Source organism: Croceitalea sp. MTPC5, assembly GCF_036985505.1.
Taxonomy (GTDB): domain Bacteria; phylum Bacteroidota; class Bacteroidia; order Flavobacteriales; family Flavobacteriaceae; genus Croceitalea.
Genome location: NZ_BTGQ01000005.1, coordinates 288,357 through 346,027, shown reverse-complemented (window position 1 = coordinate 346,027; position 57,671 = coordinate 288,357). Strand labels below are relative to the sequence as shown.

The window sequence follows — 57,671 nt, the reverse complement described above, 5'->3', positions numbered from 1 at the left end:
TACGGTAAAGGCGGTTTCTGCTGACGAGCCCGACCAAAGTTCCATCAGCTATGATATCGCCCTGCCTTTTAAGAAGAATCCCGAATATGAGGAAACCAAAGAACTTTGGAATGCCCAATATCATGAGGTTTTTCTTCAGTTACAAGAACAGGTCACGTCGAAAATGTTCGAAGAAAATAGTAGGGGCTTTACCAATCAACATTATGCAGGGGCCATTGAAAACCTAAAACGTGATGGGGCGCTTCCTAATGCAAATGGTGATTTTGCCCAACTGGGGCTGTTACCTGTAAGGGATATGCGTTTTGTTGATTATAGAAAAGGTTTCGTTGAAATCAGTAGGGCAAAAGTATATCTAGTTTTAGGGGTAGCCTTACTTATTTTATTCATTGCCTGTGTCAATTTTGTTAACATGAGCATTGCCAAAAGCTCACAGCGACTTAGGGAAATTGGCATGCGCAAAACGCTCGGGGCGGAAAAACGCCAGCTTTTTTCACAGTTTTGGGGAGAAAGCCTAATCGTTTTTGGTATTTCACTGGGTTTGGGAATACTATTAAGCGTATTGCTAAAAGACAAATTTCAAGCCTTATTCGGAACCAATGCTACATTTGATGTTCTGTTATCGCCCCAATTGCTGCTTACCGCACTGCTTTTCATCTTAATCTTATCACTTATCGTAGGTGGGTACCCTGCGCTGCTGTTAAGTCGTTTATCCACCATCCAATCCTTAAAGGGGAAATTGGGTTCCTCTGGCAAAAATCGTTTGCGCGATGCCCTTATCGTACTGCAGTTCGGTATTGCGATTCTTTTGATCAGTGGTACATTGGTGCTCAATGGACAGCTTGATTACATGCGCAATAAAGATTTGGGCTATGACAAAGAGCAGGTACTTTCCTTTCCGCTAAATGGTAAAAAGAATAGCCATGACGTGGTTAAACTACTTCGTGAAGCGCTAACCAACAACCCCGATATCATGGCGGTCACCGCTGCTGATAACAATCTCGGAAGAGGAAGGGACGGCAGCCAATATTCCAGTGTCTGGGGCTTTGATTACAAGGGTAAAAGTGTTCGTACCAATAGTTTAGTGGTTGATTACGACTATGCCAAAACCTTGGGGCTGGAATTTGTAAAAGGTCGAGGTTTTGATATTTCACGAGAAAGTGATACCCAATCCGTAATCATCAATGAAAGTATGGCCAAAGAACTTGGCGAAGACCATCCATTGACCGCACGCCTTCCTATTAGTGATAGCTTGAGTTATCCAATAATCGGGGTGGTCAAGGATTACAACTTTCAAGATATTTCAAAAAATATCGAACCCCTCACGTTTTTCTTGGATAAGGAAGAAGTACTTTACTATGCCTATGTTAAAGTAGCTTCTTCAAATATGGCCAAGTCTTTTTCATTTGTTGAGGATACTTACAAAAAAATTGAGCCCAATGCCGAATTTTTAGGTTCTTTTCTAGATGAAAATGTAGACAGGACCTTTAAAAGGGAAAAAACCATGGCCGCCCTCATCACAAGTGGTTCAATAATTGCCATACTCTTGAGTTGTGTTGGGTTGTTCGCCATGTCAATGTTGATTACAAACCTGCGTACCAAAGAAATCGGTATTCGAAAGGTAATAGGGGCCAGTATACTGTCGGTGACCTACTTACTGACCAAAGATTTCGTAAAGCTGGTCGTTATCGCCTTTTTCATAGCTACCCCAATAGCTTGGTGGTTTGCCAATGAATGGCTTGAGAATTATGCGAACCGTGTTGATTTAAGTTGGCATTTCTTCGCCCTTTCTGGTGTCTTGGCACTGCTCATAGCGGTTTTGACCATCGGTACTAGAACCCTGAAATCAGCTTTGGCCAACCCTGTAAAAAGCTTAAAAATAGAATAACCAAACACCAAGAAATAAATATACCTTCAAGGGAACCGTGTCAATATTTTGTACATAATTTGTCCAAATATTTTACACTTTTTGAGTCCTTTCTTGTTATAAGAATCTAATTTTTAGACACTTATATTTTTGGCATGAAAATCGAACACTTTAGTTGTAGGCGATACCATTTTCAACGACTCTTTGCCCTACCTAACGGCTAAACAGCCAGCCAAAAGACTTAAGGAACACATGATAACTACCTACATCAAGATTGGATTTAGAAGCTTGGTAAAGCATCGTTTCTTCTCATTCATCAACCTTGCCGGCATGACGGTCGGTCTTACCTGTTTCATATTGATAGCACTTTACATTCAATACGAACTAAGCTATGATGGTCAACATGAAAAAGCAGACCGTATCTATCGGGTCTCCATGATTCAAAGGGGCAATGAGTTTAAGGGGACGGATCGGTTTGCCCTTGCACCCAGACCCTTGGCGGAAACATTGAAAAATCAATTTCCTGAAGTTGAAGAGGCCACCACCCTTACCCGCGACGAGACCCTTCTTCGCATAGGTACCAAGACCTTTTATGCACAGGGTCTTTTTTCAGATGGGGAATTATTCAACGTCTTTGATTACAATATCATTGAAGGTATCGGTGAAAAAGCACTGGAAGATCCCAAAAGTGTGATCCTTACCGAATCCATGGCAAAGAAGCACTTTGGAAATACCCCTGCGATAGGAAAAACGATAAAACTTGAAAACGACGGACTTTTAACGGTAAAAGGAATCGTAAGCGATGTGCCGAATAACCAGCATTTTAGTTTTGATTACATCACTTCATATAAGAACTACAGGTATTATCAAAACAGTGATTCTTGGGCAAGCAATAACTACTACGCTTATATAGTTTTGCCAAAAGGATATGATTATACCTTGTTCAATAAAAAAATGGACGCTTTAAAGGTGTACACCATACCGGCATACAAACAGTTTCCATTCAGGGCAGAGTACTATTTACAACCCCTTAAAGATATTCGCTTGCACTCGCAAATCAACTTTGAGATAGGCCCGACAAGTGATATTCGATACATTTACCTGTCTGCCACCATAGCACTTATCATAGTATTGTTGGCAGGTGTCAATTACATGAATCTAGCCTCGGCAAGGGCCTCTAGCCGCTCTAAGGAAGTTGGTGTACGCAAAGTTTTAGGCGCCAAGAAAAAGCATCTTATAAATCAGTTTATTTCTGAATCATTATTGGTAACCTTGTTCAGTTTCTTACTGGCCTCCCTTTTATCCCTTTTGCTTTTACCTATATTCAACAATATCATCGGATCGGCCATTTCACAGAGCTTCTCAGGTAAGACCGGCTTGTTCTTATTATTGTTCATTGTAGCATTGGGCATTGGCATTATTTCCGGGCTATATCCTGCATTTTTGGCTTCGGCCATCGCGCCCATCAAGGCACTAAAAGGCGTGAAGTTCAAAAGTAAAGATGGTGCTTTTTTAAGAAATGCCTTAGTGGTTGGCCAATTTGCCGCCGCAATTGTTCTGGCCATCGCAAGTGTTGTGGTCTATCAACAGCTTGACTTTATCCAAAATAAAAAACTGGGGTATTCTAAAGGGCAAATCGTATATATACCTTACCAAAAAGTAGATTTTTATGATAAAAATGCGGTTATAAAAGATGAATTGTTAAAGCACCCCCAGATACAACGCGTTGCCCTGACCAATAATATGCCCCTTACCACTGAAGATCAGACGATTATTGAAGATTGGGAAGGTAACTCGGGTAATGAAAAATTGTTCGCCTATCGCAATTATATTGATGATGATTACGTAAGTCTTTTTGAGATGAAATTAGTGGCCGGCCGAAATTTCTCGGAAGAATTTCCAACCGACCAGACAGAGAGTATCTTAATAAACGAATCTGCCGTAAAAGCCTTGGGATGGTCCAATGCCATAGGAAAACTATTCAACGGAAAAAAGGTAATAGGTGTCATACAAGATTTTCATTTTCAGCCTTTTCAGCTTTCCATAGAACCCATGTTCATTGGTTACCGAACCAAATCGCGAAGTTTTTACAGCAGCAATATTGCGATAAAAGTAACCATGGATGATTTGGATAACACCCTGGCACATATCGAACGGACTATGAAGACCCACATACCCAACATCCCTTTTGAATATCAGTTTATGGATGAGTCTTATGCCCAACTTTATAAATCGGAAAAGCGATTTGGAAAAATTTTCAACGTATTCACTTTAATAGCACTCTTTATAGCCTGTATGGGCCTTTTTGGGCTAATCGCACATAAAGTAGCACAGCGTTCAAAGGAAATTGGGGTAAGAAAGGTGCTCGGCGCCTCAGATTTTCATATCGTTGGGTTGTTTTCAAAATCATTTTTAAAGCTGGTGGCTTTGGCCACTTTAATATCAATACCTATTGGTTGGTTTGCCATGGAGAGATGGCTTCAAGATTTCGCCTATCGAATCGATATCAATTGGATGGTCTTTTTTCTAACAGGTTTTTTGGCAATGACCTTGGCATTATTCACCGTTGGTATACAGACCCTTTCAGCAGCAAATAAAAATCCTGTCGATACCCTAAGGGAAGAATGAAGTCAATGACCTAAAAAAATATCATGTACAAACTGTTCTTAAAAATCGCCACCAGATACTTGTTAAAGAATAAGCTATATTCCTTTATCAATATTTTTGGATTGGCCATTGGTATCGCTTCATTCGTGCTGGTCATGCTTTATGTAAACTATGAAAAAAGCTTTGACAAATTTCAAGGTTCCGAAAATGTACAACGCGTTTACATGGATTATAAAGAAGGAGGGGAATGGGTTGCCGGTGATGCCAATGCCTACATTGTAAGTGGACCAACACTCAAAGAGGTGTTTCCCGAGGTGTTGGATTTTGTAAGGTTTCGACACATGACCGAGGTGGTCATTATGGCCGATAATGAATTGTTCGACAACAACAAGGGGTCTTTGGCAGACCCTTCCTATTTTGAGATCTTTAACCACCAACTACAACAAGGGGATGTCAAAAATGCCCTGAACGATCCATACACCATAGTATTGACACCATCGTTGGCACAAAAGCTTTTCGGTTCTGAAGAAGTACTTGGTAGAACCTTGAAACTAAATGATGATAAGGGTCCGGTTTTTACCGTCACCGGAATCCTTCAAGACAATGGGCGCAATACCCATCTAAAAAATGACTTCCTAATTTCGTTTAAAAGCTTTTATACCTGGTCGATTTTTGAGGGTGACTGGAAGTTTACCTGGAACCAAAACACGTATTTTACCTATATAAAACTTGATTCCTCGGCCGATGCCGTTGCGCTCAAGCAAAAAATCATGGCCCACAAAGTGGAGAGCCTTCCCTTTGAGAGGCATAATATAGAGCCACTTGAAGACATTCACCTATACTCTAACAAGCCCTACGAAGCTGAAGCCAATGGTAGCGCAAGTAGGGTGCGTTTTCTATTGGCTATTGCCTTTATCATTATTGTGCTTTCATGGCTCAATTACATCAACCTATCTACGGCCAAGTCGCTAGAGCGTGCAAAGGAAACAGGTATTCGAAAAGTAGCCGGCGCCCTGAAACCACAAATAATAGTACAATCACTGCTAGAGTCATTGTTAGTGAACTTTGCTGCCATTGTACTGGCCATAGTGATCGTATTGGCCGTATTGCCCATATTCAATGGTTTTATTGCAAAGGAGTTGACCATAGGCCCTGCTACCATTAAAGATTTTCTCCCCGTAATAGGATTCATCGCTTTTGGTGCATTCCTTTCGGGATTATATCCGGCCTTTGTTTTGGGCAATTACAGTCCTGCCAAGGCCTTAAAAGGAAAAGTACACACCTCTAACAATGGCCTGACCATTAGAAAAGGACTTATTATAGGTCAATTTTTGGCAACGATCGTTTTACTGATCGGCACTTTAATGGTGAACAAGCAAATAAGGTTTTTACAAAATCAACCCATTGGTGCCGACATCGATCAGGTCATTGCAGTACATGGTGCGGTATTTGGTACCAAATCAGATTCCCTAGTAGAAAACGACCTAAAAACATTGAAGAACGAACTGGTCGATCTTCCCTTTGTGGAACGCGCCGTATTCTCAAAAACCTATCCCGGTGATACCTACGAAAAACTAAACTCAAGTGTGGGTATTACTTTTCCGAACGGCAAGAAAGATGACTCAAGAATATGGTATAATTATTCGGTAGGCCCTGAATATTTTGAACTTATGGATATGCAGTTCGTGGCCGGTGTTCCTTTTTTGGATAATGCCAAGGGCCAAAGTAATAACATCGTCATGAATGAACGGTTTGTCAAACATATGGGTATTTCAAATATGCAAGACGCCGTCAACAAGACCGTTCGCTTTTTTGATCAGGTTTGGACCATTTCAGGTGTCATTAAAGATTACCACCATTTTGGTTTAAAAACGGGTATTGAACCCATGATTTTACTGCATCGTACCAATACGAACAATATCCTTGTCAAATTGAACCGAACTGCCTTATCCCCATCAGGTCTGAACGGGGTAATTTCCGAAATCGAGGGTAAATGGTCCGCGTTATTTCCAAAAAGCACCTTTAACTATACTTTTTTAGATGAAAAATTTGAAGCACAATACAGAGAGGATAAGGCGTTTGGTGCCACATTCCAAATATTTACTTTTTTGGCGATCGTAATCGCTTCTATGGGGCTTTTCGGGTTAACCTCTTACACGGTGGTTCAACGAAAAAAAGAAATTGGGATACGAAAGGTAAACGGGGCTACGGTTCCGCAGGTACTTCTACTTTTAAATAAGGATTTTGTAAAATGGGTTGGCATAGCTTTTCTATTTGCCATTCCAATTTCTTGGTATGCCATAAGTCAATGGTTGCAAGATTTTGCCTATAAGACAAGCCTAAGCTGGTGGATATTTGCCCTGGCAGGGTTGGCAGCCCTAGTAATTGCTGCACTTACGGTGAGCTGGCAGAGCTTTCAAGCTGCCGTTGCAAACCCGATGGAATCATTACGGGACGAATAAAACCAGTGCTATGCTAAAACACAATCTAAAACTATTTTTTAGGAACATAAAACGAAGTAAAGGCACGTTTCTAATCAATACCATCGGTCTTGGTGTGGGTATCGCCTCATTCTTGGTATTGTCGATCTACCTTTATAACGATTTGACTTACAATCATTTTAACGAAAACCTCGCCAATATTTATAGGATCCAAGAAGTTTATGAAGATGGTACGAGTACCGCTACCAAAGGGTTGTTACTACCTCAAATGCAGCAAGAAATTCCTGAAATAGTCAACGGAACCCGAATCTTTGATTGGGACGGATATCGGTTAAGCCATGGTGATAATGCCTTTATGGAAAATGTCTTTTATGTTGACCATGGATTTTTTTCAGTATTTAGTTTCCCCTTTAAAGAAGGAAACGCGCAAAATGTACTTGATGAAAAGTACACTGCGGTTATAAGCAAGGCCTTTGCCAAAAAATATTTTGGTGCCACTTCCGCTCTGGGCAAACAATTACAAATCGGCTTTGACAATACTTTCTTGACCGTAAACGGAGTCGTCGATATTCCTGAAAATTCGTCAGTGAAATTTGATATCGTTACCTCTTATGAAAGCGGGGAGACCATTTCACCTTGGATCAAAGAGGTACACGATTGGTACAATACATTTTCTGAAACCTATGTTTTGCTGCAAGAAGGTACGTCACCATCGGTGGTTGAAAACAAGCTTAAAAGTATTGTTAAGGCAAATTTCCTTCCTGTGGGGGAAAATACTACCAAAATCGGTCTATTGCCTTTTTCAGAATATCATGCGGCAGAAGAATCAAACCAAACCTTGATCATAATTTTGGCAATCATAGCCTTGGGGGTCATTGGTATCGCAATAGTCAACTTTATCAATTTGACCGTTGTAAATGCCCTATCAAGAACTCGTGAAATCGGGGTGAAAAAAGTACATGGAGCTTCAAAAAAACAGGTGGTACAGCAGATTATGATAGAGTCATTCGCAATAGGGTTTATTGCGTTGTTACTTGGTATTTTCATCTTAAGCACCTTTATACTCCCTGCATTCAACGTGCTTTTTGAAACCCATTTGATCCTGCAATCATTCAATCCGTACTTTCTGGGTCTATTGCTATTTGGTATTTGGGGCTTTGTGGGCGTGTGTTCCAGTATTGTACCGTCATTGCTTTGGTCTCGAAGTAAACTAGTAGAAAACCTTCAAGGAAAATACACGTCAAAAAGCAAATTGGGCCTTTCAAAATATTCATCCGTAATCATCCAATTTGTTATAGCCATTATTTTGATTTCAGGAACCATTTTGGTCAGGAAACAAATTGATTTCATGCTTGACAAGAACCCCAAATTTGACAGTGAAAATGTCATCGTTGCCCAAACCGATTTTTGGAAACATAGTGATCTTGACATTGCCTCTGGTAAACTTGATGTAATCGCGAAAGAACTGGCGAAAAGCCCATATGTAGCGTCCGTTAATTTTACAGGAAGCATTCCTGGGGATTACGATGAAAACTACAACACTTTTTATCCTATGGGGGAAAGTGCTGTAGCGGATATCAGTCTTAGAAAGTCTTATGTCGGTAAAGACTATTTTAAAACCCTTGGGATTGACGTATTAAGTGGGCACGGTTTTAACAAAGAGCCCACAGCCTTAAAAAATACCGTGGTACTGAATCAAACGGCCATGGACCAGCTGGGTTATACCGAAGCAGATGGCCAAATCTTGGTAGAAGGCAGGGAAGGCGGAACCCAATACCGCGTAGTCGGGGTAATTGATGATTTCAGTTATCAAGGTGTTCAAAGTGCCATACAACCTTTGGCACATTTTTTTGTAGAACAAGAAAATCTTATGAATTGGGATTACTTGACCGTACGATCGGAAAAACTAGCTACGTTACAGGTTATCGACCTCATCAAAGAAAAATGGCAAGAATTGTTTCCTGGCCAAACCTTGGATTACTTTTTTGCAGATGAAAAATTGAATGTTTATTATGACGAATATAGGCGCGTAAATACTTTGATCACATGGTTCTCAATACTAGCGGTTGTGCTTTCTTGCATGGGGCTTTTTGCACTGGCTTCTTATACCATGGCACGCAGGACGAAAGAAATTGGTATTAGAAAGGTCAATGGTGCAACGATAACCCAAATTCTTTCCCTTTTGAACAAAGACTTTGTGAAATGGGTAGCCTTGGCCTTCGCCATAGCAACCCCTATTTCTTGGTATGCCATGAATAAATGGCTTGAGGGTTTTGCATATAAGACCAATATTGATTGGCAAGGTTTTGTCTTTGCAGGTCTAATCGTTATGGCAATTACCTTGTTAACGGTAAGTTGGCAAAGCGTTAAAGCTGCCGTTGCGAACCCGGTAGAGTCATTACGGGATGAATAATAATCAAACAAAGGAAACCATCATGAAAAACTTAATTACAATTTTTTTGACACTAGCAGCACTCGTATCGGTAAACGCCCAACGCGGCAAAAAAGTAAAGGGCAACGGCAACGTCGTTACCATAGAAAGAACCACTGGAGATTACGACGGACTTCGAGTAGGTGGTTTTTATGAAGTCAAACTTGTAGAAGGCACTGAGGGAAAAATCACTTTATCAGGTGAGGATAACCTTTTAAAATATATCGAAACCGAAGTGAAAGGGGGAACCTTGACCATAAAATCAAGGGACAATATGCAACTTAAAATCTCAAATGGTGAGCGTATTTTGATAACCATCCCTGTTGAGGAAATAGATGCGATTCGTCTTTCAGGTTCTGGCAAATTATATACTACCACGACCCTTAAGGCCGATAGTTTTAAAGTGCATACCTCAGGAGCTAGAAATGCAGAACTGTTGCTGAATGTAAATAGCTTAAAGATAGTCTCATCTGGATCAAGTAACATAAAGCTTGGTGGGAGTACTGAAAAGCTGAACATCACTTCTTCTGGATCTTCAAGTCTGAATGCTTATGATCTAAAAGCCACCGATGCCGAAATTACCTCATCGGGTTCTTCCGATATTCGATTGGCAGTTACCGATGTGCTCCGTACGAAATCATCAGGTTCCAGTAACATAAGATATCGTGGCAATCCGAGTAAGGAATACGCGAAAACTACAGGTTCCAGTAGCGTATCTAGACAATAAAAGTTCTATTGGAATAGAAGAAGTACCAACCAAGTTTTTTGAGCCGTCATCATAAAATTAAAAAATGTTAAAGCACAACTTATTACTATATGTAAGAACTATTCAAAAGCACAAGAGTAGTTTCCTGATTAATCTAATTGGACTATCAACCGGGTTGGTATGTGTATTCTTGGTGTTTCTATGGGTTTCACATGAAATGGTAGTCGATAAGTTCCATAAAAACGATGAACGACTTTACCAGGTGCGAAGAAACGTACCTAATGGGCAAGGTTCGTTAGCTACATTCACTTCAAATTCAAGCTTGATGTTGAAGGCCTTACAGCAAGAAATTCCCGAGGTTGAAATGGCCACCGCGGTCTATAGGTTCAATAATAGTGCCCACCTGGAAATCGAGGATAAGAAGCTAAGTTCTTTTGGAATTATGGCAAGTGAAGACTTTTTTAAGGTCTTCTCTTACCCTTTGATCACAGGAAATAAAAACACGGTATTGGCCGATGTAGATGCTGTCTTAATTTCATCGAAACTCGCAAATACCCTTTTTGGACAAGGTTCAGACCCGATAGGAAAAACCATTTCGGTAAAAAAAGCAGAGGAAAACATAGATGGTGTTTTTACTGTTACCGGTGTTTTTGAAATTCCTAAAACCTCGTCTGAACGGTTCGATTTTGTGCTGCCCTACAAAACCTTCTTAAAATATCGAAATCCTGACGACATAGCGTGGTATAGCAATAGCTCCAGCATGTATGCATTGCTAAAACCAAATGTTGACCTCAATGATTTTAATGATAAAATAGCGGATTTCACAAAAAAGAAAAGCGACTACGTTGAAGATCAAGTCTTTTTTACAAAGTATAGTGACAATTACCTTAAAGGAACCTATGAAAACGGAAAACAGGTTGGGGGGCGAATTACCTATGTAATCCTTTTTTCAATCATTGCCCTTTTTGTACTATCCATCGCTTGTATCAATTTTATGAATCTATCAACGGCTAGGGCCTCAAGAAGATTAAAGGAAGTGGGAATAAAAAAAGCAGTGGGGGCAAATAGAAAGTCACTGATCCTTCAATTCCTTTCAGAATCGGTGCTACTTTCATTCTTCGCCTTAATCAGTGCTTGCGTTGCAGTCATACTACTTATGCCTTGGTTCAATAGTGTCACCGGTAAGGCGCTTGTATTCACCTTAGACGCTGAGATAATTGTCCCAATTGTACTTATCACATTATGTACGGGCCTGGCCTCGGGAAGTTACCCGGCAATATACCTTACCAAATTCAACCCTGTTAAGGTATTAAAGGGAAAAATAAGCACTTCGTTTGGCGAACTCTTTGTCCGTAAGGGCTTGGTGATATTTCAATTTAGCGTTTCATTGATATTAATCGTTGCGGTAAGTGTCATTTATAGGCAGCTTGATTTTATACAGTCAAAAAATCTTGGATTCAACAAAGACAACATCATCATCTTTGAGCGAGAAGATGCCCTTATCAACAGTATGGATGTGTTTCTTGATGAGGCAAAACAATTACCCGGCGTGGTAAATGCCTCTTATATGCAGGGTAGTATGACAAATTTCAGCAACTCTTCACGGGGTCATTCTTGGCCAGGGCAAAAAGAAGGGTCTGAACAATTGACTTTTAGACATGCCCATGTAGGTCCGGATTTTATCGAGACCATGGGTATTGCAATAAAGGAAGGCCGCTCTTATGTAAATGAAAGACCGGATAACGGTTCACAAATCATATTAAATGAAACAGCCGTTAAGCTCATGGGGCTTGAAAATCCTATTGGTACCGTAATTGACATGCGAGGACCGAACAGGGAGATAATAGGCGTGGTAAAAGATTTTAACATACAATCATTGTACAATGAAATCGCCCCAATGGCATTGTTGTGCCGAACGGAGTGGGTAAGTAATTTAGTGGTAAAAATAAAAGCGGGTGAAGAAAAATCCACTTTAGCGGCCCTAACCGACCTTTTTCACCAATTCAATCCAGGGTTGGAGTTTAATTTTCGTTTTTTGGATAATCAATATCAAGAGCTTTACCAAGCAGAACAACGCGTATCGACCTTGTCTAAATACTTTGCCGGAATGGCTGTTTTAATATCTTGCCTAGGTCTTTTTGGCTTGGCAGCTTTTTCCGCTGAAAGACGACGAAAAGAAATTAGTATCCGAAAAGTACTTGGTCAGAGTATTGGCCAATTAACCGTAATGCTCTCTAGTGAATTTTTAAAATTGGTGCTGATTTCAATGCTCATCGCGTTACCTATTGCGTATTTGCTTGCGGCAGATTGGCTATCACAATTTGCCTACAAAATCTCACTACATGGCGGATATTTTTTAAGTGCTGGATTAGTAGCCCTGGTTATTGCGATGCTTACCGTAGGAAGCCAAGCCATACGGGCTGCCAACCGAAACCCCATTAAGGCCCTAAGGGAAGAGTAAAATATCATTGCATCGATCTAAAAACATTTAAAATGCTGAAAAACTATATAAAAATCGCGTGGCGGAACATTTTGAAGCACAAAAGTATGTTTGCCATCAATATTGCCGGTCTCGCCATCGGTATTGCCTCGTGCCTGTTAATGCTGCTATTCGTGGTAGACGAGTTGAGCTATGACACCTTTAATGAAAAAGCGGATGATATCGTAAGGGTTGTTTTTAAGGCCCAGATCAATGGTGAAAAAATCAAGGAAGCCGTTGTCATGGCACCGGTGGCTCAAACCCTTAAAAATGATTTTCCGGAAGTTGTGGATGCCACAAGAATCTATAATTTGGGTACCCCAAAAATTGCTTATGGAACTACGGCCTTTCGAAATGGTAAAGCCGCTTACGTCGACCCTAACTTTTTCAACGTTTTTACCTTAGCTATTATAGATGGTGATACCCAATCTCCTTTAGAAGAACCCAATACCGTGGTGCTTACAGAATCAGAGGCCAATAAATACTTTGGCAATTCAAACCCAATAGGCAAAAACATTCTCATAGAAGGAAATTCACAACCCTTTAGGGTCACCGCAATTATTGAGAACGTGCCCCAGAACAGTCATTTTCGATTTGATGTTCTTGCGTCGATGCAAGGCTTTGATCCAGCAAAAAGCACTTCTTGGGTAAACTCCAATTATTTCACCTATTTAGTACTTGAGAATGGAAAGGTCTACAAAGATCTAGAAAAAAAACTACCCCAAGTGCTTCAAAAATATATGGGGCCTCAAATACAAGATGACCTTGGCGTATCTTACTCTGATTTTATGAAAGACAACCAACTAGGGCTCTTTTTGCAGCCCTTGACGGATATTCACTTAAATCATGATTTCGTCGGTGCTTCACAAGAATTGGAACAAGGGGGTGATATTAAATACGTTTATATCTTTAGTGCCATAGCACTCTTTATGTTGCTTATCGCGTGTATTAATTTTATGAACCTCTCCACCGCTTCCGCATCCAAAAGATCTAGGGAAGTGGGTATTCGAAAAGTTCTAGGTTCCCAAAGAAAACAGTTATGGCAGCAATTTTTATCAGAAGCCTTTATCGCCACGGTATTGGCCTTATTTATTGCGCTGGGCCTTCTCGTCGTGCTTATTCCCAAATTCAATGAACTATCGGGAAAAGCCTTACAGTTAAGTAGTTTTATCAATGCGTCAAGTATTGGGCTTTTGATTGCGCTGACTTTTTTCATTAGCCTGTTGGCCGGAGCATACCCTTCGTTGTTCCTTTCTTCGTTCAAGCCTATATCGGCACTGAAAAGTAAATTTTCAAATAGTGGTCATAACAAAGGCGTACGTAGTGGTTTGGTGGTTTTCCAATTTACCATCTCTACGGGTTTGATATTGGCCACCTTAATCGTAAGACAACAAATGAACTACATTCAACAAAAGGATGTAGGTTATGATAAAGAGCAGCTTCTAGTACTCAGGGATGCCCATCTTTTAGGGAATAGCTTAAATGCATTCAAACAAGAATTACTTAAGAATCCGAAAGTTGGTTCAGTAACCCAATCTGCATTCGTACCGGCAGGCCCAACGGATATCAATATGTCGACTATTTACAAAGACGGCGTTTTCAGTCGTCGAATGGCCGTATACAATATTGATGGGCATTACCTACCAACTATGGGTATGAAGTTGGTATCGGGGCGAAATTTTTCAAAGGTATTTGGCGCCGATTCCACCAAAGTCATCATTAATGAAACAGCTAGCAAACTATTGGGCCTCGAAAATAATGCGTTGGGCAAAACGATTACCGATGCCGGTAAGACCGCGACCATCATAGGTGTCGTCAAAGATTTTCATTTTAAATCACTGCACACGCCAATTGAACCTTTGTTGTTGTTTTACAATCCCTATGGCGGACTCTTGGTTAAGGCACGAACAGCTGATATGGCTACCTTAATAGCCGATACCCAAACCCTATGGAAAAGCTTTGATTCTGGGGAACCTTTCGATTATGAACTTTTAGACCAATCGTATCAAAAAACCTATCTCGTAGAACGAAAGATGGGAACCATATTGAATATTTTCGCCATACTCACCATTTTCGTGGCCTGTTTAGGGTTATTCGGACTGATCACATTTACGGCAGAACAACGGTTCAAAGAGATAGGCATACGAAAAGTGTTGGGTTCAACGGTTCCACAAATCGTTGGTATGCTTTCAAAAGACTTTCTTAAATTGGTGGTCATCTCTTTCTTCATAGCATTTCCTATTGGATTTTACGCAATGGATACATGGTTAGAGGGTTTTGCCTACCGCATACAACTTGATGTTTGGGCCTTTTTGATTACCGCAATCATCATTATGCTCATAGCATTTGCAACGGTTGGCTATAAGAGCTTTAGCGCAGCAATGATGAACCCGGTCAAAGCACTGAAGGATGACTGATAAAAACACGAAAAAGAAACATAATATCATTACAATTTAAAGCGGACATTTATGCTATTACAACTAAAGAATATTTTCAAATGGGTCAACTCAGGTGGCCAACGTATTTTTCTTTTGAAAGACATCAATCTAGAGGTTCAAGAAGGGGAGTTTATTTCGGTAATGGGGCCTTCTGGATCTGGTAAATCCACCCTTTTGAACGTTATAGGGATGCTCGATACCTTTGATGAGGGCGAATATGATTTTCTTCATGAATCGGTTCATACATTGAAAGAAAAACACCGGGCCAATCTATACAAAGAATATATCGGCTTTGTATTTCAGTCGTATCATTTATTGGATGAATTGACCGTTCAAGAAAACCTTGAGATGCCGTTACTCTATAAAAAGTTTAAAGGCTCTGAGCGCAAGGCCATGGTGGCTGATATGTTGGATCGGTTCAATATCGTTGGTAAGAAGGATCTGTTTTCGGCACAGCTGAGTGGCGGGCAACAACAATTGGTAGGGGTGGCCCGAGCTTTGATTGCCAACCCAAAGTTGATATTGGCCGATGAACCAACGGGCAATCTTAATTCACAACAAAGTGAGGAGATCATGCAACTGTTCAAGAAGCTTAATGAAGAAGATGGGGTGACCATCATTCAAGTGACCCACTCTGAAAAAAATGCTGCTTATGGTTCACGAATCATTAATCTATTGGATGGAAGGAAGGTCTGATAAGGTTTGGGGGGGTAACCCGCTCCCTCATTCTCGGTTAGAATAAGTCTGGACAGTTCGCTGCCTGACAACACGAAATCATACCAAATCAGCCAGTTCTTTGCCTACGGAACTTCCGATTGCAATGCCCATACCCCCGAGGCGTACACCGCAATAGACGTGGTTTGAGAGTTGCTTAACGATTTGTTTTTTCTGGCTGCCAATTCCCATAATCCCACTCCACCTCCGTTCTATTTCGAACGGGGTGTTTGGAAGGATGACTTGTCGCAGCAATCGTTCCAATTCATTTTGGATGCGTTTTGTTTGCCCAAATGAATCCGTTTCTTCCGTTTTAAAAGCTAAGTTTCGACCACCACCGAAAAGAATACGATCATCAATATTCCTGAAATAGTAATACCCTTCATCAAAATGAAACGTCCCTTTTATGGTTGGATTCTGAATGGGCCTTGTAATAAGTACCTGCGCCCTAGCGGGTTTCACTTTTTCATGTAAAAGTCTTGGGGCAAATCCGTTGGTTGCGATCAACAACTTGTTGGTCTTGAATTCAAAGCGATTCGTTTTAACTGCAACTTTATTGCCCACCTCTTCAAACCCTTGAACCTCAACCGAATTTAACATGGCAATTCCCTTGTTTCGAACCGTATAAAGTAGGCTATCCATCATTCGACCCGTATCAATCTGAGCTTCTTCCATATGTGTTATGAGCTTCGGGTTACTATCTTGAAAACCGAAGGTGTTCGGCGTTACTTTGAAGACCGTTTTGCCAAAGATTGGTTCAAGCATGTTATTTACTCTTGACAGGGAGGCCTCACATTTCTCAAAAAGCACCTTATGTTTCTTTAAAAAAAGTTCATTTCCCCCTAGTTGCTGAAAACCAATATTGGCATCCCCTAAAGTTTCACGAAGCAATTGAATGCCCTTAAAGCGTTGCGCTACCAATTCAACCACTTCCTCTTCAGAATGGGTCTTTAAATCCATCAAAACCTCTGAAATACTTCCAAAACAAGCGAATCCCGCATTCTTTGTACTTGCGCCTTGTGGCAGTACCCCTTTTTCCAGTATAAGGATTTTTGCCTGTGGGAAACGGGCCCTTAAAAAGAGTGCGGTGTTCAATCCGACGATACCGCTACCAACAATGGTATAATCGATGTTTGAAAGCCAAGTCTTGTATTCCCAATAACTAAGTTCCATAGCACTAAAATAAGGCTATAATTCCGCTTCTTTAGGCTCGATTATTTTGTTGTTCCGTAAGCCAAAGAATAGTTGTGACAAAATATTGATATCATCATCTACGGCATTAAGGGTGCCCTCCAACTTTATCTCACGCTCGTCAACGTGCCAAGCCTGAATGCGCATATTCGTCAATATTGAGAAAAGTTCACGAGTATGTGAAATATCAAGATCTTTCTGTAATTTTTCAAAATCGGCCTGTAGATTGAAAAAATAAGAACTGGTTTTCCCTTTTGGTAAGATAGTATCGTTTACGGTACTAAAAACGGCCCCAGTACTTTGTTCAAACAGAGTGGTCTGATATAAAGGAAAGGGTTCAAAGATTCCATTTTCAGAAAGGGCACCTTTTTCAGAAAGATAACTTTTCAATTTTTGCCCTTGAACACCTAAATGTAAATACGCAGCGGGCACATTCCTCTTTTGAACGGTCTTTCGCGCTACTTTCTCAAAGTTATCATCATACTCATATGTTATTATCGTATCGTTTTGAACTGTCCTTCCCGAAATAGCGAAGCTTAGTCTTCCATCTAACGATTTTGCGATTTCAGAGGCATCCAAATTATACTTTTCAAAGAAAGTTAAGTTACCCAAACGTCTTGCCAGCAATGCTTCCCTTATCGGGTTGGCCCTTAGGTTCAAGCCGTAATGGAAAGAAAGCGAGGTATTTCGATAACTAGGGAAGGTAACTTCTTTGGCAAACGGAAAATCAACACTGCCCTTTCCTTTCAAAAATGCATTGCCATCATTAAACGTAAGGGTAGCTACCCCACCGTCAGCCGCATACACAGCGTGTGCCGTTTCGTTCTTGATGGTTTTTAGCAAAGGGTGATCCGTACTTGGTATTGTTTTATCGTCTACCAGCAACTCTTTGAAAACATCGGCAATACCGCTATTCTTGATTCTAGGGGCAACTGCAAGCGCAAGTTTTTCGTCGTTCCATGCTATGGCGATACTTCCATTTTTGAAGACCCCTGATTGATAGCCTTGGGTCGCGGTGATTCCATTGGCATCTAGTTTGGGTGTTACTTTGTTATGGACATATGCTTCAAATTCAGTAAAATCGTAGATTTTAAAAACCGTAAAAACAGTATGCTCTACTTTTGGCATTGTAAAGAATAAAAGGTTGTAAGGCATAAATTCAACACCCTTGCCTATTGATTCTTTTTTACCGTCATCATCGCCAGTACGATTCCCTAAATCCAAATTTTGATAGTAATACCTCGGAGCACCCAAAGCATCTAGAATCAGCGTTTTTTTGATATCATGTATGCCTATTTTGATTACCGAGGTGGCGTCTTGGTGTACTACGCCTTTTAAAGAACTGCTATTTTGGTACCTAGTATAGCCGTAATAGCCCAAAGCCAATAAAGCGAACAACGGTAGAACCAGTTTTGCGAATTTCCTCATGGGGCTATTCCATCAACTTGTCCACTAAATTGAAAAAGTAGGCCAGGCTATTCTTATGCCCTTGATCCGGAATCTGTAAAATCATTTCGCCGCTCATGGTATTGCCTTTGATCTTTGAAAAATTCACATTTAAGTCTTCAGTATTATTGGTCAAAAAGTCAATATTATCCCTTAATTCCCTTGGGAAGGCTTCTGAAGGTATTCTTGATACGATACTTTTTCCATTGATGTAAAAACTGGTCGCATTGTTACGAATATCTTTTTTCAGTTGATTCGATAATTTCGCTGGATAGGTTCCCTTACGTATTTGGGATAAATGTTCAAGCGAACTACCGATAAAAACGGTATTATCATGATACATTACATGAATATCAAAAGGGTTAGACCCGGATGCATCGATGAAATAGATACCATTTTGGTAGTCTACCTTTTTTTCAGAAACCCCTATTTTCATGAAATTCTTAAACATCTTCTCCTCTTCCGACGTAAATAGGAACAAAAAATCAGGAACCGTTTCCGTTTTTGTCTTTTCTATTTTTTTGTAATTGTAATCTTCATCATACTCATAATCGACGTACGTGACTTCTTTTTCCCGTAAATCGGTAAGTAGCAACAGCATATCGCCCCGTATGATCTTAGACGCTCCTTCTTCATCGATCAAGAGCGAAAATAGTCTTGTAATTGAAGTTGTTGCGGCAGCTATCGTTTCCGCTTTACTATCGGCACCTTCTTTTTTTCCGGTTAACATAGTCTCTATTAAACTGGGGTAAGCCTCTAAAATGCCTTGTGTGCTTAAGTTGACATTCAAATACCCCAACAACCTATCCTCGTTGATATAGCTCAAAAAATTCTTGTTGAATTTTCCATTGTACATCGGTTTGTATGCTTTTGCCAGGGCATCGTTCATGGTATATTCCATACCCATAACCGCTTGGTCTTCTTCGAAGTTAAGTCTACCCGTAAGGGTCATTCCACCATAAATTTCGTCAAGATTTAAAAATTCATATGGATTGGCAGGTCCCAAAAGATCCTTTGGAAGCATTTCTTTATAAAACTTTGAAAAATCATTCATCCATACCATGGCCTCATCCCCGCCTTTACCTAAACTCTTTTTATAAGAATTATTTTGAAGGATATTGCGAGGTGGTTTTCCGATTAATAACTGTTTGGCGAAATCTAAGGTCCCTTTATTCTGTGCTTGTTGACGCTCGTCACGTTTTGCCCTGCGCTCAATTCTTTTTCTTTCAATATCTTTTTGATACTCACTGTTATTGTCATAATCATAAGCCGATGCTGTCGGTTTAGGTATCACGACCTCTTCTGCATATTCCTCAACAGTTTCAGTTGCTTCCACAGCCTCAATAACCGTCTCTTCAACTTCTTCAACGGCTTCCAATGTCTCCTCAGCTGCTACCGGGGGAATACTGTAGTCATTATAATCGTAATAGCCATAATCATCATAATAGTCATTGCTTTGGTCAGAAGGGATGACAACGGCCATGGTAGTCTTGTTCCATATCACCAAACTTCCGTCATACTTCTTTTGAACGTAAGAGGCCTCCCCGTCTGTAATCACCTCGTCCCATTCGTTCAAAAACAGTTTCGTCATGTTGTCAGTATCTGAGAACGGAATCATAAACGTATTATAAAAGACCCCGTCTTTAGTTTGTAGGAAGTAATAAAAGTTTTCTTTTAGGTTCAGGCCCAAATCTTCGATGGCCCCCAATTCCCCTTTGGTTTCCCGATTGATTTCCTTGACCATTTGCTGTCCCAGCTTAGATTCTGAAAACTCTTTCAACGATAGTAGTTGCAAAACATTTTTGCCTTTTACCGTGACAACAACATTGGCATCACTTGGTATTTTGTTGGCTAAATCTTGTGCCTGGGCTGCAAGAACAAGAACTAGGGTCAGAATGAAGGTATATAGGTTTTTCATGGCTACTTTGAATTGATCAATTTTATTTTGTTTTGAATTGTTTTTTGTCCAAAAATGAATGACATGGCATCTACCCTTAGCATTACAGCCTTCTTTGATGGGGCTATTTTGGCAGCGGTATTCGAGGAATTGCCTACTAGGTCTTCAAATCGATAAATGGCCGTAAAACTGGCGTCTTGAAAGACTTTTTTATCTTCCTTTTTTAGATGATCGAAAGACTTCTTGATACTAGAATCATAGGTGAACTTTCTTTCAAAAACCATCTCGCTGGGGCTGTAAGCAAAATTGGATGTTTCAAAATTGGTGTTTTCCCGTTTGTTTTGATCTTGTATCAATTTTGATGTAAGACCATTTAAACTGCCTATAGCATCAAAATCACAGGACACCGAAAAAATATAGTTCTCTAGATCTTTACGCTGTTCTATATTACTGATGCCCTTAGCTTTTTTCAAATGGGCAACAACATCATTGAGTGCCAGAGCGATATCGTCTTCAGAGGGTATCTTATAACCATTGATACTATCCAGCAACATCATAGAGGCCAGCTTGGTTTTACTCTTGCTCATATTAATGGTGAAAACCATTGTGCCACTGCCGTCTTTGTTGAGGTTGATCTCTTCTAGAATATCAAAACAGCTACTGTTTAAAATCAATAGGAGGCATAGAGAAAAAAAAGATAAAATCCTTTTAAGCATGGTTGGTGTTTAGTTGCGCTTAGATAACTTTTTTGATGGCATTAAATTGTGTTCCGTATTTCTTTTTCAAAACTATACCATCCTTTAAAGTTGCAACTACCTGAAAACAGTGAAATGATACCACCGAAAATAGGGAACTAAAAAACCCCGATAAATTCGGGGCTTTTGAGTTGTTATTCGTCCTTATATTTTTCATCCATTTCAAAGTCTTCCATGAACTTAGTGGTATAATTACCCGCTAAATAATCAGGATGATCCATTAATTGCCTATGAAAAGGGATTGTCGTTTTAATACCCTCAATTACGAACTCATCTAAAGCACGTCGCATTTTATTAATGGCCTCTTCACGGGTTTGTGCCGTTGTTATCAATTTTGCGATCATCGAATCGTAATTCGGAGGGATAGCGTAGCCGCTGTACACATGGGTATCTAATCGAATACCGTGGCCCCCTGGGGTATGTAAGGTCGTAATCTTACCAGGTGAGGGCCTAAAATTATTATAAGGATCTTCTGCGTTGATCCTACATTCTATAGAGTGTAGTTTTGGAACATAGTTCTTACCTGAAATAGGAACTCCGCCAGCGACCAGAATTTGCTCTCGGATCAAGTCATAATCAACAACCTGTTCCGTAATTGGGTGCTCGACCTGAATACGGGTGTTCATTTCCATAAAGTAGAAATTTCGGTGTTTGTCAACCAAAAATTCTACCGTACCTGCCCCCTCGTACTTAATATATTCAGCTGCTTTTACAGCCGCTTTACCCATATCGTCACGTAACTTATCGGTCATAAATGGGGATGGCGTTTCTTCGGTAAGCTTCTGATGTCTTCGCTGTACCGAACAATCACGCTCAGAGAGGTGACATGCTTTTCCATATTGATCGCCAACAATCTGTATTTCGATATGCCTGGGTTCTTCAATCAACTTTTCCATGTACATAGCGCCATTACCAAAGGCTGCAGAAGCTTCTTTGACTGCACTGTCATACAATTCTTCCATCTCTTCTTCACTCCAGACTGCACGCATTCCTTTTCCGCCACCACCGGCAGTCGCTTTGATCATCACGGGATACCCCATTTTCTTCGCGGTTTTTTTCGCATCGGCGACATCTTTCAATAAGCCATCAGACCCAGGTACACAAGGTACACCTGCTTTCTTCATGGTTTCTTTGGCTGTCGCCTTATCACCCATTTTATCGATTTGGTCACCTGAAGCACCGATGAACTTAATTTGGTGTTCGGCACAAATCTTTGAAAATTTTGAATTTTCTGATAAAAAGCCATAACCGGGGTGGATGGCATCTGCATTGGTGATTTCAGCAGCGGCAATGATATTCGGTATCTTTAAGTACGATTCACTACTTGGTGCAGGGCCTATACATACTGCCTCGTCAGCAAAGCGCACATGTAGGCTTTCTTCATCGGCCTTCGAATATACCGCTACCGTTTTAATGCCCATCTCTTTACAGGTGCGTATGACGCGAAGCGCAATTTCCCCCCTATTTGCAATCAATATTTTTTTGAACATAAGACCTCGATTTAAAATTCAAATCACCACCGTCAAATTCTAGTCGCTTTTAACGGATTTTGGGATTTGAATTATTGAAATTTGATTAGGATGGATCAACCAAAAACAAAGGTTGGTCAAATTCAACAGGAGAGGAATCATCTACCAAAATCTTGACGATTTTACCAGATACCTCTGATTCAATATCGTTAAAGAGCTTCATCGCCTCAATAACACATAGTACGTCGCCTTTATTGATATCTTGCCCCACCTCAACAAAAGATGGTTTGTCGGGCGATGGTTTTCTATAGAATGTACCTATGATAGGTGACTTAATCGTTATGTATTTAGAATCATCATCTGCGGTGCTAGGGGCGGCCGGGGCCGCAGGTTCACCACTTGCAGCTACGGGAGCGGCCGGGGCCATTGGGGCCTGTGCTACCGGTATCTGTTGAACAATCGTGGTCTCTGGGGTATTGCTGTGGCCACCAGTTCTAATGGTGATCTTAATATCTTCCATTTCCAACTTTACCTCACTTGCGCCGGATTTGGCGACAAATTTTATCAAGCTTTGAATTTCTTTAATATCCATTGAATTAGATTTAGTTAGTTCTTTATTAGTTGTACGCCCATGTTAAATATATGGATCCCCACGTGAATCCTCCACCGAAAGCGGCAAAAACCAGATTATCCCCTTTTTTTAATTGTGCTTCATAATCAAAAAGCAATAAAGGCAATGTAGCGGATGTCGTATTGCCATAACGGTGAATGTTCATCATCACTTTAGTGTCTTCAACACCCATTCTTCTTGCCGTGGCATCTATGATTCGTTTGTTGGCCTGGTGGGGCACCAACCATTGCACATCATCATGCGTGAGCTTATTGCGCTCCATTATTTTAGCGGACACGTCGGCCATATTTGAAACGGCGAACTTGAATACCGATTTTCCATCCTGAAAAACGTAATGTTGTCCGTTTTTAACGGTTTCTTCCGAAGCTGGTAAAATTGACCCTCCGGCATCCATTTTCAAGAAGTTACGCCCGACGCCGTCAGACCGTAAATACTCATCTTGTAAGCCTAGGCCCTCGGCATTTGGTTCGAACAGCACCGCACCTGCACCGTCACCAAAAATGATGCATGTCGTTCTGTCGGTATAGTCAATAATTGAGGACATCTTATCTGCCCCTATTAAAAGCACCTTTTTGTAACGACCCGACTCGATATAACTAGAGGCTGTCGACATACCGTATAAAAAACTGGAACAGGCTGCGGACAGATCGTAGGAAAATGCATTGACGGCCCCGATTTCACTTGCTACATATGCCGCCGTTGAGGCGACCAACATATCTGGGGTTGCAGTGGCCACCAAAACCAAGTCGATTTCCGCTACGTCCAAACCCTTTTTCCCAATAAGGTCTTTAGCCGCTTCTATGGCCAGGTATGAGGTTCCTTCCCCTTCCTTTTTTAAGATTCGCCTTTCTTTGATTCCTGTTCTCGTTGTTATCCATTCGTCATTGGTATCGACCATGGTTTCCAACAGTTTATTGGTAAGTACAAACTCTGGAACATATGCTCCGACAGCTGTTATCGCCGCTGTTATTTTATTCATCAGAATATACGTTTTTAGTCAAAAAGGATTGAAAATTGACTCAAAATCGACGAAAAATAATGATTTTCTACGACTTTTCGTGCTAAAACTTCCGTTTTCAAGTTGAAATAAATCCATAAAAAAACTCCCGTTCTCAGAAAACGGGAGTTATGCTATATATTTTCATGTATCGACTAAGCCGCAGCCTCGTCTTCAGTTTTGTCAATTAAGACTTGGCCCCTGTAATACAATTTACCTTCATGCCAGTGCGCCCTGTGATACAAATGCATTTCACCTGTTGTGCTGTCTTTGGCAATTGTCGGTGCTACCGCCTTATAATGTGTACGTCTTTTATCTCTTCTGGTTTTTGATATTTTTCTTTTAGGATGTGCCATTGGTACCTATTTGTCCGTTAATAATCTTTTTAATTCATCCCATCTGGGATCTGTATTTTCTGTTTTCCCTTTTGTCTCTTTTGGTTGCAATTCTTCCAACTTATCCAATGCCTCAGATTTCAACGTTCCGTCAAGTACACCGGGATGCACCCTTTTTTGGGGAACGGCCAAGACCAACATTTCATAAACGTATTGCGCAATGTTGATTTGATGTTCTCCATGCGGAATGATCAAAATCTCATCGTTCTCATCGTTATACGCTTCACCGAATTTGATGACCAATTGCAAATCAGAGGTAATAGTTTGATCGTATGGCTCGCTCGTCAAATCGCAATCTACATTGACCGAACCAGAGGCATGAATGTCCAATTCCATCATCGTACCCATCTTATTCAAGACGGCTTTTAATGTAATTGAGGCGCCATTAAACTCCTCATAACCAAAAGATTCAAAGAACGTATTGTCAATAACGTACTCAAACTCGTGTTTTCCCAACTTCAATCCTGTGAAAGGAATAAAAAACTCCTTTAACTTCATCTCTTTACACTTAAGGTTTGTGTACCAGCCCCATAAGGCGGGTGCAAAGATACTATTTATTTGTAAAAACCCAATCCTTCTAAAAAAATATCTCGAGCTTTTTAAGGGTTACGCCTTAACTTTTGCTTCTTTAGGGCATTTTTGGTGAGTTCATTGTATTCTTCCCGGTTTCTGTAAATGTGGATTGCGGCAAAAACAGCTTCTTTAAAAGAGCTTTCATCTGCCTTACCCCCGCCTGCAATCTCGTACGCGGTACCATGGTCTGGTGAGGTTCTCACCTTTTTAAGGCCAGCGGTAAAATTGACCCCTTTACCAAACGAAAGTGTCTTAAATGGTATCAACCCTTGATCGTGATAGGCCGCTAGAATAGCATCAAAATTTTGGTGTGCATTCGACCCGAAAAAGCTATCGGCGGAATACGGGCCATAAACCAATTCCCCGTTTTCAAATAACGCTTTTACAATGGGTCTCACGATAGCATCATCTTCTTCACCGATAACACCATTGTCACCACTGTGCGGGTTAATGCCCAGAATGGCGATTTTTGGTTTTCTAATGCCGAAGTCCATACGCAATGATTTTGCCATTGTCGCCACTTTATCTTTTATCAGCTTTGTTGTAATGGCGTTCGCTACATCTTTTACGGCTATGTGATCCGTCATAAGCCCCACTCGAAGTTCATCGGTAACCATGAACATCAGGCTTTCGCCTTCCAATTCCTTAGCCAAATAATCGGTATGGCCAGGAAACTTAAAATCTTCGGCCTGAATGTTATTTTTATTTATAGGGGCCGTGACTAGGGCGTCAATTTCATTGTTCTTTAAAGCAGTAACGGCCGCACGCAATGATTTTATGGCATATTTACCCCCTTCTTCGGTAGACTTTCCAAATTCGATTGTAGGCATTTCTTTCCAGACATTGACTACATTGATCTTACCGTCAACAGCTTTTGCGGCACTATGCACGCCATTGAAGTTTATGGGAATGTCCAATGCCTGCTTTTGATGTGATATGGTTTTATTTGAGGCAAAAAGAACGGGAGTACAAAAATCGAGCATTCTGTTATCTTCAAAGGTCTTTAATGCAACTTCACAACCAATGCCATTTAAGTCCCCGATGGAGATGCCCAGTTTTATTTTTTTTTTCTCTTGTTTAGAATCCATATGCGAATACCTACTTTTACAGTGCAAAGCTAGTTAAATTATCCTCACCCAGAATCGCTCGAGCGATTCTGACCTCTTCAATTGGAGGGGTGAAATTTTGATGAACTAGTCAATATAATTGCTCTTTTAGATAGATTTAATTACAATTAAAAAAGATATGTTTACAGGTATTATCGAGACTTTGGGCAAAGTGGTCGAACTTGAAAAAGAAGGTGGCAATTTGCATATTACCATTAGCTCAGCAATAACGCAAGAACTTAAAATTGACCAAAGTGTTGCCCATAATGGTGTTTGCTTAACGGTAGTTGCCATAGATGGTGGGCGCTATACCGTAACGGCCATTCAAGAAACATTGGATAAAACCAGCCTAGGTAAGCTCAAAATGGGTGACTTGGTAAATTTGGAACGTGCCATGGTGCTGGGTACCCGATTAGACGGGCATTTGGTACAGGGGCATGTTGACCAAACGGCTACCTGCACTAAAATCGTTGAAAGTGATGGCAGTTGGTTCTTTACTTTTGAATATGATGCCCTATTGAACAATGTGACCATTGAAAAAGGGTCCATTACCATCGATGGCACCAGCCTAACTGTTGTAAACTCCAAAAAAGGTGCTTTTAGTGTGGCCATCATTCCCTATACCTATGAACATACGCGCTTCAATTCTTACCAAGTCGGTACTACCGTTAACTTAGAGTTCGATGTGATTGGTAAATATGTGGCAAGGTTAATAGAAGTAAGACAATAGCTGTTGGACCGCTGCGCTAAAAGACAAAAGACGGTTATTCCTCTATATTTATTGGAAACCTTGAAACCACTATCTGCAAATCCTTGAATAGTTATTCCACTTGCAATAAGCTGATAGGTATTATAAGTTTTTTTGATTTTACTACCAACTCCATAACAATAGCCTATTCATACTTTCTAAATTGATTTTCAAGTTCAAAAATCACCATTTAAACTTAAACCTTAATAAAGATCTTTCTTCTATATAGCACATAGGCCAATAGGCAGTAAAAGGCAACCACACTAAGACCATATAGTAAAGAAGATAGTTCCATAGAGATGGTACTGTGTACATAAATCTTTTGAAACAACCACCCATGAAGTGAAGTTTCACCAACCCTTATCTGCCCCATGATTTTGCTGATAAAGCTGGACAAAAAATAGACCACAATGGCATTGGCCCCGGCGTACCTAAAAATACTTCCGAATTGAATTTTTCTGATGTCGGTCAAATAATAAATAAGGGCTAGAATGATATTGGCCCAACCTGCAGTGACCAGCACAAAACTACTTGTCCAAAGTGCTTTGTTGATAGGAAAAACAAAATCCCACAAATGACCAACCAACAGCAAAGCTCCCCCCAGCCCAAATAAAATAGTGGCTTTCTTTTCTTGTTTTGATAAGAGGATCAGCCCTGTGAAAATACCCAATAACGAACTTGCTATGGAAGGAATTGTGCTCAAAAAGCCTTCTGGGTCGTAATCGGGCTTGTAATTATGGGAGCCAAAGATTTGAACATCCAACCAATTGGCAAGATTGTTGGGAGCCCTGTCCAAGGTTGATTCCACTCCGTTTACCGGAACCAATGTCATCAATACCCAATACCCGATGAGCAAAGTAACCGCAATTGCGATCAAGGTTTTCCATCTAAAGTTCAGAAATAAAATCGCTGCAAAAAAGAACACCACCCCGATACGCTGCAATACCCCAGGAAATCGAATATCGGTAAAATCTTTAAAAAAGGGGAAGCTAATCGTAAAAGCGCCTAAGAATAGCCCCAACCCAATTAATTTTAGAGCTCGAACGCTTATTTTTTTAAAGGTATGTGTACCTATGGTTTTGTTCTTGTATGCAAAAACAATGGAAGTACCCACGATAAACAGGAAAAAAGGGAAGACCAAATCAGTTGGTGTATACCCATGCCATTTGGCATGTAATAATGGTGCATAAACATTGGACCATGTTCCTGGGGTGTTGACCAATATCATCAAAACAATGGTGGCCCCCCTAAAAATATCCACTGATAGAATTCTATCCTTCATGTCTGGCGGTTTTATAGTATGTGCTCTTTCATCCTTTTCCAAACCTTAGTAAGCGCTATACCAGAAATTAATGCCAAGACACTGATTACCAATGCCTTTTTCGTTTCTCCGTAAATCCAATATCCTGTTGCGAACATTGTAGCATATACTAAGGTAACCCCGAGCAGCATTGCGGTTATTCCCGATGGCACACTCCACTTTTCACCAGGGGCAACAATTTCTACCTTATCGTTTTGGGCCTTAGCAACCACTTTTGACCAACCTGGGCCCCCTGGTTGTATTTTTTTATAAAATGACCGTAGCGTTTCGTCTGATTCAGGTTTTGTACATAGCGTGACGGCAACCCAAATAGCGGTGGTAACTACTACTACAAAAGGGTAATTGGCCCATTCGGGCAATACCCCTGTCGTAGGGTCAAAAAGCAGTGTGCCTAGACTTGTCTTAACCAATAGAATCGATATTATGCCTGAAACGAACATGGCCGTTATCTCACTCCATGCATTGATACGCCACCAAAACCACCTCAAGATAAAGACCAACCCTGTTCCCGCCCCAAAAGTTACCAAGAGATCAAAAACTTCAAATGCATTTTGTAAAGTGAGGGCCAAAAGCGCACTCAACAACATCAATACTACCGTAGAAATCCTACCTACGGCCACCATCTGTTTTTCAGTTGCGTTGGGGTTGACCTGTTGTTTGTAAAAATCAAAGACTATGTAAGATGATCCCCAATTCAACTGTGTTGAAATGGTACTCATATATGCCGCAACAAGCGAGGCCAACACCACGCCCAATAACCCACTGGGTAATTTTGTCAGCATCGCCGAATACGCAAGGTCATGGCCCAGTTTGTCATCTGCTACCTCAGGGAATGCTTGCGCAATACTTGCAATATCAGGATATACGACCAATGATGCCAAAGCCACCAATATCCATGGCCATGGACGAAGGGCGTAATGCATGATATTAAAGAAAAATGTTGCCCCAATAGCATGGTTTTCATCTTTGGCGGCCAACATACGCTGGGCAATATAACCTCCCCCGCCAGGTTCTGCCCCGGGGTACCAAGAGCTCCACCATTGTACTGCAATCGGAATAATGAACATGGTCACTAGAACGGTCGTATTATCAAAATCAGGAAGTATGTTCAATTTATCCGTAACGTTTTCATGTTCGATCAACGCTTGTATTCCTCCAACTTCAGGAATATTTACCAAATAAAATGCGGCTCCAATGGCCCCGGCCATCGCAACAAAAAACAGCAGAAAATCAGTGTAAACCACTCCTTTAAAGCCTCCTAACGCGCTAAAAACGACGGTTATCAATCCCGCTCCCACTACCGTTTCCCAAGGTTCAAGACCCAACATGATACCCCCGATCTTTATAGCCGCCAAGGTCACCGAGGCCATGGTAATTATATTGAATAAGGCCCCGAGGTAAATAGATCTGAACTTTCTTAAAAAGCTTGCCGGTTTGCCCCCATAGCGCATTTCATAAAATTCAAGGTCTGTTTTTACATTAGACTTACGCCAAAGCTTGGCATATACAAAAACGGTGAGCATACCTGTTAGCAAAAAGCACCACCATACCCAGTTCCCTGAAACTCCTGAAGTTCTGACAATATCGGTAACCAAATTGGGCGTATCTGTAGAAAAAGTGGTGGCTACCATCGAAAGCCCCAACAGCCACCAGGGCATCGTGCGGCCAGAGAGAAAGAATTCCGAGGAATTTTTACCTGATTTTTTTGAGACGTAAATTCCTATTCCTAAAACAATCGAGAAAAAGACAATAATAAAGCTATAGTCAAGGGTACTGAGTTCCATAATTGGTGATTGGTTGATTATTAAAGATATAACTTTTTTGCAAGGCCCCTTTTAAACCGTATCCATTTGATGTTATTCTAGCATCATTTGACAATTTTCTATAAAAGCACGGATATTGGTTTTAGGTAATTCACCGAATACTACTTTTCTTTTAATGCATACATTTGGTTTTTTTGATTCAAAATATGTCTTTGACGATGGATTTAGAGGTAGGTCTTTGGGGTTGGTTACTTTCAGGTTTAGCAGCTTTCTTAATGGGGATTTCAAAAGCGGGCCTGAAAGGATTGTCCATTTTCAATGTTACTTTAATGGCCTTGGCCTTTGGTGCAAAACAATCAACAGGTCTTATTATGCCACTTTTGCTTGTTGGAGATATTTTCGCCGTTGTCTACTATAATAGACATACCCAATGGAAGTATATCATTCGCTTTATGCCTTGGATGATCTTCGGAATCTTAATCGGTGTAGTCATTGGAAAGGACCTGCCCGAAAAACTATTCAAAATTGGTATGGTTGTAGTGATTCTGGCCAGTTTGGGTATCTTGATCTTTTGGGATAGGAGAAAATCGAAAACGGTTCCCAATCATTGGAGCTTTGCCGGGGGTACCGGAATTATTGCGGGTATCGCCACCATGATCGGCAACTTGGCAGGGGCCTTTAGTAACCTCTTTTTTTTAGCGATGCGATTGCCAAAGAACGAATTCGTTGGCACTGCGGCTTGGTTGTTTCTAATAACCAATCTTTTTAAACTGCCTTTTCACATATTTATTTGGAAAACCATTTCCGTAGGGACCCTGACTATAAATGCAATGTTACTTCCTGCAATTCTAATAGGTCTTTTTACTGGGGTTAAGTTAGTCAAAATGATTAACGAGAGGCAATATCGAAGATTCATCTTAGCGGTCACGGCCATTGGTGCCATCGCGATTTTGTTTCGATAATAGACCTACTCCCCTTTGCCTTCCAACATCAGTAAAAAAGCATATTCCAATGCCTGTTCTTTTAGGCTTTCGAACCTGCCTGAACTACCCCCATGGCCAGCAACCAGATTACACTTAAAAAGAATGTGATTGTCATCCGTTTTGTAGTCCCTTAATTTTGAGACCCATTTTAATGGCTCCCAATACTGTACTTGACTGTCCCAAAAGCCCGTGGTGACCAACATACTAGGGTAAGCTTTACGGGCAACATTGTCGTATGGGGAATACGATTTCATATAGTCATAATACGTTTTGTCATTGGGGTTTCCCCATTCTTCATACTCCCCGACCGTTAGGGGCAAATCTTCATTGAGCATGGTATTCATAACATCAACAAAAGGTACCTGTGCGATGATTCCGTTCCACAATTCTGGAGCCATATTAGCCACGGCACCCATCAACAAACCACCGGCACTGCCTCCCTGTGCATACAAGTGTTTTGGTTGGGTATACCCTTCGCCTATCAAGTGTTTGGCCACATCGATAAAATCGAAAAAAGTATTCTTTTTATGCAAGAATTTACCGTTTTCATACCAGCTTCTTCCCATCAATTCACTGCCACGAACATGGGCAATGGCAAAAACAAAGCCACGATCCAATAAACTAAGTCTTGACGTTGAGAACCAAGGGTCAAGATTCGACCCATAAGACCCGTAACCATAAAGTAACAACGGACCCGAATTCTTTGGGTCACGATTTTTTTTATAAACCAACGAAACCGGTATTTCAGTACCATCCCTACCTGTTACGAATAATCGTTCAGAAATGTAGTTGGTACTTTTAAAATCAACATCCATCACCTTGGATGTTTTACGTAAACTGGATTTTTTGGTGTCAAAATGATAGTCATATACCGAATATGGTGTGGTCATTGATTCATAATAATACCTAAAAAACCCTGCATTAAATTCTATTCTCGAAGAAAGGGACATGGAGTAGGTAGGGTCTTTAAATTTTAAATACGAAGATTCGGTCGTAATGGCATCTACTACCCTAATTTGTTGTAGCCCTTTAAATCTTTCACTGATCACCAAATGATTCTTGAATGCGTGTACATTGTCTAGTTTTATCGCGTACCCTGGCACCAAAAAATCTTCCCAATGAGAATTTTCGGTTTTATCAAGGGTAGTCCGCATTAGCTTGAAATTAGGGGCGCCCCAATTGGTATGTATATAAAAATAGTCCCCTATATGGTTGATGTTGTATTCCATATCGGGCTGTCTTCCTTGAAAAAGCTTCCATTTTCCATTGGGATCATCGGCATTCAAAAAGTAATACTCGTCAGCGTTTCTAGAGTAATTCGAAATCAACAAGAACTTCCGCGACTTCGTTATATTGATGCTCGTGCCAAACTCTTCATCTTTTTCCTCGTAGACTAACTCGTCGTATTCAGGGTTTGTTCCCAAGACATGCTTTTTCACCTTATTCCAACGCAATGTTTGTGGATCCCGCGTAATATAAAAAAGCGTTTTGCTATCATTGGCCCAGACGAAATTTGTGGTAACGCTGTCCAATTTTTCATCTAAGATTTCCCCAGTCTCCAAATTCTTGAAATAAATGGTATAAGATCTTCGAGAAAGGGTGTCTACAGCATACGCCACCATCTTTGTATTCTCAGTAACATCATAATTCGGCCCGAACGCAATATCGATATAATCATGTCCCTTGGCCATTTCAGGCCCATCCAACAACAGTTCTTTTTCAGCACCTTCGGTGAGTTTCTTCCTGTAATACCTGGGATATTCATCACCTTCTTCATAGGCGACGGAATACTCATAATCATTTTTATTGTAGGGCACACTTTGTATTTTCTGCTCTTGCCTACCCTTCATTTCTTCAAACAGCTTGTTTTGCAAGTTCGTATAGGGAGCCATCACCTTGGCGGTATAGGCATTTTCCTCAGAAATCAAATTCCTAACGGCTTTGGTTTTTTGATTGGATAGGGAATCATTTTTTTCCTCATCCGTAAGTTCCATCCATTCGTAGGCATCTGGTAAAGAGTCTCCATGGGTGACCAAATAGGTCATTTCTTTTTTAGGTGAAGGTGTTGTTATACCCTGTATCTCCTTTTTACATGAAACAACGGACAGCATGATTAAAGAAACCAGGAGTAGCTTTTTCATTCTTTTGGTTTTATTTCTAAATTGTAAAGATAGCTTCAACGAACAACTTCGAGCAAAAAAGGACATCACTATTTTTGTAATTTTTTAAGGTAATGGGTCCCTACAACCCCATTGTTATTTTTACTGATCGACACCCCCAACCCCTACGTCTGGGATAGGGAGCTGTAACTTTTTCCATTGATGGATTGACCTATATCTTGCCTTTTTGCCAAGATTACACTTGTTCATCGGTACTCAGAAATTAAGAAGGGATAGTGGGGTACTGCTATTTCTTCTATACCCGGGTTACGTATAGTGCTTTGACCATCTTATTTAGATAGGTTCAAGAAAGGCTTTTGGTTACTTTTAGGAACCGTTTAATCCAGATTATGGAAAAGAAAAGTCATAGCCCTATCCGGGTAGATTTAGAGAAGGGTAAAAGATATGCTTGGTGTACCTGTAGCCATAGCTCAGACCAACCTTTTTGTGATGGTTCGCATAGGGCACATAATGCCACCCCTTCAATGGTTTTCACCGCAGAAGAAACCAAAGAGGCCTATTTGTGTACTTGCAAAAAGACCGGCAACCCGCCCTATTGGGACGGGTCTCATAATGCATAAATAGTACCCTTAAAATATAAAAGGCTGGTTAACTGCTATTTATACATGTTAATGATTTGTTAATCTGAACGGATTGTGCTATCTTTCAGCAACTTTAATAACCAACCAGCAATGAACACTTCTGAAAAACTGCTTTCTGCCCGTATACTTACTTTCTGTTTGACAACTAGTTTGCTCTTACTAAGTATTGTTATATATGACGCATATGCTACGGAGATTCAGCAAGAAGTTACCGATGCCGTGTTAAAAGCACTACCTGATTTAGATCATAGCTTGGCAAAGCTTTAGGCCTTTTAAGATTGTTCGGTTATTCACATTTCGACAAAAGAATCCCCTTCTTCGAACATCATTACCTAACACTCACTATGGGTGGAAGCTTTTTACACTAACTTTTTAAGATGTAAGTATCCGTAGTTAAAGTAGACTTATATCATATAAGGTCAATATTACTACTTGAAAAGGTTTGTTTTGGTTATTTCAATGAAAATCAATCCATTACTTGTAGAAAAATATGAGTAAAAAGACCTGAAAACCTTGTCATTCACATAAAAATTTTACGATAATGAAAAGAATAGCTTTTTTAATCACCCTTATTACCTTCTTGAGTTCTACCGCTACGTTCTCACAATCCAAAAAACAACGACAACTCATATATGATGCCCAAAAAGCGCAAAAGACACTTTTGGATTCAGATCAAGGCTTGCAACAATTTTTTGATGATTCTGCGGGATATGTCATTTTTCCGAATGTGGGAAAAGGTGGTTTATTCATAGGCGGTGCATCGGGTAGGGGTATTGTATATAAAGATGGCGAAGCTATCGGCATGGCAGGTTTAAAGAAGCTTAATTTTGGCTTACAGGCCGGTGGTCAGGCCATTATTGAGGTCATTTTCTTTGAGACCGAAGTAGACCTAGACCGATTTAAAGAAGGTGACATGCAGTTTAGCGCCGAGGCATCTGCCGTTGCCGTAAAATCCGGTGTTTCGGTAAATGCAAAATATAAAGATGGCGTAGCGGTATTTGCCATGCCCAAGGCCGGTTTAATGGCCGATGCCTCTGTAGGTGGTCAACGATTTACCTATGAGGATTTTTAATGGGTCCATCAGCCAGCAAAAACCTAATTGTCGTAATGGTTTTTACAAGACCTTTCTAGACCTTCGGTTTTAAGCTGTAATGTAACTGTAAACCCTGTTCTGCAGTTGGTCTAAATCATCTATAATAAAATGAGGTTCAAGAAGCTTGCCTTCATGAACCGACTTTCGGGTTATTACGTTGGTAACCGCAAAAACCGGCATTTCTGCATTTTGCGCGGCCTTGATGCCATTGACTGAATCTTCTATTACCAAACATTCATTAGCTTCTAGCCCCAGCTTGTTTTTCGCTTTGAGATAGATATCGGGTTCTGGTTTACCATTTTCCACATCGTCCCTGGTCAACACAAAATTGAATTTATCATAAATGCCCATTGTCTCGGTTACTTTTTTAGCTTCGGGCAAATGCGACATTGTCGCTAAGGCCACGGTAAAACCATCTTGATATAATCTACTGAAAAGACCAAGGGTAAAGGAGCAAAAATGTTTGGACAGCAATTGTGTATCATCTAGGATATTTCGATATATGTGAAGTCTTTTTTCAATAAGGGTTTTCCCAATCAGGCCTATTCCATCAATATTCAAATGTTTCTGCAATGGCTTGCTAAAGCTCTTCGATAGACCTTCTACAACTTCTTGTCTGGACAGGCCCACAAACTCATTAAAAATATCAAGCACCTTATCTTCATCAACCTCCCCATTGGTCAATTGGTTGATGGCAAGGGCATAAGAATTGGCCTTTAAAACCTCTGTTTGAATGAGCGTACCGTCTAAATCAAAAATCACTGCTTTAATCATAATAGAACCTTTGTGTATAGCATTCGTCGGTAATACGATCAAAACAATACAGAATAGTTTTTACGACTTCCGTTCTCTATTTTATTGACCCTAAATCTAAGAAAATAGAAACTTCATAATGATATGGTCAATTAAAAATAGGTGTCGAAACTTGATAAAGCGCCCTCTTTCAAAAATCATTCAAGATGGTACCTGAATTAATGAAAGATAAACGAAATCGATTTTTAAATAGTCGTTTGACCCCAACCATGGAGGATATGGATTGCTTTTGGTCAAAAAAAGGAAAATCGTCTATTAAAACTTAATTTCTTCGGTCAGCAGCCTCATAATCTCTTCATCGTTTTCAAACTGTTTGTGAAGGTTGTAAGGTACACGCTTGTATGGATTGTATCCCAATTCCACTAATTTTTGATTCCGATAAGCCTCTACAAAGCGATAGATCATAAAAGGGCGTTCTGCACCTTTTTCCTCTAAATATTGTTGTAGTTTTTCTGAGAGTTGATCTCGCCATCTTAAAGATGTCAATAAATCTTCCCGCTTTAGTTCATCTAGACCCGGGGCTTTTTCCATCATTGCAATTTTTTCTTTGGTATACCAATCCTGCTCCGTTAATGATATCCAACTGGGCACAAGACCCTCTTTAAATCGTTTTTCTACATCCGAAATCGAGGTTCCTGTAAGTACCGGTGCCATTTTTAGCACTTCGCCATTTTTTCGCAAGGACATCACAGCATAAGGGGGTGTTTTCTTATCGTTGCGAATCACCAAATTCAGGCTGTCAAGGCGTTTTTCCAAAATGACCACAGAAATGCCTTTTTCGTTTTCGGAGCCCACTAAGGAATTGAAGACCATCTTATCATCATAAACGGTACAACTCATTAAATCACCGCTCATGCTATAGGCATACCAGACTTCTTTATTCTTGCCCTCTTTCTGGGGAGGTAAAGGTTGATTTTGATGGTTAGGGATAGTTTCCCCTTCTGCGGACTGGGCCTGTGTTTGGCTTGCAAAAATGAAACAGGCCATAAATTTAAAAAAAATAAATGTAGTTCTCATACCTTGATTTTTTAGTTTACCAATTCGATTGTAAAGGGTACTCCAGCTTTATAGGTTTGCCTGTCTTCTGTGGTCTGTACCACAATGTATCCTTTTGCTTTTCTTTTTCCGTTTTGCTCCGATAAGCTAAAAGTCAACACATTTTTACCCCCTAAAAACTCATTTAAACTGGCTTCCACCTGGGCCTTGGTTTTAAGCCCGGTCAAATAATCCAATACCAATTTAATATTCACGGGGACCTTTTTGTTTTTAATAAGCCAGTAGGGGGCATCGGGCCTGGTCAAAATGTTGGCCGTTGTGTTTTCCAACAAGCTAAATTCAATGTGCATTTTAATTCTGGACTTTTCGTAATCGGACCTTGCGATTCTGAACTGCCCAGAGTTTTCAATTTTGGCATATTTCTTTGGGTTGGTAGACCGGTCTTTTCTGGTCGGGGGATAATCCGGTTCTATATGGATCTGCCCACTACCACTGGAAAATAGGATGTTGCCCTTGGTTTTGTTCTGGTGATAGCTTTTCCTAAAATTAAACGCCTTGTTTCGCAGGGTCTGCCTTTTGTTGAGCGTGATAAGTTCGGGCGTGAAATTTAGGCTATAATCATCAGGGTTGCCCTTGCCATCCCCGCCCTGTAAGGCGCGGATTCCGTTGAGCGTGATCTTAAGTTGCAGTGGGGCAGCAGGATTATTTACCCCTTTTCGTTTTCCAGTCCAACGTCCCTTGTCCATGCTTGTGCCCCAGCCCCATTTGCCCGAGAACCCTTCGCAAGAAGTAAAGGTGAACTCAAAACTGCCCTTTTTGCCATTATTGGTAAAGGTTCCCTTTAGTTTACCTGTCAGCTTGTTATAAAAGGCATCTATCTTGCCCACGTTTTTATAGGTTCCGCTTACTTTACTCCCTTTTTGGGTAAGGATCAATTTCCCGAAATTGGTGTCCCATTCGCCTGCCCATTCCTGGCCGGCATAGGCATCGTCGTTACATTTGGTTTGTGCATTGCCATATGTTTGAATTCCCACTAGAAACAGTACCAATACTGTTGATTTTAATATTGTTTTCATTGTGCTTGGTTTTAATCTATTAATTCAATGGTAAAATGGACTTTGGCCTCACGTGTAACCTTGGTCCCATCTTCATCTTCCCTACTTAAGCCGTAGAAATATCCGCTCATGGAGCGATGTCCACCTGCGTCTTCATCCAAAGTAAGCCCGGCATAGCCTGTACCCATGCGATAGTACGGAGCTCTGCTAAAGGAGAAGTCACCTTTGTTTTTTGTTTTGGACAAGTAGTCTAATGCCAAGGGAAGATTGATTTTTTTCTTCTCGCCAATAATCTTGGTTATTTCCCAGCCCGGTGCTTTCAATTGTAAAGTTGTTCTATGGGTAATTTCACCCAATGTGGCACCGATATAAAATTGGGAGTTACTTTCTTTGATAGTGTTAGTGCCCTTAAGCTCAAAATAGCCGCTATTATTAATATTTATAGACTTTTTTGGTTGTACATGAAGTTGTCGCTTTGCCAACATCCGTTCTGTCTCTTTATCTACTAGGTACCATGTAAAATCGTGTGCCAGCTTCCCTTCCTGTCGGCGGTGTCTATAATCAATGTAGAGGTTTCTATTCTCACCGTATTCTTTAATCTCGGATTCCAGTTTTAAATATTCTTTACCCCTTAAAGGAAAGTTCCTATTTGTCACGTTTAATGTGGTGAAAAACTCTAGAAAATAGTCATCAGCATTGTTCCCTCCATCGCCATTTTTAAGGCATTCTACCTTGGTCAGGGTAATTTTCAGTTTCTTGTTGCCTAAATTATTTGATGTCGTTTTTTTAACGTTTGCCGTGGTATAAATTTCATTTCTTGTGGTAGTGCCCCACAACTGGCCGTTATGGGCAGCGATGCTTTTGAAGTCATTCCGCGTGTTTTTGACCAAATCCCAGTTTTTACGCCCTGGGTTCCACACAAAAAAACGCTTTGAGGTACCCAGCACATACAATTTCTTTTGGGCATGGTCATACGTAATATCGGTGGCGGCACCTGGTAGTTTCCTTTTCGCACCATTGTAATATTCGTAAATCGTATTGTCGTTTTTCAGGGTAAAAACCCGGCCCGAATTGTTTACACATACCTTTTTGTTATTATTCCCCGCTATGGAAAACGGCTGCCAACTTGAACTATATCGCTTAACGGCACCCCTTGTATCAACGCCCCAAAGCGCATTGTTCTCCCCTACATAAATATCTATGAGCTTCAAAGAACCGATAGCGCCTATTCTACTGTCATTGGTGGCATATGTAATGTGCATACGGCCGTCGTTGGTGAGTAGGTAAGAAAACTTTTCTTGGGCTGCTGCAATGGCTTTGGCGCTTCTATTGGCTTTAGAGTGCAATCTAAAGTCCTCAATCTTAAAATCATATTTGAAAATCTGCTTAGAGGTGCCCACTACGAAGATTTCCCCTTTTTTACTTATGGTAACATCCGTTCCACTTCCTTCTGCTTTTTTAAAGGTTTGGCCATAGGTGGCCCATACCATGAGCAGCCCCAAGGCAATACTGTATACTGTTTTCATTATGTTTGTTTTTTAGCGTTTTATGAATTCCACCCGTCTATTTTTGGCCTTGCTTTCGGGGGAGTTACCCGTGTCCAACAACTCGGTCTCGCCCTTTCCGCTAGAAGACAATTGATTTGGCGAAACCCCAAATTGCGCTTCCAACGCATGGGCTACGGCTGAAGCCCTCATCATGGAGAGGTCCATATTGAAATCGGCATCACCATCGCTATCGGTATGGCCCATAATTTCCACCTGTACTTCAGGGTTTTCGTTCAAAATGGCCGCCAATTTTTTGAGCGTACCGTGGGATTCTGGTCGTAATATGGCCGAACCGGAATCAAACGTTATGCCATAGGTAACCAATTTTCCTTCCGTTAGCAGCTTATTACGCATATCGGGCTTTCCAACGGCATAGCGAATGTTACTGATGTAGAAGTACTCGTTTTCTTCAGATACATGGCTTTGTAATCGAAGGGTTCTCGCAACGACCCCCTTTTCTAAAGCCCTTGGCACATCAAATACCTTTTTTTCATCTACATAGACCCGTACACGTGTTTTTTGGCGCCAAATGGACACGTGCATGGGAATTCCCCTTTGGGTGCTGTTCTTAGACAACTGCTCAAGTGGAAAACGTGCATTTGCCTTTTGTTGCGGATTGGGGGTTACCTTAAAGTATTCAGAGCCTATATCGCCCACTAAGTTCATTCTAAAAAAGTTTTTCCCGACTTGATCTTTGTCCAAGCTATAGTTAGGGTCCTCCAAATCAGAAAGGATAAAGCCCAATCTTCGGCTGTAAGACCATTTACTTGGTTCAAAATCAAAAATGACATCAAATTCAATTGTAAAATTTTCAGGTATTTCAGTGATGAAATCTGCTACAAAGGCGCTTTTGCCCAAACCAATACGCATCCATTTTCCATTTTGTGTGCTGAGATCCACTATTTCGGCAGAAGTGTTCGTGTTCCACCTTGCAGGAAGATCCCCTAGCTCATCTTGTGAGAAGTCTTCAAAACCAATAATCGTTTCGCCTGGAGTAAAATCAAATTTTGAATAGGCTTCAAAAGAGGTTTCTTCCGTAGGGGTATCTGACATGTCATCACCATCCATATCGTGGTCCATGGACATTTCATTTTCTGTATCATTACCGTTTTTGGTGCCTTTTCTTTTCTTTCCCTTTTTTTTGCCCTTGCCCATTTCAAAAAGACTATCGATAGCCTGTTCGGTCTTCTGTTCTGTCTTTTCTTCAACCTTGCGTTCCACGGTTCTGTTCACACTTTCTTCAGCCCGCTTTTTAAGTTTTTTTAAAAACTGTGCGTTTGCATTTGCAGCCATCATTAGAAAGAGGCCGATTACCCAGACAATCTTTGTATTACATGGTATTTTCATTGTTATTTATTTAGTTCTATTTACCTTTAGTCTTATCCCCGAAACAAGAGGTTAACATTTGGCTGAAAAATTTTTTTGAGTGGACCTAACGCAACTCGAGCATTTAAAATCAGATGATAGGCTAAAACTGAAGGCCTTGTACAACAACTACCGGGGTGCTTTCTTAAATTTTGGAAAGTCCCTAGGTGCGGACAATTCCCTTATTTTAGATGTGTACCAAGAAGCGTTTCTGGCTTTGCGCAAAAAAGCCATTCAGGGAAAACTGGAAAACATGCAGGGCAGCCTAAAGTCTTATCTTTTTGGTATTGGAAAATACATGCTCTTTGATGCGCTCAAAAGAGAATCGAAAACCATAGCCATGGAAAACCCATTGCATGTGGTTAATGAAGCAGTGGAAGGGATTGAAATTGAACCAAGTTCAGAATTGACCAAAGAGCAAAGGCTGTTGCGGACCTTTTTTGTAAAACTGGGTAAAAAATGCCAATTGGTGTTAACCTTATTCTATTATAGGGGACTTACTATTGAGGAAATCGTTGAACAAACTGAATATGGAAATGCGAATACGGTCAAAGCGCAAAAATCCAGATGCCTCAAAACCCTGAAGCAAATGATGAACTAACGGATGATGGATAAAGACCAACTTATCGCGAAATTCTTGACACAGTCGCTTTCGAAGGAGGAACAGCTTCGTTTTGATACGCTGCTATTGGAAGACCCATCCTTTAAGGCCGAGGTCAAGCTGCTTCAAGACCTCAACAAGGTCGCCGAAGCCGAGGATGACGTTATGGCCCGTGAAATGGTTGCAGGTTTTGAAGCGGAACACCACGGCAAAAAGATGGCAAGTATTGCAAAAATCTGGTGGGTCGCCGCCTCTTTGGCACTGGTGTTCAGCATTACCTATTTTGCAACAAGACAAGGTGCTCCCGATACCCAAATACTCTATACGGAAAATTTTGAACCCTACCGAAACGTGGTTCACCCCATCACACGTACTACCCAACAAAAAGATTTAAAGACCCAAGCTTTTGCACATTATGAGAAAGGGGAATATAAGGAGGCGTTGGAATTGTTCGAAAAATTATACGAAACTACCAATACCCCCCATTTTCTATTCTACAAAGCCAATGCATTATTACAATTGAACAGACCTAGAGAAGCCATTGTTGCATTACATGCGCATTTAAAAACCAAGGATACACTTACCCAAAAATCGCATTGGTATTTGGCCATGGCTTATTTAAAATTGGATGATGTGGTCAATGCCAAGAAAAGCCTTGAGCGAGTTGTTGCCCAAAACAAATACAATGTGAAAAAAGCTAATGTGCTTTTAAAGACGCTCGACTGATTTTTTTCGGAATAAGAGAACTGACAAAACAATGCCTAAGACTACTAAGAGCCAAGGCCAATAGTACTTTTCAACTATGGGGGAGGTGTCTCCAGAAACTATAAAACCTGCCCAATAATAAGGATGCTTCAGTAATTCATCTTCGGTATTGGCCAGGTACTCCAATTTGGCATTTTGTAATGCAACGTCTTTGGATTGTCCTTTTTTTAGGAACTTGTAAAAGTAGGTCATGATTTGGGCGGTTTCTTTATCAGGAACCTTCCAAAGACTGATTAGAGTAGACGAAACCCCAGCATAAGTAAATGCCCGGGATATGTTCATCACTCCCTCACCACTTTCCAACTTACCAAAACCTGTATTACAGGAACTTAAAACTACCAAGTTAGCGTCTAGCTCCAAACCGTAAACCTCCGAAGCTGTGAGTGCTCTGCTTTCCTCTATTTCGGTGCTATCCTTTGAAAATAACATTCTGTTGTTCATAGGGTTGACCTTGTCCAGCTCTGTATGTAATGCTAAGTGAAGTATATCTTTTCCAGTTGCATTGTTAATAAAATTGGTTTTTGTTGCTTCTTTTCTTAAAAAGACTTCTCCTTGAATTAATTTTCCAATTTCTTGGACCTCTTTCTGGTTTCTGGGAAGTACGTTTTCGGTGTATTCAGGGGCAAACCCGCACCATTTTTCACCTTCTTTGGCAATTAAACCCTGTTCCTTAAGTAACTGTAACGACCCCCCATAGCGCAGCGCATATTTCTCAAATAAATAACCACTACCATTATTAAGAATTTCAAATGGCACGAAACTAAGGACGTCATCTGCAACAACTGAAACAGTGTTTATTGTTTTAGGCAAGTCTGGTATAAGCCATGAATATAGTTGTTTGCATGCTTTAGCAATCTTTTTTCTACCTAGCAAACCCTTTCTAAGCTTGTGTATCATATCACGAAGCTCTTCTACATTATCAAATCTTTCAATAGTAACATGATCATTTGTCATCATAAACCGGTACCATCCTTTTTCTCCAAGTAGATACTCCAATACCACTTCATCAGATTTTTGGTAGTTTTTACGGTATTCTTGATAAGACTGCTTCACACTTAGCTTTTTAAGCTGACGGTATTTTGGAAAAGCCTTAACTAATACTTGATTGATACTGTCATTTTTTGCATCTAATGTGATCAATCTGTTCTTTAAGCTTCTCAACTTTACAGAATCAATCTTTTTTTTATTGTACAAATAGAGGATATTCTGTTTTGTATCCTGAAGGGCCTCTAGCGTTTCCTGCTCCAATGTTATTAGGCTTGGAGGTACCTTTCCGATTTTTTTGTACCGCACATTCTGTAACCCTTCGAGTAAGGCCGAATTTTTGTTGACCTCCATCAACTTGAATACTATGTCTTTAAAAAACAAATCATTTGTTTTTTGATACGCCATGAATGCTGTATACAGACCCTTCTCAATAAGACGTTGTAACTTTTTATTATAAAAAATGCGGTTTTGTTGATTCGAAAAGTTATTTCTGCTTAACGCTATTAAGTCCAATAGCATATCCAGATTTTTTTTGCAGTCCTCTATCTGATCATTTGAGACAGGTATGGGATCTAACTGAATTTCTAAGAGTGATAACCACAATGCAGGGTTTGACTTTTTAGAGGGAAAATCGATTTTTAATCCTTCTATTTCACTTGCTAAAATCTTATGGTTACTTGCCGATTGCCTTAATCTCAAATTCATAAGGCGCTGATTCCATTGACGATATTTGGCTTCTTTAAATTTGTTTTTGAGAAGTATGGCAAGACTATCTGAATACTTTATTGCCCTCGGGTAGTTGCCGTTTTCTTCGTGGTGAAGCGTTAATTTCTCATAGGCTTGAATTATATAAAGCTCTCTTTCTATACGTTTTGATATGGCCAAGGCTTTTTCCCATAATACTTCAGCTTCTAAATTTTTATTTTCTGATTTTCTGATTTCAGCTGTTGCAAAATAGGTTTCTACAAACCACCGATGATTTTCCGATACCATTCCGCCAAATATGTCAGAGGCCATTTCTACGTAGAAATTGGCACGTTCAATATTACCTTTGATGAGGTGGGTTTTGGAAAGAACAAGCATTGCCTGGGCCGTTCTTGAGTCGTTTTTTCCAAAATATTTTTCACCTTGTTCCACAGCTTTTTCAGCATATAACAACGCTTTGGTAATATCATTTTTTAGAATATAAGTTTCGGCCAAGGCACGATAATCAACGCATAAATAGGGATTGGTCTCTCCCGCATCCTTAATATCATAGACAACCGCTTTTTTGTAATAAGCTTCTGCACGATTTGCATTATTTAATCGATCATGATACAAAAGTCCCACATTGTAGGTTGCAGATGCTAGGCCTAAGTAGTTTGGATTTTTAAGCGCTTCAAACTCTTGGATAGAAAGCTCGCTGTAATACAGTACACTGTCCAGGTTTTCCAGTCCATCATGCGCAACTCCCATTAAATTCAAAGCCCCGGCTTCCAAAAGTCTTAAGCCCTTCTTATGGTAGATGTCCTTGGCTTTTTTAAAATGTTCTAAAGCTTTATTGTAATTGGCAAAATCAATATCTGTTTTCCCAACGTTTTCTTCCATTTGAGCCAGAACTACTTCGTCTACCTCCTTATATTTTTTGATCTTCTCCAACGCAGATTGCGTTCCCTCATAATCATACTTTCTGGTTATCTGTAACTTTAAATACCCATCCAGAAAATGAAATACCTGTTCATAGGCGGGCACCATTACATTCAATTTTACATAATTGTACTTTGCCAGCCGTAATTTGTTCTGAGCCGCTTGCATTCTCCTGCGCATGGTCAACATACGAGCTTGAAACACCAATGCCCCTACATATTCCTTTGGGTGGTCTTTTTTTAGTTTGATTTCTAAGTTTGCCAACTTAGGGATTAAGGAGTCATATTTTTTAGTTCCTCCGTTTATTAAAACTTCATAGAAAGTATCTATTGACTCGTTGTAGCTCTTAAGATTTATATCTTGCTGAGCACATAAAATGCCCGTGATATAAAAACAAAAGATAATGGGGAGTAAAGTCGGGTGGTATTGTTCTTTTTTTTTCAAGGAAAAAGAATAAAGAAATAAATGTTCTCGTTTATTGCAAAATAATCAAAAAATTGATGTTAAATTAAGATTATCCAAGGCCTTTTGATTCTCAAAAGCATAAAAGTGTTCTATGCCCCCGAATCATTTTGAAATTTTTTGTTTAAATACGAATTATTTTTTGCTCTTTGGCAAAAGATGTCGAGTTCTGTCTTTATCGAATTATAAAGACAGCCCCCTAGATAGCATATTGTATTGAATCAATAAACACCATTATTGACATGTGGCACATTGGTTTGAACAGCTACCATCAGGACAACCCGCAAATTCACTTGCTTCTGTATTCGTCTCTAGATTATACAGTGCCTGATCCGAATTATCCTCTGTACATGCCATTGTGATACCAATTACAAACAGGAGTGCACCTAGTATTCTTAAAGTTTTTAAGCTCATGGTTTTTATTAAGTTATTTTAAAGGTACTCAAGGAATTTTAACAGTATTCATTTGTTCCATGATTTTTCAAAAAGAAAAGAAATATCCCATACTATGCTCTCCTTTTTATCCAAACTAGGAGGGCTACGACAAGAGATATTATCGATATCAATGATTTTATCGAATCAGCAGCCCTTTACCCTATATTTTTTAATGCTACAGTCACTTTGAATTTGCCGCGTAGCCCTGGAAAATACTTTTACCCCTTTTCTTGGTATCTTTTTAGGTATTTGGTTCTATTCCTCAGTTTTTAAGAGTACACTAAATCGTGATCCTTTTTCTGATGTGTCAATACTGACAGAGCCATTACATTGTTCAGCTAGACCTTTCACAAGTTGTAGCCCGAGTGAGTTCAAGGCATGAAGGTCAAAATCAGGCGGTAGCCCAATACCATCATCTTCAACATGCAGATAAAAATAACCAGGTTTAGAACGTACAAATCGCACGGTAATGTTACCCTGTTTTCGATTTCGGAAGGCATATTTATAAACGTTACTGACCAACTCGTTCACGATTAGACCTAAAGACACCGCCATATTCATTCTAATTTCGACGTTGGCGATATAGGTCTTTATGTTCACTTGGGTGGTATCTGATGAAAGGGATTTTTCTATAAGGGTCAATAACTTTTCAAGGTAGACCCTTAAATTAATGCTAGAAAGTGTGGTGTTTTGATAAAGCTCTTCATGAATAAGCGCCAACGACCTGATACGCCTCTTACTCTCTTCGACAATTTTGAACCCAGGGGTATCTTCTTGCAGATATTCTGCCTTCGAACTAAGCAAGCTCAACATAATCTGCAGGTTATTCTTAACCCTATGATGTGTCTCTTTGACCAATAGTTTGTTCTCTTCGTTTTTAGATGCTATAAGTTTTATAGAGCGTTGTTTGTCTGAATACCTTTTGTAAAGTACCAGTATAAAGCATAGTAATAATAATGTCAGTACAATGAGGCCAAATTGAAGTTGTGTCATTTGCTTTTGCTTTATGGAGCGTATCTCATTTTCACGTTGCAAAAGAGCGATTTCGTTATCTTTTAATTCGGTGTCGTATTCAATCTGCAGTACATCAAGTGCTTTCTGTTTTTCAACCGAAGCCAAGCTATCTTGATATTGTATAAACTTGAAGAGGCTTTCTCCGTATGATATCAAGTCACCGTTTAAAGAATCTATACGTGCTTTGGTGCGGTAAAAATCACGCTGCTGTTTAAGATCACCGCTCTTTTTGGCAAATTGCTCAACGGAATCCAAGTTCATTGTGGCATTATCGATTTCACCCAAGCTGATGTAAAAGTTTGAGATATTAAGCCTGGCCCTTCCTTTTAAAATAAAATGCCCAGAGGCATCGGCATTCTTTTTGGCCTCGGTGTAATGCCCTAGAACGGCAGGGTTAAGGTTTTTTTCTTCTGAGATATTACCTTGTATCGTGAATACGTGGTATAACAACGATGAAGTATCAAATTCCGCCTGCCCTATCAAATTCAGGGCACCGTCTGCATAATAGCGCGCCGGCTCCAAATATCCTTGTTGAAGATAGGCCCTTGCCAGGCTTATATAACAATTGATACGAAGCCGTAACCTCGTTTCGATAGGACCTTCGATAATTTCCAACGCTTTTTGATGGCTCTCCAGCGCATTCTTAGATTGATTGAGCTGTTCATATAGGTTGCCTAGGTTATGGTATACGTTAGCTAGTCTAGAATCTTTGATTTTGAGCTGTTCACATAAGCGCAATCCTTTAAGAAAATAGTCAAGGCTTTTGCTGTAATATCCCTTCATCGAGTAGTCGAGGGCCAAATCATTATAGGCATTCAATAATTCATCCGCTGGCCCAATTTTTTCAGTGATCTCCAGGGCCAACAAATCGTATTTCAATAAAGAATCAATCTCCTCTTTATTGTAATACATATAGGCCATTGTAGCCAATGCCCTTCTTTTGGCACGTGGAATGTCACTGTTCTGTGCCATTTTCAATGCTTTTCTGGCGACATCAAGTCCTTCATCAAATTTGGCGGCATAGCTGTAACCCATGGCAATCGAACGCAGACTTTCTACCCTACTATAAACATCATTGTTTTGCTTGCTGAGCGCTAGCGCTTTTTTTCCGTATATGATAACACTATCAGAATTTTGACCCAAGAGGTTCTGGGCTATATAATTAAGATAGGTAGCTTTTTGGATAGGGTCACTTGCCCTGTTGCACAAATCAAGCACGCTATCCTTTTTCTGCAATTGGCCACTAGCCGTACATACCGAGAAAAATAAGAATAAGGCTGTTGCGCATTTCATTCTGAACCATTTACATATCGTATGGGCTATAAAAGATACGGAACCCTTTTGAAATACGAGGCAAAGACGCTTTTAGAAAAAGCATCGGTACGCAAATGTTGAAAATAAGCTAAGATGAAGGAAACCCTCATAACCACATTAATTAAAGATATAACACCCCATCTGTAGTACGATTTTGAGTCATCGGGTTATCGCCAACCTATTGTTAGCATTAAGTTGCCCAGTTTATAAGTCTACTGCGGTATTGTTGACATTGAATTGTATATACGTGGTGGGTGCCACTAAATTAAGCTGGTTACCGATATCCTATTTTACGGAAATAGTATACATCAAATCCACTCCGAAAACTTTTATTCCCAAACGTAGCTACCATACAAAGAGTGGCCATGGTATCGAATATTTCAATCACAGTCTTCAAGAGCCGGAATCCCACTCGATGTTACTTGTCATCCGCCTCTGTTATTCCTTTTTTATCGGTTTCAACATGGTAAATAAAAAGAATAGTAAAGCTCCTGCAAAATAGAGCAAAACATCTATAATGTCTGAAGTATAACGTATGGAAACCTGGGGAAGGTAATACTCAAAATAGAGGGAAAAATATAGGGTGAGGCAGAAAATTACCCACCAGGGTAGCCGATGGGTATGCCTGCCTTGTAATTTTCGGACCACAACCAAGCAAATGGAGAGTACAATGGGCATACACAAAAAATCGTTCATATAGTTATTAACCCATTTGGGTATTGGTATTTCACATTGCTGTAGTAAATAAATAGAAGAAGACAACACTATCATAGCCAAAAAAAGTGCTCTCCCAACCCATGAAAAATAGGCGGTGTGTACCCCTGAAGTTTCCTTAAAACCAGCCATTACGCAGCAATATAACCTATGAGATATGCTAAGAAAGCCCCTATTCCAAAAATTACTACCCAGACAGAATATACAATCCTTCCCAAACCCCTGATTATTGGATTACGATGATGTCGGATATGGTTGAAGAACTTTGTAACAGCGTCCGGTTCCTGAAGTCTTTTTGCTTCGGTTTTCTTCTTTTCGCTCCGTTCCCTTTCAATCTGTCGTTTCAGTGACAGATTGATTAAGGCGCCGCAATTTTTACAATAATCTCGATTCTCGTTGATGGTTGCACATGCTTGACATCGTCTGTAGGTAACTGATTCCATTTTAGGGTTTTCCTATTTCTACTGATACTAAAATAAAGGCTTAACTACAACTAGGTTAGCTCAGTCAAGAAATCTTGTGTCTCTAATGCATATTATCTTGAATATCCCGCCTTGTTCTTTTTCACATAGTTATACTTTTAATATGATGCTGATATGATACTTTCGAGTTAAATAACGTCGAATCTATAAGCTTTTAAACCGAATACCTCTAGACCATCAAGGCTCAAATGGAACAGGTGGAACGCTTATATTATTGGTCATTGAAGCTTCGAAGATTTAGTGGTGTAATGCTATAAATTAGCAATACATTTAATGTGATTTTAAAGAAATCGGAATATGAACAATCCAACTGTCCATAAAGTACTGACCTACCTCATTGCAGTTGTTTGGTTTATCAATGGACTTTTTTGCAAAGTACTCAACCTAGTTCCTCGGCACCAAGAGATTGTAGGTAGGATACTTGGCGAAGATTATTCAAGACCATTGACATTTGCCATCGGCCTTGCGGAAATCGGAATGGGCATTTGGATTTTGAGTGGTTTTAAACCACGTCTGAATGCCATCGTTCAGATTCTATTGGTCACCATTATGAATATTCTTGAATTCATTCTTGTTCAAGATTTGTTGTTATGGGGAAAGTTCAATGCCCTCTTTGCATTTTTATTTGTACTTATCGTATACTTTCATGCGTATCATCTAAAAAATGGGATAAAACCACAATCATAGTATGCTAGCATCCTTAAAGAACCATCCTTTTGCGGTTGAGGCTTTTTTTGAAAGTTCACTGGTCTTGACTTTTGCGTTTCCAAAAAAAGAATTGGAAAATCTGATTCCGGACTGTTTGGAGCTCGATACTTTCGAGGACACTTGGGCCTTTGTTGCGGTGGCAATGGTTCAAACGAAGCACTTGCGACCAAAAGGATTGCCTAAGTTTATGGGCAATGATTTTTTTCTGATTGGATATCGCATTTTTGTCAGGTACACAACAAATGCGGGCAAAAGGCTAAGAGGGCTATATATTCTGAAGTCGGAAACCGACAAAAGGAAGATGGCGTTTTTTGGAAATATGTTTACTCATTACCATTACCGTAAAATCGATATTCATAGAGAAGAAAATAATGGTTTAGTGGAAATAAGTTCAGCAAAATCGGGATTAAAGATTAAAGCTGATATGTCGAAGAGAAATGTCGTAGTTCCCGAACACTCCCCCTTTTCAGATTGGAAAGAAGCTAGACGCTTCGCCGGGCCTTTACCCTTTACATTCACTTATCAGCCCCAGAGAAAAGAAGTTTTGATTATAGAAGGGGTGAGGCAAAATTGGAAACCCAGACCTATTGCCATGCTGGATTATCAAGTTTCTTTTTGGGACACCCTAAACTTGAAAAGCCCCATTTTGGCCAATGCTTTTATTATTGAAAATATTCCATATTACTGGAAAAAAGGAAAGAAGGAACGATGGGGCAGTTAAGAAAACCGTTTCAAGGAGTTGTCAATATCATTCGTTTCAATTGGCATTTCTATGTCTTGGCAGGAGTATTTATTATCACATTGGTTTTGGCGGCTCTGTTTTTGGTTCAAGCATCACTTCAGACGTGGTTCAATGTTACCATACTCTTAGCTGTCTTAAATATTTTGGTATCGCTGCTAGTATCTTGGTATGTTTATGATTATTCCGATCTGTATGAGTTTACTTGGCTTGACAAAGTAAAACTTCCTAAAGCAGACAACATTGCAAATATCAACGCCGGATTTGATGAAACAAGCATACTAATCAAGAATAAATTCATGGAAGCCAAACTGAACGTTTTTGATTTCTATGACCCTTTGAAGCATACGGAAGTTTCCATAAAAAGGGCAAGAAAGGCATATCCTCCTTATCCTAATACCATAAGGATACAGACCACCAATATACCCATGCAAAATGGGACTATTGATATTGCTTTTGGCTTATTGTCCGCTCATGAAATCAGAAGTGCTAAAGAACGAACTGATTTCTTCAAGGAAGTCAATCGGATATTAATGGCGGAGGGGTGGTTTGTTGTCGTTGAGCACCAGCGAGACTTGGCCAATATGCTGGCTTTTAGTCTAGGAGCTTTTCACTTTTATAGTAAGAAAGAGTGGTCAAAAACGTTCAGGGAAGCTTCTTTTGAGACTGCGGATTCATTCAAAATCACACCTTTCCTAACTGCTTATATCCTTAAAAAAAATGGAAATACACCTTAACGTAATTGGCATCTTATTGATTATCCTTGCCTGTGTACATGTCATTTTCCCCAAATATTTCAATTGGGCGAAGGAGACGTCTACCATGAGCCTCATCAATCGTCAAATGCTATATGTGCACACCTTTTTTATTGCGCTCACTGTTTTTCTCATGGGACTCCTTTGTGTAACTTCCACCACCGAGATTGTAACGACCCCACTGGGTAGGAAAATTGCGCTAGGCCTAGGTGTATTTTGGATAATTCGCCTTTTCATACAACTGTTCGGGTATTCATCAAAGCTTTGGAGGGGAAAGGGTTTTGAAACCGTTGTACATATACTGTTCACGGTTTTTTGGGGGTATATGGGAATAGTTTTTCTAAGTATATATTTGGTTTAGTTACTCGTACTTCCTTAGATGAAGGATACAGAATGTGTTTTTTGCCTCCATGCCTGTGCTTGTTAGATTATTAACATCGATTGTAAATTAGAATAAAGAATTGACTATCAATTGTTAACCTAGTTTGGGTGGCATTTTTACGAATAAAAAAGTATTCACTGAATCACTCACCAGAACGGTTGATTTCATATGGTTTTATATAGAATCCCTAAAAATGAAAAAGCCTGAAAACAGTTCATTTTCAGGCTTTTAGGGAATTTTTGAATTTTCCCAGTGGTCCCACCTGGGCTCGAACCAGGGACCAACTGATTATGAGTCAGCTACTCTAACCAACTGAGCTATAGGACCTAATTTCTAGGGGTGCAAAATTATACTTTATTTCTTTATATCCCAAAGATTTTATCCATTAGAAATCTCTTGACAGAGTTCGACCAGAACACCATTTGTGGTTTTTGGGTGCAAAAATGCTACGAGCTTATTGTCCGCTCCTTTCTTGGGCTCTTCATTGAGTATCACAAATCCCTCTTTTTTCAAACGCGCCAACTCTGACCGAATATCCTCAACAGCAAAGGCTATATGGTGTACCCCTTCGCCTTTCTTTGCAATATACTTTGCAATCGGGCTGTCTTCTTTGGTGGCCTCCAATAGCTCTATTTTATTTGGTCCAGACTTGAAGAAGGAAGTGCGAACCCCCTCAGAGGCAACTTCTTCCATTTTATAGCTCGCAACGCCCAGTAATTTTTCAAAAAGTAAATTGGAGGTTTTTAAATCTTTTACCGCAATACCAATATGTTCTATTTTATCCATCTTTAAATTGTTAGGGATAAATGCAAAATAAACGTTCTAAAATTAGTAAAACATGAGGTTGGTCATTAAATCCGTTATTTTTGTACCATGGAAACACAGCGTCAGAAAAAAATAGCGGGAATCATTCAAAAAGATATGGCCGAGGTATTGCAACGTGCAGCAACCGATGGTGGGCTTCGGGGAACCTTAATTTCCGTATCTAAGGTATATGTTACCACGGATCTTTCCATTGCAAAAGTTTATGTCAGTATTTTTCCGAATGATAAAGCCAAAGAGCTGTTGGAAGGTATGAAATCAAACGAACCCTTGATAAAGCACGAATTGGCGCAACGGACCAAAGATCAATTGCGCCGTGTGCCCCATTTGAATTTTTATCTAGATGATTCTTTAGACTATATGGATGGTATTGAAAAATCATTAAAAGGAGATGAAAACCCCATAGAAAATCGTGATTTACTGGCCAAACGAAAAAAATCCTAGTTTTTGAACTTTCCATTATACATCGCAAAACGATACTTACGCTCTAAGAGCACTCAAAATGCGGTGAACATCATTAATTTCATTACCTTTTTGGTCATCGTCATAGGCTCAGCGGCATTATTTATAGTACTTTCTGCTTTTGCAGGTTTAAAGACCTTCAGCCTTCAATTCACCAATACTTTTGACCCAGATCTAAAAGCAATTGCAACTACGGGCAAGTTTTTTTCCATTTCTGAAAAAGAGGCCCAAGATTTAGCCTCAATACCGGGTGTGGTAAATTATGCGAAAGAGTTGGAAGAACGTGTGTATTTAAGTTACAAAAACAAAAACCATATTGCCTATATCAAAGGAATAGACCATAATTACAGGGCCGTTACCGGTTTAGATAGTACCCTCTATTATGGCAATTGGGGCGTTACGGAATATAACGTGGTCGCGGGCAGGAGCATCGTAAACCTTCTCAATCTTGCCGTCAACAATTATCAAGAGCCGCTTCAGGTTATCACGTTAAAACCCGGTAAAGGATCCTTAACCGGTGATGCCTTGAAATCGCGTTCGTTCTTAAATCAATTGTCGGTATTCGTTAGTGGCGTGTACGCGATCGAAGACAATCTTGACAAAAAATATCTTTTTGCACAGCTACCATTGGTTCAAAATTTCTTGGAAAAGGATAGTACCCAAGTATCTGGGTTAAATTTTAAGTTGAAGGAAGGTTCTGATGCAGAACAAGTTCGGAGTAAAATCAAGACCATTCTCGGTGATAAGACGTTGGTATTGACTAGAAGGGAATTGAACAGAACCTTGTACCGCATGTTGAATACTGAAAATCTGGCTACTTATCTTATTTTTACCCTTGTACTCATAATTGCCCTTTTTAACGTGGTTGGTGCCATTATCATGATGATATTGGACAAACGGCAGAGTTCTAAAACCTTGTTCGCACTAGGCGCCACCCTAAAAGAACTGAGAACGATTTACTTTCTACAAGGTGTTTTGGTCACTTCACTTGGAGGAATAATCGGTGTTTTTATAAGTTCTCTTTTTATCGGTTCACAAGTTTGGTTAGAATGGTTTAACGTACCCGGCACTACGTTGCCCTATCCTGTGGAATATAATTTCATGAACGTGCTTATTGTTTTGGCAACAATTAGTATTCTTGGGGTGCTATCCTCTAAAATCGCCAGCAGCCGCATTTCAAAAACCTTAGTGTCTGGTTAAGCAAACTGAAAGTCCGCAAATTTCTCCATGACCTCATCAAAAACGGCAAATACGTCGGCAGAATCATCACTGGTGACCATTTTCATTCGATATTCCTTAAAATGGGGTATTCCCTTAAAATAATTGGTATAGTGACGTCTTGTCTCAAAAACACCTAGTTTTTCCCCTTTCCAGGCTATTGACATTTGCAAATGCCTTCGAGCTGCTTGAACACGTTCCGTCATCGTTGGTGGTGCAGCATGCGTTCCTGTTTTAAAAAAGTGTTTTACTTCTTTAAAAAACCATGGGTAACCAATACTGGCACGCCCAATCATGGCCCCGTCAAGGCCATATTCATCTCGCATTCGCATTGCTGACTCGGGGGAGTCAACATCACCATTTCCAAAGACCGGAATGTGCATTCTTTGGTTATTTTTTACCTCAGCTATTGGTTTCCAATTGGCACTTCCCTTATACATTTGGGCCCGTGTTCTCCCGTGAATGGCTATGGCTTTACAGCCCACATCTTGAAGTCTTTCGGCCACTTCAACGATTTTAATCGAGCTATCGTCCCAACCTAATCGTGTCTTTACGGTAACGGGTAGTTTCGTATGATTGACCATCGCTTTGGTAAGCGAGACCATTAAATCAATATCCTTCAAAATTCCTGCTCCGGCTCCTTTTGAGACTACTTTCTTTACAGGGCATCCGAAGTTAATGTCTATGATATCCGGGCTGGATTTTTCAACAATCTCAACGGATTGCAACATCGAATCAAGGTTGGCGCCAAAAATTTGTATGCCTACTGGACGCTCTTTTTCATAAATATCCAACTTCATGACGCTTTTGGCAGCATCACGAATCAACCCTTCTGAAGAGATGAACTCCGTATAGACGACATCAGCACCTTGCTCTTTGCACAAAGCACGAAAAGGTGGGTCGCTGACATCTTCCATTGGGGCCAATAGCAATGGAAATTCCGGGAGTTCTATGTTTCCTATTTTTGGCAATTGATGTACTGATTTTTAAAGGATTGCAAAATTACGAAATATCTTTTATCTCTGATTGTGTTAAGTAAAGGCGTATTTCGATGTCGACAAGTTCCGGCGCCTGCCAGACCAACTTTGTCATATTAATGGCGGCTTTAAAACACGACTTTTGCCTCCACCTCTTTTCCTTTGCGATCTACTACCACTTTAGCGGTATCGCCTTCTTCAAATACTGAAAGTGCACGCATATAACTCATCATATCGATTACGGTGCTGTCGCCCAATTGAACTACGACATCCCCTTTTTGCAGTCCAGCAACAGCAGCTGGACGGCTTTCGGTAACCCCATCAATACGCATACCCTTGCCATCAAAAAGGTAATCGGGCATAACACCAAGGCCAACCTTAAACCGAGGCACTTCCTCGCTTTCGTTCTTAGTGGTTCTGAAAGTCAATTTAGCATCGTCTTTTAATTCAGAAATGATTGCAAAAATATAGTTGGTTATCATCTCCATCCCTTCATAATTCAACTTGTCATAGTCGTCAGAGGGTTTGTGATAATCTTCGTGTTGGCCAGTAAAGAAGTGTAATGCCGGAATGTTCTGAAGATAGAAAGATGTGTGGTCACTAGGGCCAACGCCCGACTCACTCAGCACTAGTTTAAAGCCTGGATTGTTGGCGTTAAGCACTTGGTTCCATATAGGGGACGTGCCCGTACCGCTAATAGAGAGTGTTTTATCTTCACGTAGGCGGCCTACCATATCCATATTAATCATATAATCAACCGTTGTCAAATCAATCGTGGGGTTCTTACAAAAGAAGTTGCTACCCAACAATCCCATTTCCTCCCCAGAAAAAGCCATAAACAAATAATTATTTTCCGGTATGGAATCTTTAAGTTTTTCAGCTAGTTTGAGCATAACAGCAACCCCACTTGCATTGTCATCCGCTCCATTGTGAATCGCTTCGCCTGCATATAACGAACCTTCACCACCCATACCCAAATGATCATAGTGTGCACCAATGACTATTGTTGTTTCGGCCTTATTATCTACATAGCCGATAACATTGGTGCCTGTAATCGAGCCATCACTAGTAGTAAATTCCGCTTCAGAATGCGGGTCGGTTCTGGGTTTAAAAGTAAAGGTCTGAAAATAGGTGCCCATATTTCCTTTTGGGAGTAGGCCAAGGTTTTCCATGCGTTGCTTAAGATATTCAGCAGCCATGATTTCTTGAGGGGTGCCCGTTTCACGACCCGCTAAACTATCACTGGCCAAAAAGGCAATGTCTTCTTGTAGGGTGACTTTTTTTGGGGCTTCTTTTTTACAAGAAACCAATCCTATAAAAATTACCATCAAAACCATTAATTTCCGCATCATACCTTTTATTTTTACGTAAAAATACATATCAAATGAGAATTCTTTTTGTTTTCATTTTTCTATTTCTTTTGAGTAGTTGTAAAACAGAGTCGAAAAAACAAGAGGTCGAAAAAAAGGAAGACACCACTTCACTAATGGCTGGCAGTGATACCCTTATCTATCCTGAAGAAAAGCATTTTAAAAGTATTCGACAAATTACCTTTGGAGGTGACAATGCAGAGGCTTACTGGAGTTGGGATGATCAACAGATGATTTTTCAATCGAATAATGAGGCTTGGGGCATGAAGTGTGATCAAATGTTCTTGATGAACATTGAACAAGATTTTGAGGATAAAAAACTACCAATGATAAGCACGGGGTTTGGTCGCACTACTTGTGCCTACTTTCTGCCCGATAACAAGCACTATGTGTACGGCTCAACACATTTAGCCGATAAAGAATGCCCTGAGGTTCCTTTACGAAAAAATGGCAACTATGTATGGCCTGTGTACGATTCGTTCGACATTTTCGTAGCGGATCTTAAGGGAAATATAACTGGCCAGTTGACCCATGAACCCGGATATGATGCCGAGGCCACTGTATCGCCTAAGGGGGATAAAATCGTATTTACTTCGGATCGAAGCGGTGATCTAGAATTATATACCATGAATCTAGATGGCTCAGATGTACAACAAATAACCGATGAACTCGGGTATGATGGTGGGGCTTTTTTCTCGCCTGATGGCACTAAGTTAATTTTTAGGGCTTCCCGGCCAAAAACTCCGGAAGCAATCAAAAAATATAAAGATCTGTTGGCAGAAGGTTTGGTAGAACCTACTGAAATGGAGCTTTTTATCTGTAATGCCGATGGGTCTGATCTAAGACAGCTCACCTTTTTGGGGAATGCCAACTGGAGTCCATTTTTTCACCCGTCTGGAGAAAAAATCCTATTCTCCAGTAACTTTGAGGCAGAAAAAGGGTTCCCCTTTAATTTATACTTTATTGATATTGATGGTAAAAACTTGGAGCGCGTAACCCACGGAAAAACTTTTGATGCTTTCCCTGTCTTTTCAAACGATGGAAAATATCTGGCGTTTTCAAGTAACCGCAACAATGGGGGCACCAGGGACACGAACCTTTTTATTGCAGAATGGCAAGACTAATCCTTGGGTTGTAATCGGTCACGTTCGGTTTTATCTATGGTCCTTTGGTTTTCTTGTAGCCTAAAGTTTCCGAAGTTATAGGTAAAACCAAAACGTACAAATTGGGTCTCTGGCACGATTCTAAAACTA

The 57,671-nt window shown here is 40.2% G+C and carries 47 protein-coding genes and 1 tRNA gene (2 of these 48 cut by a window edge); 22 read left to right on the top strand and 26 right to left on the bottom strand.

From position 1 onward, the window contains the following. The 8 genes from AACM45_RS16710 to AACM45_RS16675 all read left to right on the top strand — a co-directional run. Nucleotides 1-1,885, top strand: the 3' portion of a protein-coding gene (locus AACM45_RS16710; RefSeq protein ID WP_339144156.1) for an ABC transporter permease. It extends 530 nt beyond the left edge of the window; the window shows 1,885 of its 2,415 coding nt (coding positions 531-2,415); its start codon lies beyond the left edge, outside the window; its stop codon occupies nt 1,883-1,885. 231 nt (nt 1,886-2,116) lie between these two features. Further along, nucleotides 2,117-4,492, top strand: coding sequence for an ABC transporter permease (locus AACM45_RS16705; RefSeq protein ID WP_339144154.1), 2,376 nt, complete (start codon nt 2,117-2,119; stop codon nt 4,490-4,492). 23 nt (nt 4,493-4,515) lie between these two features. Beyond that, nucleotides 4,516-6,933 (top strand): ABC transporter permease, encoded by a 2,418-nt coding sequence (locus tag AACM45_RS16700; RefSeq protein WP_339144153.1) that lies wholly within the window; start codon nt 4,516-4,518, stop codon nt 6,931-6,933. A gap of 10 nt (nt 6,934-6,943) precedes the next feature. Continuing rightward, nucleotides 6,944-9,325 (top strand): ABC transporter permease, encoded by a 2,382-nt coding sequence (locus tag AACM45_RS16695; protein WP_339144152.1) that lies wholly within the window; start codon nt 6,944-6,946, stop codon nt 9,323-9,325. A 22-nt stretch (nt 9,326-9,347) separates the two neighbouring features. After that, on the top strand, nt 9,348-10,070 hold the full coding sequence (locus AACM45_RS16690; protein WP_339144151.1) for a head GIN domain-containing protein: 723 nt from the start codon (nt 9,348-9,350) through the stop codon (nt 10,068-10,070). 64 nt (nt 10,071-10,134) lie between these two features. Beyond that, nucleotides 10,135-12,510 (top strand): ABC transporter permease, encoded by a 2,376-nt coding sequence (locus AACM45_RS16685; protein ID WP_339144149.1) that lies wholly within the window; start codon nt 10,135-10,137, stop codon nt 12,508-12,510. Nucleotides 12,511-12,542: 32 nt separating this feature from the next. Beyond that, entirely contained in the window at nt 12,543-14,945 is a 2,403-nt protein-coding gene (locus tag AACM45_RS16680) for an ABC transporter permease (protein WP_339144148.1), read from the top strand. 51 nt (nt 14,946-14,996) lie between these two features. Then, nucleotides 14,997-15,662, top strand: coding sequence for an ABC transporter ATP-binding protein (locus AACM45_RS16675; protein ID WP_339144147.1), 666 nt, complete (start codon nt 14,997-14,999; stop codon nt 15,660-15,662). Between the two features lie 78 nt (nt 15,663-15,740). Here the strand turns inward: AACM45_RS16675 and AACM45_RS16670 are convergent, their stop codons facing one another. From AACM45_RS16670 to pdxA, 10 genes are all read right to left on the bottom strand, one after another. Further along, nucleotides 15,741-16,853: an NAD(P)/FAD-dependent oxidoreductase gene (locus AACM45_RS16670; RefSeq protein WP_339144146.1), complete on the bottom strand. Its 1,113-nt coding sequence runs from the start codon at nt 16,851-16,853 to the stop codon at nt 15,741-15,743. A gap of 15 nt (nt 16,854-16,868) precedes the next feature. Then, nucleotides 16,869-18,299, bottom strand: a complete 1,431-nt coding sequence (locus tag AACM45_RS16665; protein WP_339144145.1) for a hypothetical protein — start codon at nt 18,297-18,299, stop codon at nt 16,869-16,871. Between the two features lie 4 nt (nt 18,300-18,303). After that, on the bottom strand, nt 18,304-20,235 hold the full coding sequence (locus AACM45_RS16660; protein WP_339144144.1) for a hypothetical protein: 1,932 nt from the start codon (nt 20,233-20,235) through the stop codon (nt 18,304-18,306). Nucleotides 20,236-20,237: 2 nt separating this feature from the next. Then, nucleotides 20,238-20,930 (bottom strand): hypothetical protein, encoded by a 693-nt coding sequence (locus AACM45_RS16655; RefSeq protein WP_339144143.1) that lies wholly within the window; start codon nt 20,928-20,930, stop codon nt 20,238-20,240. Nucleotides 20,931-21,103: 173 nt separating this feature from the next. After that, the gene (gene accC, locus AACM45_RS16650) at nt 21,104-22,459 is read right to left on the bottom strand and encodes an acetyl-CoA carboxylase biotin carboxylase subunit (protein ID WP_339144142.1); all 1,356 of its coding nucleotides are present in this window, start codon (nt 22,457-22,459) and stop codon (nt 21,104-21,106) included. 85 nt (nt 22,460-22,544) lie between these two features. Next, the gene (gene accB, locus AACM45_RS16645) at nt 22,545-23,030 is read right to left on the bottom strand and encodes an acetyl-CoA carboxylase biotin carboxyl carrier protein (RefSeq protein ID WP_339144141.1); all 486 of its coding nucleotides are present in this window, start codon (nt 23,028-23,030) and stop codon (nt 22,545-22,547) included. Between the two features lie 25 nt (nt 23,031-23,055). Next, on the bottom strand, nt 23,056-24,048 hold the full coding sequence (locus AACM45_RS16640; RefSeq protein WP_339144140.1) for a beta-ketoacyl-ACP synthase III: 993 nt from the start codon (nt 24,046-24,048) through the stop codon (nt 23,056-23,058). Nucleotides 24,049-24,221: 173 nt separating this feature from the next. Then, complete coding sequence (gene rpmF / locus AACM45_RS16635) at nt 24,222-24,422, bottom strand: 50S ribosomal protein L32 (protein ID WP_339144139.1); 201 nt, start codon at nt 24,420-24,422, stop codon at nt 24,222-24,224. A 6-nt stretch (nt 24,423-24,428) separates the two neighbouring features. Then, nucleotides 24,429-24,959 (bottom strand): YceD family protein, encoded by a 531-nt coding sequence (locus tag AACM45_RS16630; RefSeq protein WP_339144138.1) that lies wholly within the window; start codon nt 24,957-24,959, stop codon nt 24,429-24,431. Between the two features lie 101 nt (nt 24,960-25,060). Further along, nucleotides 25,061-26,122 (bottom strand): 4-hydroxythreonine-4-phosphate dehydrogenase PdxA, encoded by a 1,062-nt coding sequence (pdxA, locus tag AACM45_RS16625; RefSeq protein ID WP_339144137.1) that lies wholly within the window; start codon nt 26,120-26,122, stop codon nt 25,061-25,063. 157 nt (nt 26,123-26,279) lie between these two features. On the opposite strand from pdxA, the gene AACM45_RS16620 reads away from it, so the two are divergent. Further along, nucleotides 26,280-26,870 carry a riboflavin synthase gene (locus AACM45_RS16620; RefSeq protein ID WP_339144136.1) on the top strand — a complete coding sequence of 197 codons (591 nt, stop codon included), beginning with the start codon at nt 26,280-26,282 and terminating at the stop codon, nt 26,868-26,870. Nucleotides 26,871-27,084: 214 nt separating this feature from the next. Here the strand turns inward: AACM45_RS16620 and AACM45_RS16615 are convergent, their stop codons facing one another. Next, nucleotides 27,085-28,170 carry an acyltransferase family protein gene (locus AACM45_RS16615; protein ID WP_339144134.1) on the bottom strand — a complete coding sequence of 362 codons (1,086 nt, stop codon included), beginning with the start codon at nt 28,168-28,170 and terminating at the stop codon, nt 27,085-27,087. Between the two features lie 11 nt (nt 28,171-28,181). Beyond that, entirely contained in the window at nt 28,182-29,993 is a 1,812-nt protein-coding gene (locus AACM45_RS16610; RefSeq protein WP_339144132.1) for a sodium:solute symporter family protein, read from the bottom strand. A gap of 185 nt (nt 29,994-30,178) precedes the next feature. Between AACM45_RS16610 and AACM45_RS16605 the strand changes: the two genes are divergently transcribed. Then, nucleotides 30,179-30,934 (top strand): sulfite exporter TauE/SafE family protein, encoded by a 756-nt coding sequence (locus tag AACM45_RS16605; protein ID WP_339144131.1) that lies wholly within the window; start codon nt 30,179-30,181, stop codon nt 30,932-30,934. Between the two features lie 5 nt (nt 30,935-30,939). Here the strand turns inward: AACM45_RS16605 and AACM45_RS16600 are convergent, their stop codons facing one another. Beyond that, complete coding sequence (locus AACM45_RS16600) at nt 30,940-33,096, bottom strand: S9 family peptidase (protein WP_339144130.1); 2,157 nt, start codon at nt 33,094-33,096, stop codon at nt 30,940-30,942. Nucleotides 33,097-33,464: 368 nt separating this feature from the next. Here AACM45_RS16600 and AACM45_RS16595 point away from each other — a divergent pair, with 368 nt between their 5' ends. The 3 genes from AACM45_RS16595 to AACM45_RS16585 all read left to right on the top strand — a co-directional run bounded on the left by AACM45_RS16595 (nt 33,465) and on the right by AACM45_RS16585 (nt 34,788). Then, entirely contained in the window at nt 33,465-33,695 is a 231-nt protein-coding gene (locus AACM45_RS16595) for a CDGSH iron-sulfur domain-containing protein (protein WP_339144129.1), read from the top strand. Between the two features lie 111 nt (nt 33,696-33,806). Beyond that, nucleotides 33,807-33,983, top strand: coding sequence for a hypothetical protein (locus AACM45_RS16590; protein ID WP_339144128.1), 177 nt, complete (start codon nt 33,807-33,809; stop codon nt 33,981-33,983). A gap of 274 nt (nt 33,984-34,257) precedes the next feature. Beyond that, nucleotides 34,258-34,788: a lipid-binding SYLF domain-containing protein gene (locus tag AACM45_RS16585; RefSeq protein WP_339144127.1), complete on the top strand. Its 531-nt coding sequence runs from the start codon at nt 34,258-34,260 to the stop codon at nt 34,786-34,788. Between the two features lie 69 nt (nt 34,789-34,857). Here AACM45_RS16585 and AACM45_RS16580 read toward each other — a convergent pair whose 3' ends face one another. The 5 genes from AACM45_RS16580 to AACM45_RS16560 all read right to left on the bottom strand — a co-directional run bounded on the left by AACM45_RS16580 (nt 34,858) and on the right by AACM45_RS16560 (nt 40,567). Then, nucleotides 34,858-35,583 carry an HAD family hydrolase gene (locus AACM45_RS16580; protein ID WP_339144126.1) on the bottom strand — a complete coding sequence of 242 codons (726 nt, stop codon included), beginning with the start codon at nt 35,581-35,583 and terminating at the stop codon, nt 34,858-34,860. Between the two features lie 294 nt (nt 35,584-35,877). Continuing rightward, nucleotides 35,878-36,639 carry a hypothetical protein gene (locus tag AACM45_RS16575; protein WP_339144125.1) on the bottom strand — a complete coding sequence of 254 codons (762 nt, stop codon included), beginning with the start codon at nt 36,637-36,639 and terminating at the stop codon, nt 35,878-35,880. An 11-nt stretch (nt 36,640-36,650) separates the two neighbouring features. Then, entirely contained in the window at nt 36,651-37,694 is a 1,044-nt protein-coding gene (locus AACM45_RS16570) for a hypothetical protein (RefSeq protein WP_339144124.1), read from the bottom strand. An 11-nt stretch (nt 37,695-37,705) separates the two neighbouring features. Then, nucleotides 37,706-39,199 (bottom strand): tectonin domain-containing protein, encoded by a 1,494-nt coding sequence (locus AACM45_RS16565; RefSeq protein WP_339144123.1) that lies wholly within the window; start codon nt 39,197-39,199, stop codon nt 37,706-37,708. Between the two features lie 12 nt (nt 39,200-39,211). Beyond that, nucleotides 39,212-40,567, bottom strand: a complete 1,356-nt coding sequence (locus AACM45_RS16560) for an OmpA family protein (RefSeq protein ID WP_339144122.1) — start codon at nt 40,565-40,567, stop codon at nt 39,212-39,214. A 79-nt stretch (nt 40,568-40,646) separates the two neighbouring features. On the opposite strand from AACM45_RS16560, the gene AACM45_RS16555 reads away from it, so the two are divergent. Continuing rightward, complete coding sequence (locus tag AACM45_RS16555) at nt 40,647-41,186, top strand: RNA polymerase sigma factor (RefSeq protein ID WP_339144120.1); 540 nt, start codon at nt 40,647-40,649, stop codon at nt 41,184-41,186. Between the two features lie 3 nt (nt 41,187-41,189). After that, nucleotides 41,190-41,912, top strand: a complete 723-nt coding sequence (locus tag AACM45_RS16550) for a tetratricopeptide repeat protein (protein ID WP_339144119.1) — start codon at nt 41,190-41,192, stop codon at nt 41,910-41,912. Here the strand turns inward: AACM45_RS16550 and AACM45_RS16545 are convergent. The 3 genes from AACM45_RS16545 to AACM45_RS16535 all read right to left on the bottom strand — a co-directional run bounded on the left by AACM45_RS16545 (nt 41,895) and on the right by AACM45_RS16535 (nt 48,485). Continuing rightward, nucleotides 41,895-44,828, bottom strand: coding sequence for a CHAT domain-containing protein (locus AACM45_RS16545; protein ID WP_339144118.1), 2,934 nt, complete (start codon nt 44,826-44,828; stop codon nt 41,895-41,897). The two genes, AACM45_RS16550 and AACM45_RS16545, sit on opposite strands and share 18 nt — an antisense overlap. Before the next feature lie 888 nt (nt 44,829-45,716). After that, nucleotides 45,717-47,768 carry a tetratricopeptide repeat-containing sensor histidine kinase gene (locus tag AACM45_RS16540; protein ID WP_339144117.1) on the bottom strand — a complete coding sequence of 684 codons (2,052 nt, stop codon included), beginning with the start codon at nt 47,766-47,768 and terminating at the stop codon, nt 45,717-45,719. Nucleotides 47,769-48,227: 459 nt separating this feature from the next. After that, the gene (locus AACM45_RS16535) at nt 48,228-48,485 is read right to left on the bottom strand and encodes a hypothetical protein (RefSeq protein ID WP_339144116.1); all 258 of its coding nucleotides are present in this window, start codon (nt 48,483-48,485) and stop codon (nt 48,228-48,230) included. Between the two features lie 797 nt (nt 48,486-49,282). Here AACM45_RS16535 and AACM45_RS16530 point away from each other — a divergent pair. The 4 genes from AACM45_RS16530 to AACM45_RS16515 are packed head-to-tail and all read left to right on the top strand — an operon-like array spanning nt 49,283 to nt 51,548. Beyond that, complete coding sequence (locus AACM45_RS16530; RefSeq protein WP_339144115.1) at nt 49,283-49,672, top strand: DoxX-like family protein; 390 nt, start codon at nt 49,283-49,285, stop codon at nt 49,670-49,672. 1 nt (nt 49,673) lies between these two features. Further along, a complete protein-coding gene (locus AACM45_RS16525; RefSeq protein ID WP_339144113.1) occupies nt 49,674-50,414 on the top strand; it encodes a DUF2071 domain-containing protein in 741 nt (246 codons plus the stop codon). Then, the gene (locus tag AACM45_RS16520) at nt 50,402-51,169 is read left to right on the top strand and encodes a methyltransferase (RefSeq protein ID WP_339144111.1); all 768 of its coding nucleotides are present in this window, start codon (nt 50,402-50,404) and stop codon (nt 51,167-51,169) included. The genes AACM45_RS16525 and AACM45_RS16520 overlap by 13 nt, the downstream gene beginning before the upstream one ends. Then, nucleotides 51,153-51,548 (top strand): hypothetical protein, encoded by a 396-nt coding sequence (locus AACM45_RS16515; protein WP_339144110.1) that lies wholly within the window; start codon nt 51,153-51,155, stop codon nt 51,546-51,548. Before AACM45_RS16520 ends, AACM45_RS16515 begins: the two co-directional genes overlap by 17 nt. 274 nt (nt 51,549-51,822) lie before the next feature. Here AACM45_RS16515 and AACM45_RS16510 read toward each other — a convergent pair. Together AACM45_RS16510 and mce are read right to left on the bottom strand one after the other, a co-directional pair. Next, nucleotides 51,823-51,896: transfer RNA gene (locus AACM45_RS16510), tRNA-Ile, on the bottom strand. 51 nt (nt 51,897-51,947) lie between these two features. Next, complete coding sequence (mce, locus tag AACM45_RS16505) at nt 51,948-52,355, bottom strand: methylmalonyl-CoA epimerase (RefSeq protein WP_339144109.1); 408 nt, start codon at nt 52,353-52,355, stop codon at nt 51,948-51,950. An 87-nt stretch (nt 52,356-52,442) separates the two neighbouring features. Here mce and rbfA point away from each other — a divergent pair, with 87 nt between their 5' ends. Together rbfA and AACM45_RS16495 are read left to right on the top strand one after the other, a co-directional pair. Further along, entirely contained in the window at nt 52,443-52,835 is a 393-nt protein-coding gene (gene rbfA / locus AACM45_RS16500) for a 30S ribosome-binding factor RbfA (RefSeq protein WP_339144107.1), read from the top strand. A gap of 3 nt (nt 52,836-52,838) precedes the next feature. Further along, the gene (locus AACM45_RS16495; RefSeq protein ID WP_339144106.1) at nt 52,839-54,053 is read left to right on the top strand and encodes an ABC transporter permease; all 1,215 of its coding nucleotides are present in this window, start codon (nt 52,839-52,841) and stop codon (nt 54,051-54,053) included. On the opposite strand, the gene dusB is transcribed toward AACM45_RS16495, so the two are convergent. Both dusB and AACM45_RS16485 read right to left on the bottom strand, forming a co-directional pair. Continuing rightward, complete coding sequence (dusB, locus tag AACM45_RS16490) at nt 54,050-55,042, bottom strand: tRNA dihydrouridine synthase DusB (protein ID WP_339144105.1); 993 nt, start codon at nt 55,040-55,042, stop codon at nt 54,050-54,052. The genes AACM45_RS16495 and dusB overlap by 4 nt on opposite strands. 134 nt (nt 55,043-55,176) lie before the next feature. Then, nucleotides 55,177-56,397, bottom strand: coding sequence for a M28 family peptidase (locus AACM45_RS16485; protein ID WP_339144197.1), 1,221 nt, complete (start codon nt 56,395-56,397; stop codon nt 55,177-55,179). A gap of 35 nt (nt 56,398-56,432) precedes the next feature. Here AACM45_RS16485 and AACM45_RS16480 point away from each other — a divergent pair, with 35 nt between their 5' ends. Then, nucleotides 56,433-57,542, top strand: a complete 1,110-nt coding sequence (locus tag AACM45_RS16480; protein WP_339144103.1) for a TolB family protein — start codon at nt 56,433-56,435, stop codon at nt 57,540-57,542. Here AACM45_RS16480 and AACM45_RS16475 read toward each other — a convergent pair. Beyond that, on the bottom strand, nt 57,539-57,671 hold the 3' end of the coding sequence (locus AACM45_RS16475; RefSeq protein ID WP_339144102.1) for an outer membrane beta-barrel family protein. The gene runs 2,288 nt beyond the window's last position; only the last 133 of its 2,421 coding nucleotides appear in the window; the start codon falls outside the window, past its right edge; the stop codon is at nt 57,539-57,541. The two genes, AACM45_RS16480 and AACM45_RS16475, sit on opposite strands and share 4 nt — an antisense overlap.

Excerpts from the sequence above, each read along its gene's own strand:
- AACM45_RS16610 (WP_339144132.1), bottom strand. The coding sequence starts at position 29,993 with ATGGAACTCAGTACCCTTGACTATAGCTTTATTATTGTCTTTTTCTCG.
- AACM45_RS16530 (WP_339144115.1), top strand. The coding sequence starts at position 49,283 with ATGAACAATCCAACTGTCCATAAAGTACTGACCTACCTCATTGCAGTT.
- rpmF (WP_339144139.1), bottom strand. The coding sequence starts at position 24,422 with ATGGCACATCCTAAAAGAAAAATATCAAAAACCAGAAGAGATAAAAGA.
- AACM45_RS16535 (WP_339144116.1), bottom strand. The coding sequence starts at position 48,485 with ATGAACGATTTTTTGTGTATGCCCATTGTACTCTCCATTTGCTTGGTT.
- AACM45_RS16565 (WP_339144123.1), bottom strand. The coding sequence starts at position 39,199 with ATGAAAACAGTATACAGTATTGCCTTGGGGCTGCTCATGGTATGGGCC.
- AACM45_RS16580 (WP_339144126.1), bottom strand. The coding sequence starts at position 35,583 with ATGATTAAAGCAGTGATTTTTGATTTAGACGGTACGCTCATTCAAACA.
- pdxA (WP_339144137.1), bottom strand. The coding sequence starts at position 26,122 with ATGGATTCTAAACAAGAGAAAAAAAAAATAAAACTGGGCATCTCCATC.
- AACM45_RS16590 (WP_339144128.1), top strand. The coding sequence starts at position 33,807 with ATGAACACTTCTGAAAAACTGCTTTCTGCCCGTATACTTACTTTCTGT.
- accC (WP_339144142.1), bottom strand. The coding sequence starts at position 22,459 with ATGTTCAAAAAAATATTGATTGCAAATAGGGGGGAAATTGCGCTTCGC.
- AACM45_RS16695 (WP_339144152.1), top strand. The coding sequence starts at position 6,944 with ATGCTAAAACACAATCTAAAACTATTTTTTAGGAACATAAAACGAAGT.
- AACM45_RS16615 (WP_339144134.1), bottom strand. The coding sequence starts at position 28,170 with ATGAAGGATAGAATTCTATCAGTGGATATTTTTAGGGGGGCCACCATT.
- AACM45_RS16515 (WP_339144110.1), top strand. The coding sequence starts at position 51,153 with ATGGAAATACACCTTAACGTAATTGGCATCTTATTGATTATCCTTGCC.
- AACM45_RS16520 (WP_339144111.1), top strand. The coding sequence starts at position 50,402 with ATGGGGCAGTTAAGAAAACCGTTTCAAGGAGTTGTCAATATCATTCGT.
- AACM45_RS16705 (WP_339144154.1), top strand. The coding sequence starts at position 2,117 with ATGATAACTACCTACATCAAGATTGGATTTAGAAGCTTGGTAAAGCAT.
- AACM45_RS16595 (WP_339144129.1), top strand. The coding sequence starts at position 33,465 with ATGGAAAAGAAAAGTCATAGCCCTATCCGGGTAGATTTAGAGAAGGGT.
- AACM45_RS16605 (WP_339144131.1), top strand. The coding sequence starts at position 30,179 with ATGTCTTTGACGATGGATTTAGAGGTAGGTCTTTGGGGTTGGTTACTT.
- AACM45_RS16525 (WP_339144113.1), top strand. The coding sequence starts at position 49,674 with ATGCTAGCATCCTTAAAGAACCATCCTTTTGCGGTTGAGGCTTTTTTT.
- AACM45_RS16670 (WP_339144146.1), bottom strand. The coding sequence starts at position 16,853 with ATGGAACTTAGTTATTGGGAATACAAGACTTGGCTTTCAAACATCGAT.
- accB (WP_339144141.1), bottom strand. The coding sequence starts at position 23,030 with ATGGATATTAAAGAAATTCAAAGCTTGATAAAATTTGTCGCCAAATCC.
- AACM45_RS16570 (WP_339144124.1), bottom strand. The coding sequence starts at position 37,694 with ATGAAAACAATATTAAAATCAACAGTATTGGTACTGTTTCTAGTGGGA.
- AACM45_RS16540 (WP_339144117.1), bottom strand. The coding sequence starts at position 47,768 with ATGAAATGCGCAACAGCCTTATTCTTATTTTTCTCGGTATGTACGGCT.
- AACM45_RS16630 (WP_339144138.1), bottom strand. The coding sequence starts at position 24,959 with ATGAAGTTAAAGGAGTTTTTTATTCCTTTCACAGGATTGAAGTTGGGA.
- AACM45_RS16480 (WP_339144103.1), top strand. The coding sequence starts at position 56,433 with ATGAGAATTCTTTTTGTTTTCATTTTTCTATTTCTTTTGAGTAGTTGT.
- AACM45_RS16640 (WP_339144140.1), bottom strand. The coding sequence starts at position 24,048 with ATGAATAAAATAACAGCGGCGATAACAGCTGTCGGAGCATATGTTCCA.
- rbfA (WP_339144107.1), top strand. The coding sequence starts at position 52,443 with ATGGAAACACAGCGTCAGAAAAAAATAGCGGGAATCATTCAAAAAGAT.
- AACM45_RS16665 (WP_339144145.1), bottom strand. The coding sequence starts at position 18,299 with ATGAGGAAATTCGCAAAACTGGTTCTACCGTTGTTCGCTTTATTGGCT.
- AACM45_RS16680 (WP_339144148.1), top strand. The coding sequence starts at position 12,543 with ATGCTGAAAAACTATATAAAAATCGCGTGGCGGAACATTTTGAAGCAC.
- AACM45_RS16585 (WP_339144127.1), top strand. The coding sequence starts at position 34,258 with ATGAAAAGAATAGCTTTTTTAATCACCCTTATTACCTTCTTGAGTTCT.
- AACM45_RS16675 (WP_339144147.1), top strand. The coding sequence starts at position 14,997 with ATGCTATTACAACTAAAGAATATTTTCAAATGGGTCAACTCAGGTGGC.
- AACM45_RS16485 (WP_339144197.1), bottom strand. The coding sequence starts at position 56,397 with ATGCGGAAATTAATGGTTTTGATGGTAATTTTTATAGGATTGGTTTCT.
- AACM45_RS16690 (WP_339144151.1), top strand. The coding sequence starts at position 9,348 with ATGAAAAACTTAATTACAATTTTTTTGACACTAGCAGCACTCGTATCG.
- AACM45_RS16560 (WP_339144122.1), bottom strand. The coding sequence starts at position 40,567 with ATGAAAATACCATGTAATACAAAGATTGTCTGGGTAATCGGCCTCTTT.
- AACM45_RS16700 (WP_339144153.1), top strand. The coding sequence starts at position 4,516 with ATGTACAAACTGTTCTTAAAAATCGCCACCAGATACTTGTTAAAGAAT.
- AACM45_RS16660 (WP_339144144.1), bottom strand. The coding sequence starts at position 20,235 with ATGAAAAACCTATATACCTTCATTCTGACCCTAGTTCTTGTTCTTGCA.
- AACM45_RS16600 (WP_339144130.1), bottom strand. The coding sequence starts at position 33,096 with ATGAAAAAGCTACTCCTGGTTTCTTTAATCATGCTGTCCGTTGTTTCA.
- AACM45_RS16685 (WP_339144149.1), top strand. The coding sequence starts at position 10,135 with ATGTTAAAGCACAACTTATTACTATATGTAAGAACTATTCAAAAGCAC.
- AACM45_RS16550 (WP_339144119.1), top strand. The coding sequence starts at position 41,190 with ATGATGGATAAAGACCAACTTATCGCGAAATTCTTGACACAGTCGCTT.
- AACM45_RS16620 (WP_339144136.1), top strand. The coding sequence starts at position 26,280 with ATGTTTACAGGTATTATCGAGACTTTGGGCAAAGTGGTCGAACTTGAA.
- AACM45_RS16575 (WP_339144125.1), bottom strand. The coding sequence starts at position 36,639 with ATGAGAACTACATTTATTTTTTTTAAATTTATGGCCTGTTTCATTTTT.
- mce (WP_339144109.1), bottom strand. The coding sequence starts at position 52,355 with ATGGATAAAATAGAACATATTGGTATTGCGGTAAAAGATTTAAAAACC.
- AACM45_RS16655 (WP_339144143.1), bottom strand. The coding sequence starts at position 20,930 with ATGCTTAAAAGGATTTTATCTTTTTTTTCTCTATGCCTCCTATTGATT.